Raw genomic sequence first — 56,446 nt, 5'->3', positions numbered from 1 at the left:
TTCGTATAACGTTCAAGTGGAATCGCCAGTTGCATCAGTAACAGACCCGACAGGATGACACCCGTAAAGGCGATCCGGGCAAACGGACTGAACCAACTTAAAAAGGCGGACCAATGAGCGGTCGAGCGGGCACCGATGGCTATCCAAAACACGACACCGATCCAAGCTGTCACACATAAGAAGTGACTAAATTGAAGCGTCCACCCGAGCGCACCGTATTTGGCCGCCGCGTGACTCGTTCCTGCGATACCAATCCATAACGGGATCGTCAAGAGTGCGAGCAGGATGGACCGCCGCTTTTGCCATGCGAATACAATCAATAGGAGTAAAGCAGAGAAGTAAACGACAAGAAACATCCGACCGATATGCAACTCCAGTAACCCCGTTCGTAGAGCCTCTGTCATCGTTTGCGTCGAAAGTAGAAAACGAACGGCACCAAAGACCGGGATGCTCGTTCCAAGAACGAGCATCCCGAGTCCCGCTACCGCCCACGACGTACCGTCCATTAATGGCGGTTTCCGTTTCCTTGGGATGAAGCATAATACCAAATAGCCCATCCAAAGCGCTCCACCCATGTAGACGAGTAGTTCTCCTAGAAACGCACTCATGTCGTGCGACGACGTAACAAAAGAAGGATGACGATACTGATTAACAGTCCCCCGACGATCCATGGGAGCAGTGTCGGAACGAGTCCTTTTGAAACTGGCTCCGCTTCAGGAACGACTGCTGCTTTTGTTTCCATCGGCTCAGCCTTTTCTACGGTGCTTGTTTCAGCTTTTGCCTCACCTAGTACCGTAAAACGAATCGTTCCTTTAACGGGATGACCATCATCTGAAATCGATGCCCACTTGATCGTGTATTTTCCTTCCGTTAAAGGCTCTGAGACGACAGCACTCAGTTCATTTCCGATGATGAGCGGTTTTGCGAGAGACTGTTCGACGCCATTCGCGTCTACTACACGTAAGGTGCTTGTTTTTTCAACAGCCTCACTGAACGTCAAGCGGATTCGATCGACGGGTTCAGATAATGCCGATCCCTCTGCCGGATTCGAGCTTTTTAAACTCGTATGTGCTTCGACCGATATGGGCAACAGACAAACGAGGAATAGGAGTACAAATCGGATGATGCGCATGTCGTTTACCTCCTTTCTGCTTGATGTGTAAAAGAAAACCCGCTGTTGCCAGCGGGTCGTCCTTTATTGTTGCGGGCGACGACGGAGTGCGAAGAATCCAAGGATCGATGCTGCTGCGATACCAAGCAATGACCAGACGATACCTGTCGTCGATGCTTCTTCTTGCATACCACCGAGACCTGTGTTCGGCATTCCAGGCGCACCTTTGAATTTATCTGGGAACTGATCGACGATTGCTGTCGCTGTTCCTTCCCCTACGCCGTACATATGCGCATACGCTTCGCGAATCGCTGGGTACGTTTTGTCGTAATCTTTTTCATTGTAGCTATTGAAGGCGAGTAAGAGTTGGTCAACGTGGACCTTCAATCCTTCTTCCAAATCTTTCGCTTTCAAGCGACCTTCTGTTGCGGCATCGAGGAATGCTGCTTGCTCGACACGGTACTCATCAAGTTCCTTCACGGCCATGTCGCGTGCTTGATCATCTTTCGCACCTGTTGCTTTGACATAATCAACGAAGTAGCCGATATGGCTCGACCAAATCTTTTTGAATTGTTGCGCTGCTTCACTACCATAAACAGAGCCAATCGAAGCTGTCAGGTCATCCGTATTTTGATTCAAGGCACCAGCTGCAGCGTCAAAGTCTTTTGCTCCGTCAATTCCTTTTTGCATCGCGAGCACTGCAAGCGCCGCGTGTTCAGAGAAGTTTCTGTTCAGTCCAGCCCGAAGATCAGCTGCTGGTGTATCAACTTTCGTATTTTTGAATTTATCCGGGTACTGATCGACGATCGCACCAGATAATCCTTCGCCGACCATATACATATGCTCGATTGCTTTACGTAGATTACTGTAGGCAGCATCATAGTCGCCTGCCACATAGCTATCAAACGATGTTAACAGTTGCGTGATATGGACTTTTAGTCCTGCTTCAAGATCCGCTGCCTTCAGACGTCCTTCCGTTGCTTTATCGAGGAATGCAGCCTGTTCGACACGATACTCATCAAGCTCTTTCAATGCTTTTTGTTTCGCGTCTTCGTCCTTGGCACCAGTTGCTTTGACGTAATCGACGAAGTAACCGATATGGCTCGCCCAGATTTCTTTGAAGGCAGCGCCTGCTTCTTCCCCATAGACAGAACCGACAGCTGCCGATAAATCATCCGTGTTTTGATTCAAGGCACCTGCCGCTTGCTCAAAATCTTCTTTACCATCAATTCCTTTTTGCATCGCAACGACTGCGAGATACGCGTGTTCAGATAGAATTTGATCGAGTGTCGCTCGTAAATCCGATGCTGGAGATGAGACATCGAGGGAGACTTTTCCTGAACTGTGAGACATCTTACTATGGTCCTCATGACCATGTGCACTAACACCTGCTGCTGGAATCAACAATGCGGCACTAAGCGGAACAGCGAGATACGACTTTTTCATCTTCATCTTATGAACACCCCTTTGATTTTTTGGACTTCACATAGATAACGTAAGGAGTTCACGAATGGTTTTATCTTTTTACATTTTTTATTTAAAATATTTTTTCTAACGAAATAAACTTATGCAGCACTTTCATTATTTTTTAGTTTTTATTTACTCATTTTGCGAAACAGCCAACTTATTTTCTAATCATTTCATTAGAATCTTCTTATAACCTCATCTTTTATCTTTTATAGAACAGGAGTGGACTTATGAAACGGATTGTCATTGGCGCAGTACTTGCTTCGCTCGTCGTCTCGCAAGCAGTTGGACCTGTCGAAGCAAAAAGTAAAGCGAAGAAGAAACCTGTCGTGCAAGTCGATCGAGACAAAAATGGGATTCCAGATGCTTGGCAAAAACAATATCATTTGGGATATGGAAAACAAGTCGCAACAAAAGATCACGATCGCGACGGTCTAACGAATACTCAAGAGTATCAACTTCGCCTCAACCCTACAAAATCGGATTCCGATCGCGATGGAATCAAGGATGGGAAAGAGGATGCGGACCGCGACTTACTTACGAATCAACAAGAATACACAGCGCACCTGAATCCGTTGAAGAAGGATTCAGATCAAGATGGTATTTCTGATGATAAAGAAGATCAAGACAAGGATCGATTGACGACACGAGAAGAATTCATCGTGGGTACGCAGCCACTGAAAAATGATTCAGATCGTGACGGCATCAAAGATAACGAAGAGGACCGCGATCAAGATACGCTTCTGAATGAAGACGAATTCGAACTTGGTTCTGATCCAACCAAAGCAGACAGCGATCATGACGGGACTCGAGATGATCAGGAAGATACGGATCACGACGGGGTTCAGAATAATCAAGAACTCAAACGGATCATGATCAAAGTGACGGATACGAATAAGAAAAAGTTCGAGTGGCGTTACAGTAATGAACATCAACGGAAAGAATTGCGCTTTAAAGACGAGATCGGTATTACTGACGTTGCGACGTTAAAAGATCGTCTTCTCGTCACGCCATCGATGACGGAAGAAGAATTATTAACGTTAGTCGCACAGGCACTTCAATTGCCAAACATCAAAACGTTACATGTCCAGATCAAGTTCTATAATGGACAGGAACTCGAATCAGAAGATGAGCACTCGGATGACGATGATTCTTCGGATGACTCAGAAGATGATGATCAAGATGATGATTCAGACGATCATGGAGACGATGACGGGGATGATCACGGAGATCATGGTGATGACGATTAATCGTCTATACGAAAAATGAGAGGACGGAATAGTATTCCGCCCTCTCATTTTGTATTTCCTTATTCTTCAATGATGGTGACCGCTACTTCCGCCAGCTGGTTTTGCTCCACCTTGTAAGATTTTTAAATCTTCTTTCGATAACTCACCGACGATGAACTGCCGTGTTGGCATGATCATCGCACCTTCACTGCTTGCATGCGCTTTGACATAATACAAGCCGGATTTCGGTAGTGCCTTCGCAATCGTATAGACACCTGGCTTTGTCTCCTCTGCCGGTTCCATACTATAGCGTACTGTTCCATCCGCTTTCCAGATTTCGAAATGTACATAATCGACTTTTTGAACCGGTTTGGCTTCACGCCAGACTGTTGCTTCAAACGTCTGCTTTTTCTTCGCATCCGGTTGTAAGTCCTTTGGGATATTCATTTTGATCGATAACGGCTTAGCTACGGCATACTGTTCTGCTGCATCGGAATCGACCGCACAGCCAGCAAGACTCGTCGTCGTGACGAGCAGTCCGCCGAGCATGAGTGTTTGTATCGATTTACGCATTGAAGAACCTCCTTACACTCGGAATACGACGGATGACGAGGAAATCGACCAGCCAGACGACGAGCAACGATAGACCGACGAGCGGGAAGACGATTCCCAGCACGACAAGCACAGCGAGGAACCCTTTCAACATGAATGCTTTCGGTCCTTTCGGCGCCCCCATCCCTTTACTTGGTTTTCGCTTCAGCCAGAGATAGAAACCACTGACTGCCACGAGAATGATTCCGAGACAAATCAACAGACTAATTAACTGATTGAACAAGCCGAATTCCGTTCCCTTATGGAGTGTGATCCCGGTCGCGACGATCTTTCCGACGATACCATAGTTGTCATAACGATAGTCGGCGAGCACGGCACCGGAATATTGATCGAGATGGATCGTCGCTTCATTCTGTGCTTTCGCTGGATACGCAGACAGCGTATAGACACCGCTCGGGTCACTTGGAATACTGATCTTAAAGCTTGGATCCATCCCTTGTTGTTTGCCGATTGCAACGATGTCATCGATCGAAGCCGGAACAGCACCTTCGACTTTCGATTGCGGGACATCAAGTGTTTCGGCAGCCCACGGGACTTCCGCGATATCCTTCGTTTGAAGTGTTGACGTCGGTGCCTCCCCACCCCAAATGGACGGTGGATAACCAAGCCCTTGGTTCGTGACAAGGGACTGGAAGTTCGTTCCCCAGAAACCGGACCACGGTAAGCCAGTCAAGATCAGGAACAGCATCCCTGCTGTGATCCAGAATGCTGGAACAGCGTGGAGATCACGACGGAATAACTTCTTTCCTTGACGAAGGCGCGGGAACAAGACACCTGACAGTCCCTTTTGCTTACGCGGGAACCATAGGAACAGTCCCGTCACGATCAAGACGATTGCCCAACAGGCGACGAGTTCAACGATTCGGTCGCCAGTCGTTCCCGCCATCAGTTCCCCGTGGATCTCTTCGATTTTATTCATGATCCGGTCATCGTCAGATAATGTTCCGATGATCTTACCAGAATACGGATTGACGAAGACTGTCGCCGACATATCTGGTGACGAAACCTTCACTTCACTGGATCGATCGTCGGATTCACCCGGTCGGTACGACGTGACAAGTGCATCGGGATACTTCGCTTTGACGCGATCAATCTGTTCCGTCGCAGTGATGCGATCTGCTTGTGGTGTAACTTCATAATACGATTGATACAGGACGTTTTCGATTTGTGGCTTAAAAAGATAAATGGATCCTGTCACAGCAAGCATGACTAGGAACGGTGCAAAAATGATACCAGCATAAAAGTGCCACCGCCAAATCGTCCGGTAAGCAGAAGAAGTCGGTGCTTTTTTGACCGTCTCTTCCGTCTGCATGAGATTCATATGTATCCTCCTCTGGCAATAAATATGTCCACTCTGTGAACACCTCCTAGTATAAGCGTTTACAATTCAATTTCAGCCACTTGCTTGTGACGATAAATTGCCAATATGGTGTGTAAATCACGTAGCTTTTAAGAAGTGAAAAACGTCTTTTTTTGACAATGATTTCACTTTTCTTGTAGATTACTTCTTATTTCAAAAAACTATCCTTATTCATAAAACCAAACTTCATCTAAAAAAGCGAATCCTGATCTGGATTCGCTTGCTCGTGTGATGTTTTTATATTGAAGAACTTTCCTCGACTGATTCCTTTTGACGCCGATGATATACGATACCTGTTACTACTAGACCGATTAAGATGACTACGATCGCACTGATGATTCCGGGATTCACCTGAAGCCAGTTCCACAGCTCCGACCACGTCACAGCTTCTCCGATCCGGACGATCAAAAAAGTCCAGAGTCCTGTATACACGCCTGCTGCTAAGAATGTCATTACTAAATAACGAGGTAACGGATAACCGAGGAGTCCGGCGACATAATGAATCGGATGTCTGACGCCGGGTAAGAAGAACGATAGTCCGATCGCCCATAACCCGCGTCGTTCGATGATCGTTTCTGCTCGTTCTAAGAAACGTGACTTCATCCACCGTTTGACGAGCGGAATCTCACGGAAGAACCGAGCAAGTAGATAAAACCACGTAAAGGCGATGAAGAAGACCGGCCATGCGGTCAACCAGATGACGACCGGGTACATCCCCTCTCGTAATCGAAGTGCTGCAAAACTCATCATCAAGACATCGTCCGACAATGGGGTGAACATGATTCCGCCAGCCAGGCGGACGAGTGCCATGATATCCATCACGTATCCCTTCTTTCTGTTTCTCTCTATTTTCAGTATCCCCGATTTTTCTGAAGTTGAGCCCTATCCATTTCTTAAGTTCTTCTTTAGTTATACTTTTCCGATCAAAAGAGATCATCATCGATGATTTAAAGTCACGTAGACCGTAGGACATGTATACGCAATCGTTCAATAAAAACTCCTTTTCCCACATCGAGAAAAAGGGTTTCATCCGTCCGTTCGAGAAGGGGTACAACGTACATCTGAACGCTCATCTGATAGGAGGAATTTCCATGTTACATCGCCGGAAGACCTATACGATTCGTCCCGAACGCCTAGAAGAATTCACTGAGTTTTTCCATACCTATTTGTACCCGCTCCAAGTCAGCCATGGTGCCCGTCTTGTTGGTCGCTGGGTGACCGAGGCAGAAGATGAAGTCATCGCCATTTGGGAATATCGCGACCGTGAACATTACGAACAAGTCGATCGTGATGTCCGCAACAGTGCTTTACGTCGCGAAGCGATGAAGAAGCGCGCGCGTCTCGGCAAAAACCTCTATATCAAATCCTATGAAGATTTCATGACAGCGACCGGTACGTATGCTCCCCCTCGCGCGATCGTCAGCGTGACCGCGTACATCACGAACGATGCCGGTGAAGTCCTGCTCGTCCGCAACCTCCACCGGGGTGATACGTATGAGATGCCGGGTGGACAAGTCGAAAATCACGAGTCGATTCTTGACGCCATTAAACGGGAAGTCAAAGAAGAAACCGGTGTTGATGTCACAATCGATGGCATCACCGGTATCTATCAAAATGTCTCAAGTCACGTCCTGTGCGTTTGTTTCCGTGGGAAAGCCGTTGGTGGTGAACTCGCGACACAAGAAGGCGAAACGACGGATGTCGGCTTCTTCCCACTGACACGTGACTCGCTGAGTGAGTATATCAAACGGGAACACTTTCAGTTGCGGACGCTTGATGCAATGGATCCCCATTACTTCCCGCATGCCTTATATAAAGTCAGACCGTATGAACTGATCAGTCGGTACGACGGTAACGCAACGTCGTCTTCACGGTAAACCAAAAATCCCCTTACAGTGTTTTCACTGCAAGGGGATTTTTTTCGGTTACGTTGTCAATCGAGCGGTAATTCCGGCATCATCGGTGACATAGACATCGCCTGCTTGATCCGTAACGGTATAAGCGGAAGACTTCAACGCCTCGATCGCTGCTTGGAGCGTCGCTTGATCCGGATAACGTAGTGTCCAGTAGACGAGTCCGACCGCATCTTCCGGATTCGTCGGTGCGTTGACACCAGACCAGACGTTCAGACCGATGTGATGGTGATAGCCACCGGCAGCAACGAACAATGCACGCATCCGCGAAGCGTCAGCGGCAACTTCAAAGCCGAGCGTCTCGACATAAAATGACCGTGCTGCTTCGAGTGTCTTGACGTGGAAATGGACATGTCCCATGACCGTATCGCTCGGCATGCCATACCAGTCTTCTTCTCCCGCTTCGACGAGCATACTTTGCCAATCGACGGGATCCGTCGTCATTTTGACGTCACCATTAGCTTCATACGTCCACGTCTCACGTGGACGATCGGCATAAATCTCGATCCCGTTCCCATCTGGATCCGATAGGTAAAAGGCTTCACTGACGAGATGGTCGCCTTGACCAATCTCGATCCCTTGTGCAATCAAATTCCGGATGACGAAACCAAGTTCTTTTCGGTTCGGTAGCAAAATCGCAAAATGATATAACCCGGCGACCGAGTTCGGTGGAAAACGGCGGGCATTCGGATGGACTTCAAGTTCAACGAGTGGTGTATCTTGTGCACCGAGTACCGTCAACTGATCCGTTTGCGTCAGCACGCGTAATCCGAGTGACGTTGTATAAAATGAAATCGAACGGGCAAGGTCCGTAATACGCAAGCGAACAGGACCGAGTGTGATTTGTGGATGAATGGACATGTTGTTTCCTCCTTCAATGAAATAGCTCGTATCCCTATTATTACGCGGAAACGATCGAAGCGGAAGTAGGCACGAATAAGTGGTATAGTATCCTAAACGATACCATGAAGGAGGAAGACTGATGGAAGAGACACCAAGCTGTCGGGTCGAGACAGCACTCGAAATCTTGACCGGAAAATGGAAGCCGTCGATTTTACTCGTCTTGATCACACACGGAACGCTCCGCTTCAGTGAATTGAAACGACAATTGCCGAACATTACCCAAAAAATGCTGACGGCTCAACTGCGTGAGCTCGAACTGAACGATATCGTTCATCGCGAGATTTATCAAGAAGTCCCACCCCGTGTCGAGTACTCTCTGACGGATTATGGTCGGACGCTCATTCCAGTCCTTGACGCGATCAATGCATGGGGGGAACAACATGTCCTCCATCTTGAACATAAAGAAAAACTCGCTTCTGCTTCTCAATGAGGAATCCATTCCGATGTGATTTCTCATTTTTTATGGAAAAACCTGTCTATTATCCCGTATACTGACGTAATAGACTTCTGTTTTTGGAAAGGAATGAGTCCTCATGCATCAACTTCATGCGATCGAGCAACTGGTTGCTCGACTCAAACAAGATCCTGCAGTCGAAGCCATCTTTTTGAAAGGATCTTTTGGACGGGGAGAAGAAGATGTTCATTCAGACATCGATCTGTACTGTCTCGTCTCAGAAGAACGTCAAACAAAATTCTTATCACGTCGTTTGTCCCATCTTTCTGCTTATCGTTCGATCATCTGGAAAGATGAGATTAATATCATCGCTCCACAAATGATTGTCGTCTATGATGATCTGCTACATATCGATTTGTTTACGGTGACGCTTGACTCACTGAACCATAAGGATCAATTGCGTGTCTTGTATGATCCACAAGAACAGTTGACGGACTTTACCGATACTTGCGACTTAACGCTTTCTGCTCAAGAAGCGGCCGATGAAGCGATCGATGCAGTCTGGTTCTTGTTTCAATATAAAAAAGCAGCAGCACGGGGAAATGACTTATGGGCAGTCGAGATGCTCCGTAGCGCCTTGATCAAGTTCGCAAAAGTATTACTCCATCATCATGCTCCTGAACGAGCACAACTCGGATTAAAGACGATTCCGACGACATTGCCAGACCATCCACGCCTTGCTCTTGAAGCAATCTACGACGTCCTGACACCCGCAACGCACGCTGAAGCGGTTCAACGTTATTTGGCTTGTTTAGAGACCGAACGAAGCGCGCTCGACCAGACGCTTGCCTCTCATCCGGAGACGCTCGCTTTACTCGATCGATTAACGCCTGAACTCTCGATCCAACAATCAGAACGGTAATAAGAAGGGGCTGACTCAAAAGTCAGTTTCCACAAAGATAAGGATGGCAGAATAATGATCTGCCACCCTTATCTCGTAACAAAAAGAATGATGCGTTTCACGCCACTCCTACAGGAAAAGCGCATTTATGCGCTGTCAGAGACAAACAAGACCCGCTTTCCTGCTTAAATGAAGCAGGAAAACTGGCTTGTGTCTCGCCTGAGGAAAGGGCGTGAAAAGACGCGTCATTCTTTTATTGAATCTCTTCTATGGTCACTCATTACTGTGTCAGTTGAATCTCTTTTGATTGTCCACCTGCCCAGCCAAAGCCAGATGAGACTTCAAGCTTCGGATTTTTCACCTGTTTCGGTAATTCGAAGACGATGTTGCCGGTTTTCTCGATATTCGGGTTGATCGTCTCTAAGAAGAAGCCCATCCCGTCTTCATTCGCATAAAGATCGAGTTCCGTATCGGCTGAGTATTCCGTATCACCGACATTGACTTTAAACATGTTGCTGTCGACGAATCGCTCTTCCTTATCTCCGTTTAGAATCGTCAAACCGATGACTAAAAATTGTCCTGATGTTTTCTTTTCGCCGAGAACGTTCGACAACGTATCGACCATCTTGACGTCGTTGACGACGTACGTCAGTTTCCCGACCTTTACCTGATCATTCACCCCGTACGTTTTCTTGACCGGCTTCGCGGCTGCTTTTGCTTTTACTGGTTTTGCTTCTGATTTGACTGCTTCTTGTTCGACTGCTACTTTTTTCTCCGGTGCTGCTTGCTCTTCGTCATCTCCTAGGTTTCCTAAAATGACTGCGCCGATCACGATGATTCCTGCCCACTTCAATCCTTTTTTCATGTTACTTCCTCCTTTTAATGTGGCTGACTCACGTCTGATAGCCTTAGTATAGGAAGAAGCAACCCCTTATCCTTTACACTTTTTTAACCAGGTTATTTTTTGTTTATGGTTCGATAAAAAGATTGACAAAAAATAAAAGAGAACGCTAATTTCAGCGTCCTCCTCTCCTTATTCTCCTTTGACCCGGATGACGATTTTTCCTTTTGCGTGCCCTTCTTCGCCATAATCATGTGCTTCCTTGATTTGATCCAGATCAAAAATCCGATCAACGACAGGTTGTAGCTCACCACGTTCGACGGCTTTAGCGATATGTCGCAAACGTTCACCGGTTGGTTGCATGAAGACATACGCAGATCGTGCATTATGTTGCTTCGCTTGCTCTTCATCCGGTGGTGTGGAAATCGAGACGAGCATTCCGTTCGGCTTCAGCATCTGATACAGTTCCCCTTGCTTGTCGCCGCCCATCGTATCGAATACAAAATCGATATCCCGAACACGATCGGCTGGGTTTTTTTGTTTGTAGTCGATGACTTCGTCGGCTCCAAGCGCTTTTACCCAGTCGACGTTTTTCGTACTTGTTGACGTGATAACGTACAAACCGTTTGCTTTTGCGAGTTGAATCGCAACCGTTCCGACGCCCCCTGATCCGGCACCAATAAAGATCCGGTCACCCGGCTTCGCATCCATCACTTCGAACATGACTTGCCATGCTGTATGCGAAACGAGTGGAAGAGACGCTGCTTCAGCAAAACTAAGCGATTCTGGTTTTTTGACGACGAGGTGCGCATCGACTGCGACATACTCGGCATATGTTCCTTGACGAGCAATTTCCGGGCGACTGAAAACGGCGTCCCCGACTTGAAGATCCGAGACGTTTTCTCCGACTTCCTGAATCACACCGGCAACGTCCCAACCGATGACGAGCGGCATCTCATAGCTCAACATCTGACGCAAATAGCCTTCGCGTAGTTTCCAATCGACCGGGTTCACACTCGCGGCATAGACTTCGATTAAAACATCATCTGGTCCAATGACTGGCTTGTCCAGTTCTCCGACCTTGAATTGTTCCGATCCACCATACTGTTCAATGTAAGCTGCCTTCATCCGTTGACTCCTCCTTCGATAATCGTTCCCTATCTTCTTCCCCGTCCGTAACAACGACAAACAGTCTGAAGATACACGACAGCTCTCCATCAATCGATGAAGAGCTGTTTCGTTAAGCATTCGTTTGTTGAAGGGTGGATGCTGTCTCATTCAAGGCATGAATCGCCTGCTGCAGTTCCATGACCTGACCGACTTGATGACGTGTCAAACCGGATAATGACTCACTTTGTGAAAGCAAGGCATTCATGAACGTGTCGAGTTGACCGGTTGCTGTCGTGATAGCAGTAAGACTACTCGTCATCGTCGCGAACTGGGTCTGCGCCGACTGGATCGAACCGACGACTTCCGTTGCATCCATCTCAATCGTCTGTAGCGCTAACTGACTCTCGGCCATTCGCTCTTCCTGCTCACGTAGTAATGTCGTACTGGCATGAATGGAGTTGCCCGTTTGCGTAACGTCCTGATCAACACGTTCGATGATCGCATTGATTTCCTTCGACGCTTCTGCCGTCTGTGCTGATAGATTACGAATTTCTTGCGCAACGACCGTAAAGCCTTTTCCGAACTCACCCGCACGAGCTGCTTCGATCGACGCGTTAAGACTAAGCAGGTTCGTTTGTGCCGCAATCGCATTAATGCTCGACGTGATGGCGACGATTTCCTGAAAACGTCCGGCGAGTTGTCCGAACGACGTGACCGACTCATCCATGCTCGTCGTCAATTGTTGTAAGGATTGTCCGGCAAGACCAATTGTCTGCCTGCTCTTTTCGGCTGTCGTTCGCGAGGACGAACTTCGCTCGAGTGCGTGGTCGACAGAAACGGTCACATCCTCCATCCGATTGACTTGCTGGTCGTTCAATTGGCGAATTTCACGAATCGCTTGAACGCTTCCTGCTGCATCATGTGCCAGCTGTTGCATCGCTAGATCAACCTGACTGAAGGAATCCTTCGCTGCGTCGACCGTTTCACTCATCTCTTCCGTGAACGTCGTTACTTCCGTTGCGGTTGCTGCCGTTTGTTCGAGAGCAATTTGCGATGTTGCCGCGTAGGCTTCCGACCGTTCTTGTTCTTGGCGGACGGCTAGCATGACGTTCCGTCCAAAGACGGCGACAAAAACAGCTGCTGAGAAAATCATCAAATAGATGACATAGGCGACGATCAAGTCGAATGTATTCGTAAAGACAATCGTTCCCAGCATTGTGAATACTGCCATCTCAACGAGTCCAAGGATTCCGGCGAGAATGACCAAACGCGGAATCAAATAAACGATTGAAATCGTCAAGTAGAGATAGACGATCGTCCAAATACTCGGCGACGGCAATGTCATCAAGACTAGAGCGAGGACGAAATACGTTAATGTCACTTGGACGTACTTCCCGCTTGGACGATGTCCAAGTAGGCGGTTACCCACAAGCAACGCGACCGTCAAGATCAAACCACCGACTAAAAACTGATAAAACACACTGATTGGGACGTAATTCATTTGCGCAAATAAGAAAATCAATGGATGCGCGATCGTAATTAACGTTGCAATCAGGCGGGACAAAATCTTTGTACTTTGTTGCTCGAGGGCAGATACCATCTTGTTCAAACTCCTTCACCTTATTAAAGTCATACAGTTGTTCATCGGCAGAAAGAATTCAATCGTTAAGTCCCTCGCGTGACTTTTTTTCTTGACGCTTTCTTGAGAGCGGGAGTACGGTTAACGTAGACTTTTTTCAGAAAAGAGGATTCATATGCTGTATGTACTCGTTGGTTTCGCGGGGGTACTGGGTGCCTCTGCGCGTTATGGGCTCGGACTGCTGATTAGCGACTTGACGACTGGTCCTTTCCCGTGGCCAACGCTTGTCATCAACTTGATCGGGAGTTTTCTTCTCGGCTATGCGACACACTTTTTATTTCGAACGAAACTCTTACATCAATATGCGATCACAGCCATCGGCACGGGTTTCATCGGCTCCTTTACGACGTTTTCGACATTCAGCGTCGAGACCGTGACCTTACTCAACGAACATCATTTAGCGGACGCGTTCCTCTACGTACTCGTCAGTCTATTCGGCGGTTTGTTCCTGTCTTATGTCGGTTACGCGCTCGGAACACGACGACTTCGTCACGTGACGAAAGGACGTGAGTGAATGACGTTACTTGCTCTTGCCATCGGTGCTTTTTGCGGCGCCATCAGTCGGTTTGCCGTCAGTCAATGGATGAAGACGGTTTGGAAACGTGAATTTCCACTAGCGACGTTCCTGATTAACGTAATCGGTTCGTTTTTGCTTGGTCTCGTCATCGGTGCGCATCTGGATACGACATGGACGTTACTCTTAGGTACCGGTTTCCTTGGATCATTTACAACGTTCTCAACATTCAAAATCGAGACGTTGCAGTTATTTCAGGACGGAAATCGTAAAGTACTTACCCTCTATCTCATCTCAAGCTACGGTTTCGGAATTCTTGCAGCTTTCCTTGGAATCACACTTACAGCTTGAACGAAACAAGAGGCGACGGAAAAATCCGTCGCCTCTTGTCGTATCCGTTTTAATTTAATCATTCATCCAGAATAGACCAACCGTCTCTGCTCCGGCATGCGTCCCGATTGCTGGTCCGAACGTGCCTTCGAGAATCGTCAAATCCGGGAACTTCGCTGCGACTTGCCGCCGCAGTTCCGCTGCCATTTCCGGTGCCATCGTCGTCGCGACATAAATCCGGTTCTTATAGAACGTGTGCTGACGCATCGATTCGTCGATTTGTTTAACCATTTCAATGTAAGCTTTCTTTAAAGAACGTGCTTTTTTGAATGGTACGATTTTTCCTGCTTCATCCGTCGTGATGATCGGTTTGATGCTGAGTAGGTTCGCAAGGAACAAGTCACCAGATGAGACACGTCCACCACGACGCATCGTCTCCATATTACCGACGATCATATAGAAATGGGTCTTTTTCGTCAACGCTTGTAAGGCAGCGACGATTTCCTCGACGGATTTCCCCTGTGCCGCGAGCTCCATCCCGTAACGAATGAACTCTTGTTGGTTCTCAAACGCTGTATGCGAGTCGATGATATGAACCGGGAAGCTGGCTGCTTCCGCTGCTGATGCTGAACTTTGGACGGTACTTGAGAGCCCGTTCGTACAGTGCACTGCAATGGCACAGTCATAACCTTCTTCTTTCAGACGTTCGTACGTTCCAACGAACTCCCCAAAGATTGGTTGTGATGTTTTGGCAATCAGCTTTTTGTCCGCATCTAGCGCACGGAACAAACGCTCGACCGTGATCGCATTCTCTTGGTACGCCGTATCACCGAGTAAGATTTGAATCGGTACGACATTGACGCCGATCGCTTCTGCCTCTTCCTTCGTGAAATAGGCCATACTATCGGTCACCCATGCTATTTTAGTCATTTTCCTTAGCCTCCGTTAGATTCTTCTCGCTTTATCCTACCATATACAGAAGTGGAAATCGCAAGAAACGTCATGACATCATCTGAAAATGAAACGATGTGCGCTTATGATAGTGTTTGCCGGCATGTAAGACGACGGAAGGAAAATTCGGTTGGTTGATCGCATCCGGCAACCCTTGTGTCTCAAAACAGATGCCAAGGTATGGCGTTGCTCGTCTTCCACAAATCGTAAACTCGCCTGACAAGTGATTAGCGGTGTAAACGACAACTCCCGGTTGATCCGTCACGACGCGCAAACGTCTACCACTGATTGGTTCGTCGAGAACGATTTCCCCACCCTCTCTGAGTAAAAAGGGGTGATCGACACCACTACCTGCTTGACGCAACTCTTCGTCTGGTGCGTGTGTCACTTCATGTAGCGGACGAGCTTCCGAAAAATCAAAGACGGTGTCTGTTACCGGGAGAATGTCACCGGTCGGTACCGCATCTTTTGTCAACGGAACATAAAAAGGTGCATCCATTCGTAACAGATGCTGTTCGATCGTCGTTTTTGCTTCACCCGTCAAGTTAAAGTACGTATGATTCGTCGGACTGAATGGTGTCGAAGCTGTCGTCTCCGCTTCATAATGAATATGCAGGACGTTCTCATCCGTCCATTCGAACGTCAGCGTGAACGACAAGTGACCCGGATAGCCGTTCTCACCACTCGGACTATCTAAACGTAGAACAAGTTTGTCGTCGTTGATTTCGTGTGTGAACATCCGGTTCGCCCAATTTTCGCTTCCTCCATGGAGGTGATGTTCACCCTCATTTTGCTCAAGAACGTACGTCATCCCTTCTAACGCGAATGCGCCATTCGCAATTCTTCCGCCGACGCGTCCGATCGTGGCGCCTAAGTGATGCGGATCATCCTGATATTCTGATAGGTCGTCAAACGCGAGTACGACATTTTCGATCATTCCATGCTGATCCGGAACCCGGATGGCAAGAATTTTTGCGCCTCGGTTCAAGATATCGATACTATGCCCATGCACATTCTGTAACGTGAATCGTAACAAGGACTGATCACCTAGTTGTCCCACTTCTGTTGTCGTAATCATCATCTGCTTCCTCCTGTACGATACATTTTCCTGTTTTCGTATTTACCCTCGGAACGAGACAAAAAAACAACAATGGCAAAAGACCATTGTTGTTACAGAGACGGAAGTGGTAATCGCACTTCGATCCGAGTCCCTTGATGGATGATCGAGTGGACGTGTAATGTTGCAGTCGGACCGTATGTCACGTTTAATGCGCGTCGAATCAGGAACAGGTTCGAATCTCCCGCTTCCTGTTGATTCAGTTGTTGCATCACGGCAAGCGGCATCCCTTGTCCATTATCCGTGACTTCGATGACCCAGTCCGTCGTCGCCCTAAAGGCACGGACATCAATCCGGTGATGTCGTCCTGCCTTTACGAACGCATGACGCAGTGCATTATCGACAAGCTGCGTCACAAGGAATGGAAAGACGAAGTATTCTTCAACAGCGGTCTCGATATCAAGATCGACCGTGATATCGGCGGAGGTCAGTTGATTCGGGCGACGCCGTGTTCCTTCTAGTGATAAATAGGCCTTCAGGGTCGCCAGTTCCTCGCGTAGTGGATGTTCATCATGTCGCGTCGCTGCCGTCAAAAGTTGAAGCAGGGCATTCAATTGATGTTTCACAGGAGTTCCCGGATCAGCTGTCCGCTGGATTTCTTCGATGATACCTTTTAGATAGCTGACATGTAACATCGGTTTCATCTTTCTCCCACTTAATCGGAGCAACTGATCTTCTCGGTGCATGTGTAGCTCTCGTGCTAATAAACGGACGAGTTGTTCCGTCATCCGCTCGACAGTGTCGTCAAATAAGTCTTTCGAAAAGTAACAGATGACACCTGCCTTTTGACCGTTAATGCGCATCGGATGAAAACTGAGAATTTGTCCCGTCTGCTCGTCTTCCTGTCGGACGGGTTCTTCTGCTTCGATCCATCGTTGTTCCTCACGTCTCGGTTGCTCGCCACAGACTGCTGGTTGCTGGTCCGTCATATCGATGACGACCTCTGTCGCCCCGAGCACGACGATCCGTTGCATCTTCGTTTCCTTCAATAACGTCGCTCCAATCTGCCGCGCGACTTCCGAAGTCAATCCCTGCTTTCGTAAAGGTTGTAACGCTTGCAATAGACGATCGGAACGCTCGGTCTGGCGGACGAAGAGATCGCCTTCGAGTCGTAGTTGTGTCCGTAAGATCATGATGAACAGTACGACCCCACATATGTTCGCGAACAGTAACGGAAAAGCAGCACGGCTCATCAAATCAAGCGCTTCTGCCGTATCGGGGGCAATTAATAACGTAATCCCACTTTCGAACAATAATGCCGTCAATACGATACCGATCGGTGGAACGAGCGCATAACCATCATGCAAACGCCAGCGTTTTCGATACCAACCGCTCGCAAGTCCAGCGAGCATTGCGATGATCCAACCTGCTTCTGCCCCTAACGAACCAAGTACGTAGCGGTGTAGACCGACTATACATCCCGTGATGCCGCCGATCACTGGTCCACCAATCAATCCGCTCGTCACGATGACAGCGAGTCGGGTATCGAGCAATAGGGCATCCTTTTCGACGGCTAATCCAAGTAACGGATCAATCGTCGTATCTTGCGAAAGTTCAATTCCTGCGTAGTTCATCAAAATACCGGATGACACGAATGCAAACAGCAGTGGAAGATTCATTCCGCGGTCCATCTTGAATATGTATCGGGAAATGCGCCACTGGGACAATAAAAAGGCTAACAGTGCTAACATACCTAAACGACTCAGTAAGAATGGAATCTGCTCGAGCACGGAATACCTCCTCGTTTCATAGGACGCGATTTAACAATAAAGTAGCTGTAGATTACATTCCCGCTCCTCTCTGCATTCTCCTATCATGACTGCCGAAAGTTCGCACAATCCGTCCATTCTTGATTTTTTGACTGATGCGATGAAAAAAAAGCCGGTTCCTCCATGAGGAACCGACCATTTTATGCTTCTGCTTGTTCAGCTGGATGCAACCAAATCTTGACGCGGTTGATTTGATAGTTTTCCATCTCCATCACTTCGACGGAGAAGTCTGGTGTGTCGATATGCTCACCTGGCTGAAGATCGATGTTGTGCATCTGAATCCAGCCACCGATCGTATCGACATCTTCGACATTCGTAAAGCGAATGTTGAAACGTTCTTCCAGGTCAGCGAGCAAGACTGTACCGTCGAGCAAGAACTCGTCCGATTTGACCTGTTCGATTTCTTCGACTTCATCTGCGTCGAATTCATCACGGATTTCACCGACGATTTCTTCGAGTAAGTCTTCCATCGAGACGAGGCCTGCCGTTCCACCGTATTCGTCGACGACGAGAACGAGATGGGTCCGGGTCCGTTTCATCTTGCGAAGTGTCTCTTGAAGCGACGTCACTTCCGAAACAACCGGTAAATCCTTGATATAATGCGTTACCGGATGCTCATTCCCGTTCGCATAATCCGTCAAGACTTCCTTGACGTTGACGTATCCGAGAATCCGGTCTTTATCATTTTCTTCTGTGACCGGGTAACGCGTGTACGGATTATCCATGAAGATTTCCATCAGTTCATTTTTCGTCAAACGTTCCGAGATCGTCTCCATCCGCATCCGCGGAACCATCAAATCTTTGACGATGTGCTCATCAAACGCAAAGACGTTTTGCATGAGGGCAAGTTCCGTTTGGTTGATTTCACCACTTTGGAAACTTTGCGCCATGATGATTTTCAATTCATCTTCCGAGTGGGCTTGTTCGTGCCCTGCTGGTTTGACACCGAACAGACCGAGGAATAAGCGCGCTGAACCGTTGAGTAACCAAATGAATGGGTACATGATTTTACCGAACACATAAAGTGGACGGGCGAACAACAATGTCATGCGTTCTGCATACTGAATCGCAAGCGTCTTCGGAGCGAGTTCACCGATGACGACGTGTAAGAACGTTACGGATACGAATGCGATACCGAACGACAAGAGTGTCGAAACAGCAGCAGAGATTCCGAAGTCGTCGAAAACAGGATGCAAGATCTTTTCAACGGTTGGTTCACCAAGTGCCCCAAGACCAAGTGCCGTGACCGTGATACCAAGCTGACAGGCAGACAAATAGTAGTCGAGATCGCCCGCGATTTTTTTCGCAAGGACGGCACTTTTGTTCCCTTCTTGAATCATTTGATCCAAACGCGACATCCGAACCTTAACGACAGCAAATTCCGATCCGACGAAAAACGCCGTCAACGCAATCAACAAGACCACTAAAAATAAATTGATGAATAATATAGTATCCAAAATCCCCTAAACAGGGGTCACCTCCATTGTTTTGTATTAAAGCTGTGCAATCAAGGAAGCAATCAATGTCAGACGCCGGGACAGTTCTAAGCGGATCGCTTGTTTTTCGACATCCGTCGAATGTAACAAACGCTGCTCGAGTCCTTCAACCGTCGCCTGAAGTTGTTTCACTTCCTGATAAATCGTCTCCCCTGTTTTTTGTTCCCGTTCCGTAAAAGAAGCAAGAATCTCTTGCAGGGAAAGCCGTTGAGACTTCAAATATTCAATCTTTTCGATTTGATGAATGACCGATTCGTCATACAGACGGTAGCCAGACGCAGTACGCTCTGGTGTTAACAGACCGAGTGATGTGTAATAATCGATCGTTCGTTTTGATAAGCCGGTGGTCTCCGCGACCTGACCGATTCGAAGTAACGCCTTCCCAAAAGATTCTCACCTCCTTTCCATAGCTAGTTCTTTTATCTTATCATGTCAAAACCATACAGTAAAACGTCGCGCTTTTTTAGAGAAAAAAACGACTACTCCCGTTCGCACGAGAATAATCGTTTCATCTCACTTTTTCATACGGTTGCGACAGGTTCTTCGACTGGTACACCGACGATCGACCGTTCCAGTAATTCAACGACATCGTACGTAGCAACCGCCTCGTCGACTTCCTTCGCCTTCGTGCCGTCACTGAGCATCGTCAGACAGTACGGACATGCTGACCCAATGACAGACGGTTGGACCGTCAACAATTGTTCCGTCCGTGCGACGTTGACGCGTGCGCCGACTTTTTCTTCTTGCCACATCATGCCGCCACCAGCACCGCAACACATCCCTTTTTCCCGGTTGCGTTCCGTCTCGACGAGCGTGATGCCTGGAATCTTCTCGAGAATATAACGTGGTGCGTCGTAAATATCATTGTAACGACCAAGATAACACGAATCGTGATAGACGACACGCTCCTTGACTTCATGGAGCGGTGTGATCCGTTTTTCGTCAATCAGTCGTGCGAGCAATTCCGTATGGTGATAGACTTCAACGTCCGGACTCAGTCCGAAGTCTGGATACTCGTTTTTAAATGTATTGTAGGCATGCGGATCAATCGTGACGATCTTTTTGACGCCATATTTCTCAAATGATTTGATGTTGGCTTCTGCGAGTTCCTGGAACAAGACTTCGTTCCCGATCCGGCGCGGTGTATCCCCTGAGTTTTTCTCATCGTTTCCGAGAATCGCAAACGAGATGTCTGCCTCATTTAGAATACGTGCAAACGCCATCGCGATTTTTTGACTTCGGTTATCGTACGATCCCATCGCACCAACCCAGAACAGGTACTCGAAGTCTTCGCCCGCTTTTTTCTTCTCCTTTGCTGTCGGAACGACGAGTTCATCCCGGTTTTTCCGCCAGTTTTCGCGTTCTTTCCGGTTCATCCCCCATGGATTACCTTGACGTTCGATGTTTGCCATCGTCCGTTGCATCTCCGGATCCATCTTGCCTTCCATCATGACGAGATGACGACGGAGGTCGATGATCTTATCGACATGTTCGTTCATGACCGGACACTGATCTTCACAGTTCCGACACGTCGTACACGCCCAGATCTCTTCTTCCGTAATGACGTTCCCAATCAATGAATCCGGAACGATATCCATCTGTCCGGCTGCTGCCAGTGAAGCGATTTGGTTTCCTTGCGATCCTTCGAACGCAAAAGCAGGTGCCCATGGCGAGCGCTGTGTGATGGCTGCCGTTTTCATGTTGAGATGGTCCCGTAATTTAACGATCAAATCCATCGGCGACAACATCTTCCCCGTTCCACTCGCTGGGCACATATTCGTACAGCGTCCACACTCGACGCAGGCATATAGATCAACGAGCTGTTTCTGATTGAAATCTTCGATTCGGTTGACCCCGAAGCTGAATTCCGCTTCGTCGTCTTCTGCCTCTTCCATGACCGATAGATCGATCGGTGCCAAACGCCCGACTTTCGACGTTCGACCGAGCCAGACGTTTGCTGTACCGGCAATCAAGTGTGCATGTTTACCTTGCGGGATGTAAACCATGAAGCTAAGTAAGAACAGCAAGTGCGCCCACCAGAAGAAAACGAATAATCCGAACGCAACTGATTCCGGCACCCAACTGAATAAGAACGCGATGCTTGAAGCAACTGGTTCACCGAGCGTCGAATGATTCTCATAAACAAGGAAGAATCCATTTCCGAATAGGACGGCGACCATCAAACCACCGATGAAAATCAACGCAAGACCCGCCATGAAGTTTCGTTTCAAACGAACGAGTTTCTCGACGTACCGGCGATAAAATCCCCAAACGACGGCAATCAAGATGACGAGCATGACGATTTCTTGGAAGAATGTAAAAATCGGATAAAGCGGACCGAGTGGGACGTGCGGGAAACGCTGACCGACGGCGAGTCCTTTCCAGATAAAATCGATCGCTCCGAATTGAACAAGTAAGAAGCCGTAGAACATCATGACGTGGATAGCGCCACTTTTCTTATCCTTTAATAATTTCTTTTGACCGAAAACGTTGACTAAGACCGCGTCCAGTCGTTCTTTGTTCGTCAGTGTCCATTCCGCCTTTTTCCCCCGTTTAATGGCGGCATAACGACTTTTGACGAGTGACGTGAACAGATAGCCCGCATAGCCGATGACGAGTAGGAAGGCAATCCAGTTAATGAGTAAAAACGTATTCATGTTCGAACAAACCCCTTTCCCCCTAAAGCAGTTGTGTTGAAATGAGTATAGCATAGAATGAATGGCTATTCATTCATTTTTTTCATTTAGTTTTTACTGTGTCACATAAGCAGATAAGTACTCAAAAAAATCAAGCAGTGGATCATCCACCGCTTGATTTAATCACATCCGATAAGTCATTTTTTTAATTTCATCGCATTGGCCATCAGACCAGGGATGTCCGTATTTTCATGCAATCCACTGAACTGTTCGCTTTGTGGACCGTACGCGTAGAGCGGAACGTCAACACCTGTATGCACGGCAGTCGTCCAGCCGACATACGCTCGTTTACTGATCATCTCATTCAATGTCATGACGCGTTTCTTCGCATCCACTTTTTGCAACGTCTGAATTTCTTCAGCCGTCAAATCAAACGTCGTTTCTCGTTTGACGACAGTTGCGATGTTCGATAAGTCGTTGTTGAACTGACGAACCATCTCATCTCCCGTCGCCTTGACGTTTTTCAAGACTTCCGGTTTCGCTACGTACTCATCGTATCCACCGACTGACATACCACCTGTATCATGGTCACCGGCAACGACGACTAAAGTATGTTTATCTTTTGCAGCAAAACGAAGCACTTTTTCGACAGCCTGGTGGAACGCTTCTGCATCCTTCATCGCCCAAGCAGCATCATGCGCGTGACCCGCCCAGTCAATCTGACTTCCTTCTACCATCAAGAAGAAGCCATCGCGATCTTTCTTCAATGTTTGCAGGGCTTTCGATGTCATCGTCGCAAGACTCGGTTGATTCGTGTTTTCCCGGTCCAGTTCTGGTGCCATTCCTTCTTCTGCAAACAATCCAACAACTTTACGACCGTCCGTCTCATTTAGACTTTCGAGTGAATCCGCATACTGGTATCCTGCTCGTTCTGCTTTCTTCACTAGATTACCAGCCTCTTGAACGCCACCATTTTTCTGATCAAAAAAGAACTTCTGACCGCCACCAAGTAAGACGTCGACTTTCATTTCATCCATGTATTGCTTCGCGATGTCCGCTTCGTTCGCGCGCGTTGCGACGTGTGATGCAAAAACAGCTGGTGTCGCATGGGTGATGGCTGATGTCGAGACAAGTCCTGTTGCTTTGCCGGCTTGATCCGCCCGATCAAGAATAGACGCCACTTCTTTTCCACTTGGATCCATACCGATTGTTCCGTTGTTTGTTTTTGTTCCTGTTGCCATCGCCGTTCCGGCAGCAGCTGAATCGGTCACTTTCGTGTTTGCCGAATACGTCCGCATCATTCCTTTTAAGTGACCGTCGAGTTCCGTCTCCTCGCCTCCTTGATACCAGCGATAGTTCGTTGCATAGGCAGCTGAATAACCGTCCGGGATCATGAAGATGACATTTTTAACCTTCGCTTGTTTCGTGTTTTGTTTTGCCTCAACCGGCTGAGCCGATTCATATGTATAGCCCGCAACTCCCGTCATAAGCACTGTACCGAGAATACCTGTCGCCATCCATTTCTTGTTCATTTGTGTTTCCTCCCTGTTCACGATGATGGTTTCATCATACCGAGCGAATGTAAATGAACGATGGAGACCGCTTTAAGGAATGTAAAGAAACGATGACACCCGAGTTACCACTTCATCTCTTCAAACATGTAATAGCCTTTGTGCTGTTCTTCTAAATATGCCGATAATGGAAGACGGACGTCTTCACTCGTGATGTACTCCGCTAACTCTGTTTGGTTGATCCACTTCGTCTCAATGATTTCTTCATCGGGATCATTTGGATCAAGTACACCACTCACTTCGCAATTAAAATAAGTCACGAGGCTGTGCGCTTGATAGGTCGGCATGAAGTTCTCCGTTAAGAAGGCAAACGACGACGATGTGACCGTCAAGCCGGTTTCTTCTTCCACCTCGCGACGCAGTGCTTGCTCGAGGGTCTCTCCAGACTCAATCTGTCCACCGGGTAAGCTCCAGCGCTTCTCCTGACCTGATTGATTATTGACGACGAGCAGTTGATCGCCCTTGCGGATGATCGCGACAATGATTCGATAGAGTGGATACATGGCGCTTCCTCCTAAAAAGACCACCTTGCCTAAAACAAGATGGTCCACTGTGATTGTTTATTCTAGACCGAGCGACTGTGGCAGACGGACTGCACGTGCGAAGGCATTTTTATAGTCCTTTTTCGCGACTAACTTTTCGACTTCACGGATTGCTGGATGCTGTTCGTCCGCGAACGCACCAAGAATCGTCAAGTAACGCTCGTATACTTGATCGTCTTCCTGACGTGCTTTCAAGAGCGCTGTATACAGCATGACGGTATCTTCGCCGTATAAGACGGGTAATTCTTCATTGATTAAAAGTAACGTATCGATGGACTCCGGATCGACCTTCGGATTGTATTCCGTGATGACCTGCTCTGCGAGTCCTTCGAGTTGATCGCGCCATTCGTTGTAACGCGGCTCATCGTTCTCGAGCCATTCAAACCATTCCTCTTCCAACATCTGCTCCATTTGACGTACTGTTTGTTCAAATGCCATTCGTCTCACTCCGTTCCCAAGTTAAATCAATCGTATACGTACCGACTGCTTGTCCATTCATCTTTAATGTATAGCGAAACTGCATCTGCTGCCGTTTCATCTCAATCGTCTCCGTGTCCGTTTCCATCAACATCTGACCGAATTGACTGCCATATTGGCTTTTGGTCGTCTCTCCTAAAATGAAGACGTGATGCATCGCAACAGGACCTTTGCGATTCAAAGCGATCTGGTCTTTTGACCATTTGATCGTCGTATCGATCGGTTGTTCATCCGGCTGAACGAACTTCACGGCAAAACCGTCTTTTGTTTCGAACAACGTGCCGTCCGCCTCAAGTTCGACCGATTCACGCATCGGACCATCTTCGATCGTCGTCACTTGTCGTAATGACACCGGGTACTTTACTGGTTTCACTTCTATCACCTCATCGTTTAGCGTACACGATTTTTTCGTCTGATGCACCTTCTGCTTACATGCAAGAAAAAAACGGATTCGATGTACTTCGAATCCGTTCAAAACATATTAGCGCACACGGTATAGACGAGCTTCGAATGGACGAAGTTCCAGTTCTGTTCCTTCATGATGCATCGTCGGATAGTTGCCAAGCAACATATTGTCCGAGTGCAAGATGATGTCCGTATCGATTTCTGCTGTTTCGCCTTTTAAGTTTGTAACGATCAAGAATTGTTCGTCACCAAACGTCCGTGTATACGCGTAGACTTTCGTGTCTTCCGGTAAGATGAGATCGTAAGCGCCGTAAATCAACGTCTCTTCCATCTTACGGATTTGGATCATTCGTTTGTAGAAGTTCAAGATCGAATCTTCATCTTGTTCTTGCGACGCGACGTTGATATCCGCGTAGTTCGGATTGACACCAAACCATGGAGATTGATTCGAGAAGCCACCGTTTTGCTCATTCGTCCACTGCATTGGTGTGCGTGAGTTATCACGGGACGAGTTCCAGATGACTTCCATGATTTCCTCATGTGTTTTCCCGGAAGCAAGTTGCATCTCATACATATTTTTTGTCGCGACATCATCATAATCCGAGATATCCGGGAATTGAACGTTCGTCATCCCGATCTCTTGTCCTTGATAGATGAACGGCGTGCCTTGCATGAAGAAGTACATCATCGCAAGCGACTTCGCGCTCTCTTTCCAGTACTGTTCCTCGTCACCCCAAAGAGAGACCGAACGAACCTTATCGTGGTTTTCGAGGTACAAGGCATTCCAACCTGTTGCTTCAAGTCCTTTTTGCCATTTCGTCAGCACTTGTTTCAGTTTGACGACGTCGACGCCTTTTTCTGCATCGGCACGCCAGAGATCCATGTGCTCGAACTGGAAGACCATGTTCATCTTGCCATTCTCTTCTCCGACCCAGAGATCTGCTTCTTCCGGCGTGACGCCATTTGCTTCTCCGACTGTCATGATATCGTATTTCGAGAATGTCTCATCCTTCAACTCTTCGAGATACGCATGGATGCCTTCGACGTTCATATGCATGTCGAATGACGGAACATACGGCATACCGAGCGGGTTCGGGAGATCAGCGAATGATTGATCCTTGTTGATGTGACTAATTGCATCGATTCGGAAACCGTCGATGCCTTTATCGAGCCACCAGTTGATCATCGTATAGACAGCTTGACGCATGTCGCGGTTTTGCCAATTCAAGTCTGGTTGACGACGCGAGAAGACGTGCAGGAAGTACTGCTCTGTCTTTTCATCATATTCCCATGCTGATCCACCGAAAATACTTTCCCAGTTGTTCGGTTCTCCACCATTGACGGCATCTTTCCAGATGTACCAATCGCGTTTATCATTGTCTTTTGATGAACGTGATTCAAGGAACCACGGGTGTTCATCCGATGTGTGGTTGACGACGAGATCAAGCAAGACCTTGATGTCACGCTTGTGCGCTTCTTCCATTAAGAGATCGAAGTCCGCCATCGTACCAAACTCATCCATGATATCTTCATAATCACTAATGTCATATCCGTTATCGTCGTTCGGTGACTTGAACATTGGGCAAATCCAAAGAACGTCGACGCCAAGATCCTTCAAATAATCCAGTTTTGCGATGATACCCGGAATATCGCCGATTCCATCGTTGTTTGCATCGTAAAAGCTGCGTGGATAGATTTGGTAAGCAACTGCTTCTTTCCACCAAGCTCGTGTAATTGTTTGTTGGGCCGTTTCAGGGCGCGGTATCATTTGTGTCATGTGTCGTGAATCCTCTCGTAGGTCAGTCTTTGGGGTGTTATTTTCATCAGTCAGTTAACTTCTATACATATAGCGCAACCGATTGCGCAATTCCTCTACCTTCATCTTATCAAATCCACTTTTAAAGTCAATGTTTCGGGGGTGATTCCACCATTTCACATCAACGGTTGTCACTCTTCGTTCACACTGAATATTTCAGGTTGTTTTACATTACATTTACTGAATTATCCTACACTGTTTATCGGTCGATTTCTACCCTTTTGCATAACCTTTCCTTCCGAAAGTGAATCTTTTTTTCTTCGTTCGGGTATACCCTTACCAATGCATCTAAAAAAGGGGGATTTTCAAGATGAAGGGACAATTCTTTATTGGTGGACAATGGCTAGATCATGGACGAGAACGGACGGATGTTACGAATCCAGCTACTGGAGAAGTCGTCGGTAGTGTACCAAACGGAACAAAATCAGACGTCAACGACGCAGTAGAAGCAGCACGGAAGGCATTTCCTGATTGGTCGAAACGGACAGTCTACGAACGTGCCGAACTGCTCGAAAAGTTATATGCGAAGATGATTGAGAAAAAAGATGAACTGGCTCGCCTGATGACGCTTGAAATGGGGAAACCGCTTGCTGAATCAGAAGGTGAAGTGCAGTATGCCGCAAACTTCGTCAAATGGTTTGCAGAGGAAGGAAAACGCGCTTATGGACGTGTCATTCCAACGCATGATGCTTCTAAACGACTTCAAGTCATCAAACAGCCGGTTGGTGTCGTTGCTGCGATCACACCATGGAATTTCCCGGCTGCCATGATTACCCGAAAGCTTGCTCCAGCACTCGTCGCCGGATGTACGTTCGTCATCAAACCACCAACAGCGACTCCGCTTACCGCGCTTCGTCTTCTTGAACTCTGTCAGGAAGTCGGGATTCCAGAAGGCGTCGTCAATGCCGTTACAGGGAGTGGGAAAGCACTCGGTGAATCACTCGCGACACATCCACATGTCGATAAGATCACCTTCACTGGTTCAACCGAAGTCGGACGGACGCTGATGGCTCAAGGAGCAGAGACGATCAAGGCGATGTCGCTCGAACTCGGCGGACATGCACCGATTCTCGTCTTTGATGACTGTGACCTTGATTTAGCTGTTGCTGAGACGATTAAGTCGAAATTCCGTAATGGCGGTCAAACGTGTGTCTGCGGAAACCGGATTTACGTATCCGACTCGATCTATGACGCGTTCGTTGAAAAACTCGGGCAAGAGACAGCGAAGCTGAAGACCGGAAATGGTCTTGATGCTGAGACGAAGATTGGACCGATGATCAATAAAGCCGGTTACGATAAAGTTAAAAAACATGTCGATGATGCGACAGCCACTGGTGCGCGAGTCGTCACGGGCGGAACAGGAACGACGGATGAGGAGAACGATGTCTATTATTATGAAGCAACCGTTCTCGCGGACGTAAAACCCGGCATGCTGATCATGAACGAGGAGACGTTCGGACCTGTTGCTCCCGTCCAGCGTGTCAGTTCTGATGAGGAAGCGGTTCGTTACGCCAACCAGACACCGTTCGGTCTCGCTTCGTACGTCTTTACAAAGGATTATGCGCGTGCGATTCGTGCAATCGAGGGGCTTGATTACGGAATCGTCGGCTGGAATGACGGCGTCCCTTCTGCTGCACAAGCACCATTTGGTGGAATGAAACAGTCTGGTCTCGGACGCGAAGGTGGTAGTGAAGGACTCGAAGCGTATCTTGAGACGAAGTACATTTCCATCGGTGGACTAGCGTGAACGCCGCGGATTGGTTCGTCCAATGTTTAGAGGCAGAGGACGTCACGCATATCTTCGGTGTTCCCGGTGAGGAAAACATCACATTACTTGAATCACTCAGTCGTTCGTCGATCACCTTCATCACGACGCGTCACGAAACGAACGCTGCATTCATGGCAGCGATGTTCGGTCGCCTGAGTGGGCGACCGGGTGTCTGCCTATCGACGCTTGGTCCCGGTGCGACCAACATGATGACCGGTATTGCAAGTGCAACGATGGATCACTCCCCTGTCGTTGCGATTACAGGTCAAGGCGCGACAGCACGGCAACATAAAGCATCGCATCAAATGTTTAATCTCGTAGACCTCTATCGTCCGGTCACGAAGTCTAGTACGTCCGTTCTGTCGGCGGAGGTCATTCCGGAAATTGTTCGACGTGCCTTTGCGACGGCACAAAGCGAAAAACCAGGGGCAACCCATATCTCTTTTCCAGAAGACATTGCAAAACAAGAACGTGATCAAGCAACGACACCCTTACAGCAGGACAGTACACCAACGCATCTTCATTCCTTGACGATTGATGATCCCGATGCCTTACGTCTGATTGAGCGCGCAAAACGTCCAGTCATCATTGCTGGATTTGGCATTCATCGGCAACAAGCACTCGATGCGTTTCGAGCATTCGTCGAAAAGCTCCAAGCTCCCGTCGTCGAGACGATGATGGGAAAAGGAGCGATTTCTTCGCACCATCCGCTTGCTGCACACACGATCGGTTTACCGGACGTCGATTACAACCAGCGGATTCTCGATGCGAGTGACCTCATCATCACGGTCGGCTACGATATTACGGAGTTACCTCCGCAAAAATGGAATCCGAAAAAGACACCAATCGTCCATTTGGATACGAATCCTCACGAAATCGATGCCTATTATCCGGTCGTCGCGAATCTAGTCGGACCACTCGTCGATATGCTGACTGTATTGACTCCTTTACTGCCCGAGCGTGCGTGGAACGACTGGCAACAAGATCGCGATAAATTACGCGACGAGATTCAAGAAACGTACTCGCTTGCCTTGCCTTTACATCCTCAAAGTATCGTCCGTGAACTCGAACGAACCGTCGGGGAGGATGGCATGGTCTTCTCGGACGTCGGCGCACACAAAGTCTGGCTCGCACGCCATTATCAAACGACACGTCCGGATCAGTTATTCATTTCCAACGGATTTGCTTCGATGGGCTATGGTTTATCGAGTGCGCTCGCAGCCAAACTGTTATATCCGGACCGGCGAATCGTCTGTGCCGCTGGAGATGGTGCCTTTTTGATGAATGGACAAGATCTTGAAACCGCCGTTCGTCTGAAGCTGCCGCTCGTCGTATTGATTTGGCGTGACGGTACCTATGGACTCATTGAATGGAAACAACAACAAGCGTTTGGGCGGTCATCCTACATCACGTTTGACAATCCAGACCTCGTTCAACTGGCTCATGCCTTCGGCGCACTCGGTCTCCGTGTCGGTGAACACGGCTCTCTCGCACATTGTCTTGACCAAGCATTTGCGAGTGATGGACCCGTTTTGATTGACTGTCCGGTCGATTACCGGGAAAATCTAAAGTTAAGTGAACGTCTCCGGACGTATGGAGGGTGATATACATGACACAACCACGTAAGCTGCAATCCATTTCTGATTTTGATCAATTTGCGTCCGAACACAACGCGTTCGTGATTTGCAAACACAGCACGACATGTCCGATTAGTGCCGCAGGATTCTCGGAGTATACGAAGTTTGCAGATGAAACGTCTGTTCCAACAGCGTATCTTTTCGTCCAAGAAGCTCGGACGTTATCGAACCACATCGCCGAACATTACAGCGTTCGGCACGAGTCACCACAAGTCTTATTCATTCAAGACGGTAAATCGGTCTGGACAGCCTCGCATTACGACATCACGAAAGATGCACTCGAAACGAACGTCCAGTAATGCTAGACTTCCGGCTGTTTCAAACTGAAGACAAAGCGCAATTTTTCTTTAACGAGAAGGATTGCGCTTTTTTGTTTACCACGAATCGTTATCCTAGGAAGCGATGTCGAGTGTACAACATGCTTCTTTCTTTGTTTACTTCACTAGAAAAACGCTTTCAATCTTACATAAAAAATAAAATTATCTTTCTTAGCTATTATTATTTGTAATTCGAACTAAATCGGATTAAGATAAACTACAGATAGAACGACCGTATAGAAATATGTACCGTTAGTTTAGTTAGGAGGATATTCATGCAACAAAGTGCAACTCACACAGCTCGAGCTCCTTACGGCATTCTCGCCGTTTTGATGATCGGGGCATTCATTGCTTTCTTAAATAATACGTTGCTCAACATCGCCCTGCCTTCCATCATGAAGGACCTAGCGATCGAACCATCGACTGCTCAATGGCTGTCAACTGGTTTCATGCTCGTCAACGGTGTCTTGATTCCGACATCTGCGTTCTTGATTCAAAAATATTCGGTTCGTCGCCTCTTCTTACTCGCGATGACGCTCTTCTCGGCTGGAACGATTCTTGCCGGCTTCGCAGAAGTCTTCCCTGTCTTGCTTGCAGGACGGATGATTCAAGCATCTGGTTCTGCGATCATGATGCCGTTACTGATGAACGTCATGCTCGTCAGTTTCCCGATTGAAAAACGTGGGACTGCGATGGGCTTCTTCGGATTGATCATGATGGGGGCGCCAGCGATCGGACCGACGTTGTCTGGTTGGATCATCGAGCACTACGATTGGCGGATGTTGTTCCACTTCATCACACCAATCGCCTTGATCGTGCTCGTCGCTGGTTTCTTCTTACTTCGTGATGTCAAGGAACGGTCTGCCACTCGGATCGATCTCGCTTCCGTGGCACTTTCGTCACTTGGTTTCGGTGGCTTACTGTATGGATTCAGCTCAGCTGGCTCTAAAGGTTGGGACAGCTTCCACGTATATGGAGCGCTGATCGTCGGAGTCATCGCACTCGTGACATTCATTTACCGTCAGCTCCATATGGAACGTCCGATGCTCAACTTCAAGATTTATCGTTACCCGATGTTCGCCTTGTCTTCTGCCATCTCGATGGTCGTCACGATGGCGATGTTCTCGGGCATGTTATTGCTTCCGATTTATGTCCAGACGATTCGCGGTATCTCACCACTTGATGCGGGTCTCATGCTATTACCAGGGGCGATCTTGATGGCCGTCATGTCACCAATCAACGGGAAACTGTTTGATAAGATCGGTGGACGTCCTCTTGCGTTGACTGGTTTGTTCATCACAGTCGTTACCAGTTACTACTTCAGTCAGCTTGAGATGGATACGACGTATACGCATCTGATCGTCCTGTATTCGTTACGGATGTTCGGGATGTCAATGGTCATGATGCCAGTCTCGACGAATGGTTTGAACCAGTTGCCAACGCGCTACTATCCACACGGAACAGCGATGAACAATACGTTGCAACAAGTATCCGGTGCGATCGGAACCGCCTTGCTCGTAACGATCATGTCGACGCATGCCAAGACGCGTGGGACAGAACTCGCGGCTGAAGCGGCGAAGAACATGACGAGTCAACCGACAGCTGAAGCGGCTGCTGCTCTGAAACAGCAGATTACGATGCAAGCGACGCTTGACGGAATCAACTATGCGTTCTTCATCTCGACGTTCATCGCTGGTCTAGCATTCGTCCTTGCCTTCTTCATTAAACGGGCGACACAAGCCGAAGATATCATCAGCGATCAACGCTCATTGAACGAAACGATCGTCAAACCACAAGTTTCCAATCAGTAAGTGCAAAAGCAGTCGCCTCTCGCGACTGCTTTTTTTATTTTTTAAGCTATATACTGGTACCCCCCACACCTATATGTTAGAGTAAAGATAACAACAAAATCACCAAAGGAGGCACGACTATGACACACGATCACCCCGTCGTTCCACGAACGAATGAAGAACAAGATGCGTTGATGAAGCGATTGAAGCGCATCGAAGGACAAGTCCGCGGGATTGCTAATATGGTCACTGAAGATCGGTATTGTATCGACATTTTGACGCAAACGGCATCAATCCAAGCAGCACTAAGACAAGTCGAACTACAAATCATCGAACGCCACGTTAAGATGTGCATGCATGAAGTCGCCACCCGTCAAGATAGTACGGACGCTTACGTCGATGAATTGATGTCGGTCATCGCTCGATTGAAAAAGTAAGGAGGGTTTTCTGATGTCAAAAACGATTGAGTTTGATATTGAAGGCATGACGTGTGCCGCCTGCTCCGCCCGGATTGAAAAAGTCCTCAACCGGATGGACGGGGTTGAAGCAACGGTCAACTTGCCGCTTGAAACCGCTCGTGTCTCGATTTCTGATGCCTATGACGATCAAGCGATCATCGAAAAAATCCGAAAAATCGGCTACGGGGCAACGGTCAAACAAGCACCACACGCAACAAAATCGAATCGCCGGATGCTGTATCGCTTTATAATCGCGGCCATTCTATCGTTACCGTTGCTCGCGAGCATGCTGACGCATATTCCAAACAGTCCGTTCCACCTTCCATTCTTGATGAATCCGTGGCTACAGTTTGCTTTAGCGACACCGGTTCAATTCATCATCGGAGCGCCCTTCTATAGTGGGGCCTATAAAAGTTTACGGAGCGGTAGCGCCAACATGGACGTTCTCGTTGCACTCGGAACATCGGCAGCTTACTTTTATTCCGTTGCTGAAATGCTACTCGTCTCTGATATGCCGCATCTCTACTTTGAGACGAGTGCGATTCTGATTACACTCGTCTTGCTCGGCAAGGTCCTTGAAGACCGTGCGAAACAACAGACGACGGGAGCAATTAAAAGTCTGCTCTCCCTACAAGCAAAGGAAGCCGTCATCTTAGAGGACGGACAGGAACGAACTATCTCCATCGATGCGATTCAAACCGGGATGATCTTACTCGTAAAACCTGGGAATAAAATTCCGACAGATGGTGTCATTCGTGCAGGCGACGCGTATCTCGATGAGTCGATGTTGACCGGTGAATCTGCGCCTGTTCATAAAACGGTTGGGGCATCTGTCATTGGCGGTACGCTGAATACGAATGGATCTTTACAAGTCGAAGCGACAAAGATCGGACAAGCGACGGTTCTTTCACAAATCATTCGTGTCGTCGAACAAGCGCAGACTGAAAAAGCACCGATTCAACGACAAGCCGATCGGATTTCTGGTGTGTTCGTGCCGATTGTCGTCGCCATCGCGCTTCTGACATTAGCCGCTTGGTGGATGATCAGTGGATCCTTTGCGGAAGCGATTCGTCCTGCCATCGCGGTGCTCGTCATCGCTTGTCCATGTGCACTCGGACTTGCGACACCGACTTCGATCATGGTCGGAACCGGAAAAGGGGCAGAACGAGGTATACTCTTTAAAGGAGGCGCTCAACTCGAAAATCTCCAACATGTCGATGCTGTCGTCTTTGATAAGACCGGAACACTGACAGTCGGTCGCCCTGTCGTCGTCGAAACGTTCGGTACGGAGACAGCGCTCGATTTCGCTGCTGCGCTTGAACGGCAATCGGAACACCCTCTTGCTCGCGCCATCACAGCAGAACGGGATGTCGTCTTTGATATCGAACGGTTCCACGTCGAATCAGGACGTGGGATCACGGGACAAATCATGGGACATGATCTCATCGTCGGATCGGCGCGAATGATGCAGGAACGAAACATCGTTCTTCCTGATTGGACATCACCTGGAGCGACTCTCGTATACGTCGCTGTCGATGGAGAAGTCGCGGCCGGATACGCCATCCGTGACGCGCTAAAAGATTCAGCGAAAGAAACGATCCAGCGTTTGCGCCAGACAAAAGAAGTATATCTCTTGACCGGTGACCGCCGGGAAGTCGCCGATCATTTAGCAACAGAACTGGGACTGGATCCAGCGTTCGTCTTTGCTGACGTTTTGCCGATTGAAAAGGCAGATGTCATTCAGTCACTTCAACAAACGAAACGTGTCGCGATGGTCGGAGACGGTATCAATGATGCCCCTGCTCTCGTAACAGCGGATGTCGGCATCGCGCTCGGTAGCGGAACGGATGTCGCTCTTGAAGCAGCCGACGTGACGTTGCTTGGACACGATTTGAAACAAGTTTTACTTGCGATCGAGCTGAGTGAGCAGACGATGAAAAACATTCGTCAAAATCTCGTCTTCGCACTTGGCTACAATACGATTGGCATTCCGGTCGCTTTTCTCGGTCTGCTTGCCCCATGGCTTGCGGGTGCCGCGATGGCATTCAGCTCTGTCTCTGTCGTGACGAATGCGTTACGATTAAAACGTACCCCACTATCTGAAGGAGGAACTTCATCATGAAAGAAACAACGTTATCTGTCATCGGTATGACATGCAATCACTGTAAAGCGAGTGTCGAATCCGCTCTATCTGAAGTCGAAGGTGTCCAACAGGCAACTGTCTCACTCGAACAAAACCAGGTTACAGTCCAGCACGAGGATGTTCCTCGTGAACGTCTCGTCGATGCGATCGAAGAAATCGGCTACGATGTACCGACTGCTTAAATTTTCATGCCAAACTGCTTCTAACACGCAGTTTGGCTTTTTTATTTTTTGAAAAGCGGGAATGTACGGAGTAAGGAGGGGTTCGTATGGTACCGAAAATCGAATTCGTAGAACACTTCGACGACAACAAAGGAAAACGATTTAAAATCGAACTTTGGAATCTCGGAACCTTCACATTCAGTGCCGAGTCAGCTCGTGGACCTGTCACCCGTTTCACCTCCATTGACATTCAATTCGTTCAAGCTTGCGTTCAACGAATGCGCTCGATCGTGGACGCTAAAAAAGCATTTCAGGAAGATCAACCGGTCTAATCCTGTTCTTTTTCTATTCTCCTCATGGCACTTGCCATGAGTTTTTTTGTTTCCGGTCAATGTTTTTCAATATTCTCGTCTTTTTTTCGAAAATCAGTATCGCTTCGTCAAGATGAACCGATAAGAAACAGACATCATTTTATTCACATCTTGAGTATTGGAGGCAACTACGTGCGTAACCCTTTTAAAAGTAAGACTACTTCGGCTTATCAAGCTACAATCGGCTTTCCTGATTCCCGTCTCATCACAAAGACGGCAGATCCTGATCTCACATCCCGTCTCGTATACATGGGATATACAGAAGAACAGCTACAGACACTTAAATCGATGGCACCTGTCGTTCAAGGGATTTTAGATGAGGTCCTTGAACAAGTTCTCGATCACCTTCTCTTAAATCCAGAGATGGCAACGATCGCGAAACAATCATCGACACGCGAACGACTGAAGAAAGTTTTCGCCGACTATTTCACGAGTCTACTGACAGGAAACATGGACGAGTCGTTTCTCGCGATGCGGACACGGATGGGACAGACGCATAAACATAACTTCGTTCCCGTCACTTGGTTCATCGCTTCGTATGCTGCATTTCAGACGTTGTTGATTCCAAAAATCGTTGAACATTATCAGCATGACCCAGCGCAACTGACGACAGCAGTACTCGCCTTGACACATGCGATGAACTTAGATGCTCAAATCGTGACGAGCCAGTATGTCGATTCTCGTCTTCATGAAGTGACAGCAGCGGACGAGTCGCGTCGTCAACTTTTGACAGACGTCGTTCGTGTCAGTCAAGAAGTTGCAAGTTCCGTCGAGCACACGGATCATGCCATCATTGAGACCAGCCGTCGTGCCTCACAAGTATTAGCAGAAACAGCTCAGACAGAGCAGACGAGTCAGCAACTCGTCCAAATGACGATTGCCAACGAACGACAGATGCAACAGATGGAGCAACAATTCGCTCAATCGACACAACAAGTCGGTACTTCGCTTGAAAGCATCCATGAATTGAAGACAACGTCGGATGACATCGTCCAGATGACGCAAAGCATCGAAGCAATCGCCAATCAGACGAACTTACTCGCGTTGAATGCTTCGATTGAAGCAGCACGTGCCGGTGAACACGGTAAAGGATTTGCTGTCGTCGCGACCGAAGTTCGAAACCTTGCCGAGAATGCGAAATCGTTGAGTAGCAGTATCAACGGTCTGATTCAAAAGAACAATGGTAATATCACACAACTCGTTTCTCAGATGGAAGACATCACACGCGCCAACACCGCATCTCAGCAAGAATTGCAACAAGTCAAACAAGGAATCCAAACCGTCAAGAGTGAGATGGAAAACTCTCTCACCTTATTTGGACGAAACAAGGAAAACCTCGGACAAATCGTCGAGACGATCCAAGGTCTCAGTAAGACGACACAAGGATTGACGACACTGACGACGGATCTTGTCGCTGCTTCCGAAACACACTAAAAAATAGGCAATTCTTATTCTCGGTTTTAACCGAAATAAGAATTGCCTATTTTACTTTACTCGTCTTGTTCTGCTGTGACGACAAGACGCTGATCATATCCTTTTGACTCTGAAAACGTACCTATACATGAAATGAGCGTCAGTTTATTCATGACGGTCGCACCGAAGATTGATCCGACAGGTGCTTCATCGACAGGATAGGACATGACGTTCGTCACCACGTACGATACCTGTTGTCCTGCTTTTCCCGTCACTTCAATCCGTTGCCCTTTTTTCATCTTGGCTAAATCATAAAACACAGCGGGACCTTCTTGATCATCCAAGTGTCCGGCTAGTACGACATTTCCGGTTTGCCCGGCTTTTGCTCCGTACTTGTACCAAGCAACCTGATCAGTCTGTTTCGGAACATCCATCCGTCCTTGTTTATCCTTCCCGACGACTTCGATGTTCGCTTTCACATCGAGCGTCGGAATTGTAATACGCGTTGGTATGAACGCCTCTTCATCCACCTTTTCAGATGGAGTGGACGAAGAAGACGTCGTTGTTTCGGTTTGTTTTGGTTTTTCCGGCTTTGTAGCATCTGGAGGTGATCCCGATTGACATCCGGCTAATACGAGTAAGAGAAGAAGACTACTCTTAAGCGTTTTGTTTACGACGGACGACATACGCTGTTCCTACTAACAAGGCAGCTGCTGCTGCGACTGCCCATGGTGTAGCAGAAGCCGTATCAGATGAACCACCAAGTCCTGTTTCTGGCATTGATGCCATTTCACCACCGTCTGGGATCAAGAGGACTTCAAATGCTGGTTCGCCTTCAAGCAAGCCAATTGCGAGTGCTGTATAGTTTTTACCACTGTCAAGTTTGACACCATCCAGTGCTTTGACGACATCCGTTGCGCCTGCAGGACGGACTTCAAGGTCATACGTACCTGCATCGAGTGTACCGTAGTCAGAAACTTTCGAGAATTCAAGGTTACTGAAGAGTGGGTCTCCACCTTTTGGTGCGACATCAACAGCTGGTGCATCTGGTGCAAAGTGTGCGACACGAACCATTGATTTTCCATCTTCGCCTTTACCGTTATCTTCCATGACCGCGAGTTTGATATCAGCTAATTTGCCGATTGCTGCGACCGAATAGAATTTACCAGCTTCTACGTTGAGTGTTTGAGAGAGCACAGGATCTTTCGTAGTTCCTGCAGCGAATACTTCTACTTTATGTTCGCCAGCTGGTAGTGTGAGATAATCTGTGACATCTTTGAATTTTGCTCCTGATACCGCTTTTTTGCCATCGACCGCGATATCGACTGCCGGAGCATCTGGTGAAGCATGAATGACACGAACCATTGCGTCATCTGCTGCGCCTACTGGTAGCACGAATAGTGCAAACAGTAACGTAGCGGTCACAAACGATAAGAGTTTCTTCATCTTTTTTCCACCTTTCTGATTGTCAAATGTACATCGCTCTCAAACCAATGTTCTTACACTTCAGAACATTTCCTTCGTGGTGACATCTTAAACTTAAGACACTGCCGTAAATGTGTAAAGATTTCAGTGTGCTATGAACTTGTTCTACAAACACATTGACTTTTTCTTTCTTTTCGAAATAAAATATTTTATATAACAACAGAAAAGAAGGTTAAAGCCTATGGATTCCTACGATTTGAAAATTATTAATTTTTTGAAAAGGGATGCCCGGATGAAATGGTCAACACTTGCACAACACATCGGCTTATCGGCACCGGCTGTTGCAGAGCGCGTCGCACGCTTACAAGAGCAAGGTATCATCCGTCAGTTGACGACGGTGCTAGACCCCTCCTCCTTTGACTATCGTCTTGCTGCATTCGTCGCTGTTTCACTCGAGCGACCAGAACATCGGGCACCGTTTCTAAAACGGATTCAAGAACTTGAACATGTACTGGAATGCCATCACGTCGCCGGGGACGATGATTACCTACTTAAAATCCGTTGTCGTGATACAGAACAACTTGATGAAATCATCACCTACCACATCAAAGAATTAGCAGGTATCCTGCGGACGAAAACGACGATCATCATGCGAACGGAAAAGGAGTCGCTTCATTTTCCGTTACCCGAGGTCGACTGATGTTTACGACTGGTTTTGGAATCGGGTTTGCCTTAGCCGCCCCCGTCGGTCCAATCGGACTTTTATGCATGCAACGGACTCTTCGACATGGACGAATTTCCGGAATTGTTTCCGGACTCGGAGCCGCAACGGCAGACTTTACTTATGGATTGCTTGCCTTATCTGGTTTTTCACTCGTCCAATCTTTACTCACCCAAGCATCCTGGATGCAACTGATCGGCAGTCTGTTTTTGTGTTACATCGGCTGGTCGATGTTTCAAGCTCCTTCGACCGCCTCAATTTCCGATACAGCCTCGTCACGATTAAGTAGCTATCTATCCGTCTTACTCCTGACGTTCTTGAACCCGATGACGATCACACTGTTCCTGGCGTTGTTCGCACGATTTAAATTGACGATGACGAACGGACAGGATGCCTTTTTGTTTCTAATCGGTATTTTTCTCGGTTCTGCAACTTGGTGGGTCATTCTAGCGAACATCACGCACCTGCTCAAGCACCAGCTTGCGACACCCACTTTACGTATCATCCAGTGGACGTCTGCCAGTCTAATCATCGGATTCGGTGCGTTCGGGGTCATTCAGTTGTTCTTCTGAGCAAAACAAAAGAGACCGACATCACGTCCGGTCTCTTTTGCTTTTTCATTTAATGAATCCAATCATCATTTCGCGTAATACTTTCGCTGCCGCGATCGCTGTCATGTCGGATTGATCGTACGCTGGGCATACTTCTACCAAATCCGCGCCGATGACGTCGACGTCTGCTCGCGAAATCATGTGAACGACTTCGAGTAGTTCCTTCGTTGTCACTCCACCGATTTCTTGTGTCCCTGTTCCTGGTGCTGCTGACGGATCGAGAACATCGATATCGATCGTGACGTAGACTTTTTTACCGGCAAGTGTTGGAAGAACTTGACGAAGCGGCTCGACGATCTCGTATTTGAAGAGGTTGTAGCCTGACGTCTTCGCCCATTCGAACTCTTCTTTCATCCCTGAACGAATTCCGAATGAATAACAGTTCTCTGGTCCGATCAAGTTCGCGATCTTCTTGAGTGGTGTCGAGTGCGACAATGGCTCTCCTTCATACTCATCGCGTAAGTCCGTATGCGCATCAAAATGAAGCACGACAAAATCATCATAGTGTTTATCGAACGCTTTGACGACGGGCCATGTGACTAAATGTTCGCCACCCATACCGAGCGGGAACTTGCCTGCTGTCAATAACGAATCGACGTATTCTTCAATCATATCAAGTGATTTTTGTGCGTTCCCGAATGGTAACGGGATATCTCCCGCATCAAACAATTTTGCGTCAGCGATGTCCCCATCTAAGTATGGGCTATATTCTTCTAGACCAAGTGAGACTTCACGGATACGTGCCGGACCGAATCGTGAACCCGGACGGAAACTGACTGTCCAGTCCATTGGCATGCCGTATAAAATTCCTTTTGCATCTTCGTGAGTCGGTTGACTCGCGATAAAGACTTTTCCTGAATATGCTTCATCAAAACGCATGATCCATTTCCCCCTGTTCATTTGCCGTTTGCTGATGCAAACGCCTCTTTACCTGACAACAGAGCGATTTCGAAGATCGAAACCGCTCTGTTCATGTGTGCTATAGTGACTGAACTCAGCCGTTCGTCAAATCTTTAACGAACTTCGGAAGCGCGAAAGCTGCCGTGTGAAGCTCAGGCGTGTAATACTTCGTGTCGATCTCGTGGAAACGCTCTGGTGCAACAGCAAGCGGATCGTGTTTCTTTGATCCGATCGTGAACGTCCAAAGACCACTTGGGTATGTCGGAACGTTTGCGATATAGAGCTTCGTGATCGGGAAGATTTCTTTGACGTCGCGTTGAACATCACGGATCAAGTCTGGTGTGAACCATGGGTTATCCGATTGTGCGACGAAAATGCCGTCTTCTTTTAATGCTTTTGAAATACCAGAGTAGAAGCCTTTCGTGAACAAGTTGACCGCTGGACCAACTGGTTCTGTCGAGTCGACCATGATGACATCATACTCGTTTTCTGCTTCTGCGATATGCATGAATCCATCCCCAACGATGACTTCGACGCGTGCATCGTCCAATCCACCTGCAATGTTCGGGAGGTATTTTTTCGAATACTCGATGACTTTTCCGTCGATTTCAACCAAAACAGCTTTTTCGACGGACGGGTGTTTCAAGACTTCACGGATGACTCCGCCATCTCCTCCACCAACGACCAGAACCGATTTGGGATTCGGGTGTGTGAACAATGGGACGTGCGCGACCATCTCGTGGTAAACGAACTCGTCCTTATCTGTCGTCATGACCATTCCGTCAAGTAACAACATCGTACCGAACTCGTCCGTTTCAACCATCTCTAGGCGTTGAAACTCCGTTTGTTCGCTCTCATAAACGTGGTTGACACGGAATGTGATACCGTAATCTTCCGTTTGGTGTTCCGTGAACCATAACTTTAATTTTTGTTCCATTTGCGATAGAACCCCTTTCTTTCATCAAGACAAAAGTTGTTCGTATGCGAGTGGCGTTTACGGCGCTTCTTAATCATACAAATGCGAGTATACCGAATTTCGAAAGAAACTTCTATATAATTCGAAAATTTTTGTCTTCCGTCTTTACTCGACGAACGTCACGATTTCCTCAAGCGGACGACGTTGCTTCTCACGTTTTGGTTCGTCTGCCCGGTAACCGAATGCGACCATGACCGGCACCGTGAAAACAGAACGATCGAGCAGTCCACGATCGACGAGTAATTGCTCGACAGCTTGCTGGTCGAATCCTTCGATTGGGCATGAATCGACACCGATTTGTGCCGCCGTCGACATCATGTTCCCAAGTGCGATATAGGCTTGTTTAGCTGCCCAGTCTTCCATCGCTTTTGGGTTATCACCAATCGCAAAATCCTCCTCTAAAAACAGACCGTAACGCTTCGTCCGTCCGGCTTTCGCTTCTTCGGATAGACCAAGGAAATCCATCATCTGCGTGACATGCGGACCATCTGCCTGCATTTGTTCTCCGGTACGGGCAAGGAACAAGACGAAGTGACTCGCTGTCGGTAATTGTCCTTGTGCGCCCCAAGAAATTTCTTTTAAGGCTTCTCGGATTTCTGGATTTTGAATAACGAGCATGTTCCATGGCTCATATCCGAACGAGCTCGGTGACAGACGCGCCGTTTCTAAGATGAACCGGAAATCGTCTTCTGGGATCACTTGACCATTAAATGCCTTTGTCGCATGACGAGATTGAAATGCTTCAAGAATCGCTTGTTTTTGTTGTTGTTTTTCCATGGGAAATGCCTCCTTCAAAATGATGACTGCTCTTGTTATATCAAATCTGATTTCAGACCGCCTCTGATTTGCTCATATCAGTCATTACGTTAGTTTTTAAGTAAAACGGGAAATAAGAATATTAACGTCTTTCTTTTCATTATTTAAAAATTATTTTAAACATTTGATGATCCGCCATTTTACACCTTTCCTTTCTGGTAATCCCCTAGTTTCTATGGTTTCATTTCCCAAACGGTTTGCTTTTTCGCACAAATGTTTGTTACGGTAGTCACCTGCGTGATTAGGTTTTGTTATCGGACAAACGGGGAATCATTATTGTCGTTGTTATCATTCGATTCAAAACAACCATGTAAAATTCGAAAGAAGGTGTGGAACACGATGGAAAATAATCGAAAAAGTAAGATCACAAAAGTCTTTATGGTATCTGTCATTTTCTGTGTGCTCTTTACCATATGGGGAATCTTACCGGAATCCCTAATCGGTGCAGCTAGTCTCGGAAATGTCACATCAATAGCACAATCGTTTGTCTCCAACCGTTTGGGTTGGCTTTATCTCCTCGGAATGAGCGCATTTCTCTTAATTGCCATCTTCCTTATTTTTTCCCGCTTCGGTTCAATCCGACTCGGTAAGGATTCAGACCGTCCTGAATACAGTTTGCTTTCCTGGTTCGCCATGCTCTTTAGTGCTGGTATGGGAATTGGGCTTGTTTTCTGGGGTGTCTCAGAACCACTGACACACTTCCATACGCCACCAATCGCAACAAGTGACCCGACAGAAGCCGGTCCTCTTGCGATGCGTTATTCATTCTTCCACTGGGGCTTGCACCCTTGGGCACTATACGCAGTTGTCGCGCTTGCGATTGCTTACTCGACATTCCGTAAAGGGCGTCCCGCTACTATCGGGGATACCGTCGCTTCCCTAATGAAGCCGCGCTATGAAGCAGCTGGTAAAGGAACAGTTGAAGTACTCGCAATCGTTGCAACAGCATTTGGTGTCGCAACATCGCTTGGTCTTGGTGCGCAGCAAATCTCAGGTGGACTCAACTTCCTGACGAGCAGTGTCCCGAACACATTTACGACACAAATCATCATAATTGCTGTCGTTTCGGTACTGTATATGATGAGTGCTGCATCTGGTCTTGACAAAGGGATCGTCCGCCTCAGTAATGCCAATATCGTCTTAGCGACTCTATTAATGATTGGTGTCATGTTCCTCGGACCATTCAGCTTCATCATGGACCTCTTCGTCCAAACGACGGGTGCTTATCTGCAAAACTTACCGGTCATGAGTTTCCGTGCATCTGCCTTCAACCCAGATGAACGTGAGTGGATCAACGGTTGGACGATCTTCTACTGGGCATGGTGGATTTCATGGTCACCATTCGTCGGAACATTCATCGCTCGTGTCTCGAAAGGACGGACGATTCGTGAGTTCGTCATCGGCATCATGCTCGTTCCAACGATTTTTGGTCTCCTTTGGTTCTCAGTCTTCGGTGGTTCAGCGATTTGGAACGAACTGTTCCAAAACGTCGACCTAATCTCGACTGTCAACGATAAAGGGGTTGAAACTGGAATGTTTGCATTGTTCGAGACATTCGGTGGCTTAGGAACGTTCCTCAGTATCGTTGCCGTCTTCTTGATCACGACGTTCTTCATCACTTCAGCTGACTCCGCGACATATGTTCTCGGTATGCTATCGTCTGGTGGTAGTCTGATGCCAAGCTTACGCATTAAGCTCGCTTGGGGTGTCGTCCAGTCATCGATTGCCGCTGTACTCTTATATGCTGGTGGATTAGGTGCGTTACAGGCTGCTGCCATATTAGCCGCTTTCCCATTCATCTTCGTCGTCGGGATGATGGTCGTCGCCCTATTCAAAGATTTGTCGGATGAACCCGACGCACAAAAAGAAACAACTGAATTAAAACAAGACGCTTAAATCGAATTGATTTCCTCCTTCCGTCGCATACGGAAGGAGGTCTTTTTTGTTATCCTGAATTATGATTAGTGGAAGAAATGAGGTGGCTTATGCGTAAACGTACACGCTGGCTGTTATCCCTTGGCGTCCTCGCCTTAGGAAGCTGGTTTTTATATCGTGAAAACAACATCATCGATGTCTCACAGGTGACGGTGACGTCCAGCCGTTTACCGGAATCCTTTGACGGTTATCGCGTCGTTCAAATTGCAGACTTACACGGTAAAGCTTTCGGATCTGAACAACAACGATTACTGGAAAAAATCAATCAGGCTGAACCAGACCTCATTGTCATGACTGGTGATTTGATTGACTCGAGACGAAACGGTGAAGAAGCTGCCCTTACACTCATGAAAGCGCTCGTCGATCGATACCCGGTCTACTTCGTCACCGGGAATCATGAGGTTCGACTCAATCTAACGATTTTGCCAAAGCTTGAACAACTAGGTGTCACCGTTCTCCGGAATGAATCGCGTGTCATCGAATACCAAGGTCAATCGATTTCGTTACTCGGTATCGATGACCCGACGACGACACGTTGGCGCGAAGGGCTATCGGAACCGGATGGGATTCGTCAAAGTCTCGATCAAGCATTGCAAGACGTATCACCTGATGCGTTTCGACTTTTGCTTGCGCATCGTCCGGAATATAAATCCTTGTATGCCGAGCGTTCCGTTGATCTCGTCTTATCCGGTCATGCGCACGGCGGGCAGATCCGCCTGCCGTTTACAGAAGGTCTGTATGCGCCTGGTCAAGGATTCTTTCCAGCGGTGACGGCAGGTCGCTATCAGGAACAGCAGACCGAACTGATCGTCAGTCGCGGTCTCGGGAACAGCCTGTTTCCGTTTCGTCTGTTCAATCATCCAGAACTCGTCGTCTTGACGCTGAAACGACCATAAAAAAGAACGTGTGCCGTGGCACACGTTCTTTTGTTTAGACCAACGCTTCATGTAAAGCTGCGTCAGCATTTTCCCACATCTCCGGTTTATGTGTCTGCAAGAAATCACGCAGTAATTCCTTTGAACGCTCATCCATGTGATCGACGACGATCCGTCCTTTAAGGGATTTATCCATCTTATTGACGTGATCAGCAAGAATCTTAAATCCGCGACGTGCTTCCGCATCGACTAGCAGATCGCAGGCAGCGACACCACCGTAATAGAATCCTTCTGGCTTACGACCGACCGTCACCCAGACAATCCAGTACAGTTTGCCATTCGGCGTATCGGCTTTATCCGTCGTGAACTTGACGCGTTTCTCGATGGCTGCTTTCGCGTGCATCGCGCCCATATCGATGTAAGCTTCACCGTCTTCCGGAGAAATGATGACTGGTGACATACTATTTAAACTGAGTGTTCCGACACCAAATCCTCCGTGACCGTCTGTAGAGTTATCTGAAATGATATTGAAGTTAATCTTTTTTTCCATCGTGTTTTGTCCCCTTTTAATCCTGTTGCTTCTATCATACCGTATTCCGAGGTGTCTGCAACCCGTCACTCGTAACGGAGAAGCTGTAATTGTTCCTCTGTCGCTCGTCGAATCGTTGGGAGACGATAACACGTCATGGATGCAATTTCCTCGTGAGCCGGGGGATTGACCTCTTCAAGATGAAGCAAAGCGCGGTCAAACAGAGTTTGCGCCGCACGACCGAACAAAAAGAGACGTTCCAGCGAAGAACACCGCGACCGAATCGCACGTAACTGATGCGCCAGTTCTCGCACTTTCGCCTCGACCTCTTCTTCCATGTCAGCCGTCGGTTTTCGATTTTGAAACAACGGTTTGAAACGTACATCGTCTTCAAGCAACGTCAACATCCCGTATCGCTTTGCTTCTTTTTGATTCAGCAGTTGAGCAAGTTCTTTATCCGTTACGAGTCGCCCGAATGGAATATTCTGTTCAAAGACGATATCTGCGACTTCGAGTCCTTTAGCACCAGACAACGGATAATTCGTATCTTCCGGTAACGCCCGATCAAAAATCAGTAACGTATGAATCTTCTTCCGTATGATTGCGTCCATATGTCTCTCCTTTTCTGCCGTATGTGTATGACTACCTTCGCTTCCGACAAGAATAGCTCCTACCTTATACCCTTCTTTTTCGAAAACGATGTTCGAATTGACGAATCCCCTATCGAATGCGCTATACTGATGGCGTATCGTCATCATGTTAGAGGGGGAAATGAAGTCATGCCATATGTTACGGTTAAAATGTTATCGGGTCGTACAGTCGAACAAAAACGTGCCTTGATTGAAAAAGTCACGGAAGCAGTGTCGGAAACGACGAATGCTCCTAAAGAAAACATCACGGTCTTCATCGAAGAGATGGAAAAAACGGATTACGGTCAAGCTGGCGTCATGTTCGCGGATAAATAACCAACAAGAGACGTCCGGTCGTTACCGCACGTCTCTTTTTCCCATCTACTTGATCTCTAAGGAGGAAAACTTATGACTACTGTTACTGTACTTGGTGCGACCGGTCGAACGGGTCGACCTTTGATTGATCGGTTATTAGAAGACGGCTACGATGTTCTTGCACTCGTACGTTCCACGTCACCGGACTTACCCGTCCATGACCGACTTCACGTCCTGACAGGAGATGCGACAAATCCAGAGGATCTCGAACAAGCACTCGCAGGAAGCACCGCTGTCTTCAGTTGTCTCGGTACCGATCAACAGCAGGTCCTCTCGACAGCGATTCCACATCTCGTCACGAAGATGAAAGAAGCAGGCATCGAACGGATCGTCTTCATTGGTACAGCAGGCATTCTCGATGCGTCAGAAGAACCTGGGAAGTATCGTTTCCAATCGAGTGAGTCCCGTCGACGCTCGACGATTGCAGCCGAGGATCACTTGAAAGCTTATCTGACCCTAAAGGATGCAGACGTCGACTTCACCGTCATCTGTCCAACACAACTGACCGAAGACAACGCACTTGCTGCTGACGACCTGTTAATCGAGACGACACGTTTCACTGCACCGACAGGTCCGATTCCCCGGGAAAACGTCGCCCAGTTCGCCTTTGAAGTTTATCGTGACGGAACCCATCATCGCGTCCGTGTCGGGATTGCTTCGCATGGATCAACTGAATGAAAAAACAAAAAGAGCAATGGATCTGCTGATCCATTGCTCTTTCATATGTGTAACGATTATAGCAAGACGCTGACGACGATTGCCGTCAAGACACTGACGAGTGTTGCGCCGTAGAGTAACTTCAGACCAAAACTAGCCGCAACGCTTCCTTGGCGGTCGTTCAATCCTTTAACCGCACCAGCGATGATTCCGATCGACGAGAAGTTCGCAAACGAGATCAAGAAGACAGACACGATTCCGAGTGTGCGTTCCGAGAATTCTTTTGAGTACTCTGGAAGGCTCAACATCGCAACGAATTCGTTCGTGATCAATTTCGTTGCCATGACACTACCGGCACTGACAGCTTCTGCCCATGGAATACCCATGATGAAAGCGAACGGTGCAAAGATGTATCCGAGGATTTCTTGGAACGAGATGTTTAGAACCATCAAGAAGATATCGTTGACCATTCCGATCAAGGCGTTGTAACCAATCAACATCGCACCGACGATGATTGCGACTTTGAATCCATCCATGATGTATTCGCCGAGCATCTCGAAGAACGTTTGTTTTTCTTCGACGATTTCAAGAATATCTTCTTCCGGATCAACCGTGTATGGGTTGATGATCGAGACGATCATGAAACCACCGAACAAGTTCAAGACGATTGCTGTAACGACATATTTCGGTTCGACCATCGTCATGTATGCACCGACGATTGACATCGAAACCGTCGACATCGCTGACGCACACAATGTGTAGAGACGGTTTGCTGGTAATTGACCGATTTGTTTTTTGACTGTGATGAATACTTCTGATTGTCCGATCGCAGCTGAAGCAACCGCGTTGTAAGACTCAAGACGTCCCATACCGTTGACTTTTGATAGGACGAAACCGATACCGCGCATTAAAAGTGGTAAAATCTTCGTGAATTGTAGAATCCCGATCAAAGCAGAGATGAAGACGATCGGTAACAAGACATTGATGAAGAATGGTTGTGCGCCTTCGTTCGCTAAACCACCGAAGACGAAATCAATTCCGATTGCCGCATAACTAAGCAGTTTTTCAAAGACTTTCGCAACGCCACGAATGACGATATATCCGAACGATGTATTGAGTAAAATGAACCCAAGTACGAGCTGAAGAACTAGCATGACCGCAAGCGGTTTCAATTTGATGCCTTTACGGTTACTGCTGACAAGGAGTGCCAAGCCGAAAACGATAGCCAGTCCGAGTAGTGCGATAAGATATTTCATGAAGTACCCCTCTATCTATTAGTTGTTTATCAGTTGTACATTCGTACGATGTCTGACGTTTAATCTCTTTCCAAGTAATAGAATAATCAATATTTCGAAGAACTACAAGAGGAAAAGTTCATTTAGTAACCGCTTTCGTTATTTTCATAGACTTTCAAGACAAACTTTTCCAAGCGTTCCCGAACATTGTCCTGACTAAGGTTTTGCCTTCCATATGCTTTCCACCCCGGATAGACGTCAATCGTTTCCGGTCCAAAATCAAAAATAGCCCGAATATCCCACGCGTGATCGTAAGAACGTTTCGTCTGTTTGAGGTAACTTTTTAAAAAATGATCCGCCATCTCAATGGATTCAAGCAAGGCAAGATTCAAACGACAATGCGCAAGGTCGACTTCAATGGGACCTACACACGCATTCATCCAATCAATCGTATGGCACGTTCCATTCATTTCGTATAACACATTGACCGGATGAAAATCCCGATGAATGAATCGGATCGTTTGACTTTCGTCCGGTTCGACCGCCAGTAGCTGACGCCATCTCTCCGGATGCTGCGTCCACGTCGGAACGTGACGCTCTGTCGCATACGGCTGATAGACATACCGAGATTCTGGTACCGGTAGCGCATGGATCGTAGCAAGCATTTGTGCCAGTCGATCGACATATTGCTCATCCACCTGATCAAGCCGGATCTCTCCTGGTGAACACGTCATATATAACCACGGCGGGACTTCGTCTCTAACATCGGTTTGATAGTCCAACACATCTGGTGCTAAGTCACCTGCTGCTTGTAACGCAAACACTTCATGCAAGACAAGATCCGGCTCCTCATGTAGCCAGTCTTGATTCGTATGGACGCGAAGAATTCCCTCACCGACTCGAAAAACAAGGGAGGATGTCGCGCCTTTTAAGACTTCGACCTCTCCTCCCTCCTGTCCAAGCTGTTGCAAGATTTTCGTAAGGACAGCGGACGATATCATGATGTCACGCTGCCAATCAATAACTGGTCGATCTGCATCTTCTCATTCGCATGTTCGCGCAAGTCGTGCAAAATTTCTTGCGGGAAGAACAGCTTCTCATCAGTCTGGCGTGACGTCGCGATGGCTTGAACGAGCGGTGAAACTTGCGAAATCTCTTTCATCTGTCCATCCTTCATCTGCAACATGATCGGTTGTTTGCTGATTTCACCGTTATCTCCATATAAATCGTAAGGAAGACGACTGAGTTTATCTTCAAGCAGATAATACGTCGGATTCAAGCCGATTGCTTCGAACAACTCACACAACTTATCGTGGACGAGTTCACGTTTTTCAGCCGGATAATCGACATACTTGAACAACTTTCGGTCAACGAATCGCCTCGAGAGATCCGCAAGGATCGAATCCTGCTCATTCGCCCACTGCTGAAAATAGAAGTAGACGATTGTCTCATCCAGCCCAAGGAAATCACGCAACTCCATCTTCTGATCAAATAGCGGCATCAAATGGATTGGTGCAATCGCAAACGGATATGCGGACAGGTACAACTCCTGCGCCCGTTCGAGAATGGCTTTTAATAGGTAATCACTCGATCGTGTCACCGGATGCAGGTAGACTTGCCAATACATCTGATACCGCCGCATGATGTAGTCTTCGATCGAATGCATTCCGGATTGTTTGACGACCATCTGATTATGGGCCGGACGCAATACCCGAAGCATCCGCTCGAGATCGAATTTTCCGTAGCTGACACCGGCAAAATGCGCATCGCGCAATAAATAATCCATCCGGTCAACGTCGAGTTGTGAGCTGATCATCGTAACAAGCAGTTGATTCGGGTGCGTCTTGTTGATGATCGACGCCACTTCTTCCGCAAATCCGTCTCCGACTTGGTCGAGGACTTTCTTGATTTCCGTATCCCCGAGAATGATCCGCTCCGTCCACGTCTCGTGGTTAACACCGAAGACGTTCTCGAATGCGTGCGAAAACGGACCGTGTCCGACATCGTGTAAGAGTGCCGCAGCCAGCGTCAACTCCCGGTACTGATCGTCCCAATCGGCGCGACCGTTGAAGACATCGATCAGTTGACGCGTGATTTCATAGACACCGAGCGAATGATGGAACCGTGTGTGCTCTGCTCCATGAAACGTCAAAAAGGATGTTCCAAGTTGTTTGATTCGGCGTAGTCGCTGAAATTCACGTGTACCGATCAGTTGCCAAATCAACTGATCACTGACATAGATATAGCGATGAACCGGATCCTTGAAGACCTTCGTTTCCTTTAATTGTCCTAATGATTGATACATATGTTTCTCTCCTTTAAATCGTGTCTATGTCGTTGTTGTTCGGTTTTGTTTCCAAGGATTCCTGTCTCCCGCGGCGCTTCGCACAGAAACTTTACACACCCTGTGCTATAATGATGTCGCAAATCTACAATAAAGGAACGAGCCTATGGGAATCGAACTCTTAAAACAAGAACATTATCGTATTTTTGATCAAACGTCACTCGGAACTGCTTTCCATGCGACACAATCGTTTGCGATGGACGACACATTATGTGCCTCTGTTGCAACAGAAGGAGCCGCACTCCGCTCTTGGATTCACCACGAAACCGTCGTCCTCGGCATCCAGGATGCCCGTCTTCCTCATCTTGCTGACGGTGTAGCCGTTCTGCATGAACATGGTTTCTCGCCCGTCGTCCGTAACTCAGGTGGTCTTGCCGTCGTCCTCGACGCCGGTGTCTTGAATATTTCACTTGTCCTACCGGAACGCGGCGGCATCGATATCGACAGTGGTTACGAAGCGATGCTTGCGCTCGTCCGCCGCATGTTCGCACAAGAAACGGACGCGATTGTCGCTGGTGAAGTCGTCGGATCGTATTGTCCCGGTTCTTATGACTTATCGATTGCGGGTAAAAAATTCGCTGGTATCTCCCAGCGTCGTGTCCGTGGCGGAGTTGCCGTTCAAATCTATCTTTGTGTCAACGGAAGTGGAAGTCAACGCGCCGCTTTAGTCCGTGACTTTTACGAGGCAGCGCTTCAAGGTGAAACGACGAAATTCGTTTATCCGACCGTCGTGCCGGAAACGATGGCGTCACTCGAGGAACTGCTTGGTACTCCACTGACAGTCGAGGAGTGCTTACGTCGTGCATATGAAGCGTTACTTGCGCTCGGCGCTGATTTGACGCCCGCAACTTTGACGGAACTCGAGAATGAGCGTTTCGGCGTCAACTTGAGTCGGATGCTTGATCGAAACGAAAAAGCCCTAGGTTAAGAAAGGAGAGAACGTGATGATCCGATTGATCACAGATAGTGGTGCCGATGCACCAAAAGACATGTTAGATGCTTATGATTTTACGGTCATGCCATTCGGCGTATTGATCGACGAAGACACGTTCTTCGATGGAGAATCGATATCTCCAAAACAACTGTATGATAAGATGCGTGACGGTGCAGCACCAAAGACATTCCAAGCAGAAGTCAGCCGGATGGTCGAAGTATTCACGCGTCACTTCGAACAAGGGGATCCCTTCCTCTACCTCGCCTTCTCGAGCGAATTATCGGGAACATATCAAACCGCGAAGATGCTAGCAGAGGAACTCGCTGAAAAATATCCGAACGTTCCTTATCTCGTACTCGATACGAAAACCGCTTCGACAGGACAAGGATTGTTCGTTCTCGACGTCGCAGAATACGCACAAACGCATTCGTTTGAAGAAACAGTGGCTTATGCTGAAGCCAAGGTGAATACGATTCGTCATCTGTTTACAGTCGAATCACTCGAATATTTGATGCGCGGTGGACGGGTTTCTCGTGCCAGTGCCTTCATTGGTGGTCTCTTATCGATCTTGCCACTGTTGACAGTCGAAGACGGGAAATTGATTCCAAAAGAGAAGATCCGTGGTCAGAAAAAAGTCATGAACCGGATCGTCGAGTGGATGGAAGAAGCACGTCCCGCAATTGACGGACATCGAATCATGATTGGTCATGGGGATTCGATCGAACGCGCAGAACAATTAAAACAATTGATTGAAGCACAGTTTTCACCAAGCGAAGTCATCTTGACGATCGCCGGCGCAGCGATCGGTTCACATACAGGACCGGGACTCGTCGTCATTGGGTATGACCTTCCACGTTAACGGCACTCATTTTTATCTTATAGTACGACAAAATGGGACAGACTCTGTTTAGAGTCTGCCCCGTTTTTTTATGAATTGTATCCAAAGAACAGCAGTGCCATGCTTAATCCAAGCGAAGAGACGATGAACACGATCGCCATCCCACCCATTCCGAAGACTAACAGCTTCGGTAAATCACGTCGCTTCTTCAGAAGGGCAGTCAATAACCCGACGTTAATTAAGAAGACGACAACAAACGGAAGCAACAGCATCCAGCGCTCTTGCAGTAAAAATAAACTATCCATTTCTTTGCTCCCTTCTTTCAGACTCAAAGAATGGTCGGAATAGATTCAGACATAAGAAACGGAATAAAACATAAGCGAACAGAAGTGTCGATACTACTTCGAAACCAACATATCCGATATCACGCCACGTGATTCCTGTCGTCACTCCGGCGAACCAATACGGGAAGTCGACCGTCAACAGACTACACATCAAAGCGAGAACGGCTTCCTGACGTGTTTGTCGATCGTAAAGTGAGTAAGATACCTTCTTTATATTGAATATATTCGCGATTCCGTCATCCGATGTGTACCCTTTGATGATACCAATGACGCCGCCTAGTACCGCTAGTGCATACCATGGAAGTGGCCAAGCGACATGAAAAAGCAGGAGTGCGAACACAATCAATAAGACACGGATTGCCATCAGTCTTCTGTTTTCGACGCTGCCACCGCATCATGGGAATTCAAGTTGACCGTCAACGGTTTTGCTGTTCCTTTACCGGAGAAGTTCTCGATCAATTCTTTGACATCTAATCCTGACGACGCCTTTAATGTCTCTTGCAGTGATGCCATCAAATCTGTCGCGTAACCAGTGACACGGTTCGCACCGCCACCTTCACCACTACCTGTATCAACGACTGTGATTTTATCGATGTTGCCGAGTGGTGCTGCAATCTCTTTCGCGTACTCTGGCATCATCCGAATGACCATGTCGAGAATCGCCGCTTGTCCGAATTGCTCGAACGCCTGCGCGATTTTTTCTTTCGCTTCTGCTTCAGCAAGACCCTTCAGACGAATGATGTCCGCTTCTGTTTCCCCCTGTGCCCGCTCCGCGTCCGCTTTCGCAAGACCATCCAGACGAATTCGTTCTGCATCTGCTTTTGCCGATGCCTCGATCCGGTATTTCGTTGCGTCCGCTTCCGCATATTGCTTCGCACGGTCGGCTTGGGCAGCTTGCTCAATCGAGTAACGATCAGCATCAGCGCGTTTTTTGACTTCCGCGTCGTATTGTTTCTCACGACGGAGAATTTCACGTTCTTCGAGCTCGATTTGTTTTTGACGCTCGATGATTTTGATTTGCATCTGTTGCTCCGTAACTTCTTGTTGCGCGCGTGCATTCTCAAGATCATACGCTTGGTCGGCTTTCGCCTTCGCGATATCTTGTTCGCGGCGGTAGTCTGCCATCTTCAACTGATTTTCTTTTTCCGCTTCAGCGATTTCTGTTGCGCGTTCGAGTTCTGCTTTTTTCGCATCTTTTGAAGCTTCTGCCCGTTTGATGCGTGTCTCTTTTTCCGCGTCTGCCGTTGCGATATCCGCATCACGACGAACCTGTGCAATCCGCGGTTTCCCGAGGGATTCTAAGTATCCGTTCTTGTCACGGACGTCTTTAATCGTAAACGAAACGATGACGAGTCCCATCTTCGCCAGGTCTTGAGACGCGACCCGCTGGACTTCTTGTGAGAACTTATCACGGTTCTTATAAATTTCTTCGACGGTCATCGACCCGAGAATCGAACGCAAGTGTCCTTCAAGGACTTCACGTGCTTCGCCTTCTCGCTCCTCCTTTGATTTTCCGAGGAACTGCTCCGCTGCCGTCGCAATCTCAGAAATCGAGCTACCGATCTTGATGATCGCTGTACCGTCTGCCATGACCGGTACACCTTGCTCCGTATAGACTTCAGGTGTCGTAACTTCGAGTTTACTCGATAACAAACTTAGTGGTGTCGCTTGTTGGAAGACAGGTAATACAAATGTTCCGCCGCCACGAATAATTTTTACTCGGTTGCCGGACTCATCGGTATTAACGTTGCGTCCTCCGAGATAACTACCCGATACGATCAACGCTTCTTCCGGACCGACCGTTCGGTACTTCGTAATGAATAAGACGATCAATGCAACGATCAACGCAACCGCGACGATCGATACGATTAACACTGGATTCATGTAAACATCTCCTTTTTCCATTGTTGAGGGTACGTCACGACAGACGCGACGCCTTGTTTGATCTCGATGACGAGCACCTTCGTGCCTTGTGGTAAGGCAGGTCCTTCAAACAGAACGGCTGACTTTGATACGCGTCCTGAGACGTCATCAAGTAAGATTTCACCATATCCTTCAGTCGGAATCGGCACGATGACGGTTGCGCTGCGACCTTCTAGCATCTGTTCCGAAAATCCAAGCGACTGTTCGGCTTGTGCCATCGGAACGAATAAAAAGATATGCATCAGCGTCGTCACTAATAACGCAATCACACTACTGATGATTAAAATCAATATCGAACGAAGCGGACTGAGCTGTTCGAGTCCGAATCCGATCGCTGACGTGATGATGACAAAAGATAAGATCAACGTGGGATGAAAGATTTGATCGACGCCTGGAATGACGTCTGAGAATAGGATGGACACAAACACACCACAAGCAGCGGCCGCTAACGCATATAAATAAAGTGTACTAACGTCCATCTTCGTTCACCTCGATGTAAGGATGTGAGCCATACAGTTCGTGGTAAGCCCTTAGATAAGCAGTCCGGTTTTCCTCAAACAATAAACGAGCCAATTCTTTGTCTCGTTGATCGATTGCCTCTTCTTGACGGCGTAAGTATTTTTTCTGTGCGGCAAAATGACGTGCTAATCTTGCCTCAATCGACGGTTCTCGTTCACGCTGCAACTCCTGCTTCATCGCTCCACTCCTTTCTGAAGTACTGGCTTTCTTTCTCTTCTACGCTTATTTTTTAGAAAATGTTTCAAAATGAATTCCATTTCTTTTCCTTTCATTAAAAGAAAAAACGCTCGTCCCATACAGAGGACAAACGTTTTTGAATAATTAGCGTTTATGAACGATTTGGTCGACGAACAATCAGACCGTAATAGAGGATGAGCGCCAGGCAATCTAAGGTCATGATGATCAACCCCATCGGAACAGCCGATTGCTCTCCCATGATCCCGACGAGTGGTGACACGAGCGAACCGACGAGCATTGGCAAGAGCCCTAGAAGAGCCGAGGCACTGCCTGCCGTTGCTCCGTAATTTTGCATCGCTAAGGTAAAACCGAGCGTCGAGATCAAACCGACGCTTGAAACGACGAAAAACAGTGGAATCATGACGAAGATCAGCTGATTCGTTAACGTCAAGGCGAGGAACAATAAGATGCTCGCACTCGCAACGATCGTCAAACTGATTCGCATCAGCCGCTCTGAATCG

At 47.8% G+C, this 56,446-nt stretch carries 60 protein-coding genes (2 of these 60 only partly in view); 23 read left to right on the top strand and 37 right to left on the bottom strand.

Annotated features, from left to right (window positions below):
* The 3 genes from KNQ09_RS12510 to KNQ09_RS12500 all read right to left on the bottom strand — a co-directional run.
* Nucleotides 1-671: the 5' portion of a copper resistance D family protein gene (locus KNQ09_RS12510; RefSeq protein WP_214858715.1), read on the bottom strand. 382 nt of this gene lie to the left of the window's left edge; only the first 671 of its 1,053 coding nucleotides appear in the window; the start codon lies at nucleotides 669-671; its stop codon lies beyond the left edge, outside the window.
* Nucleotides 605-1,132: a copper resistance CopC family protein gene (locus KNQ09_RS12505; protein WP_064300536.1), complete on the bottom strand. Its 528-nt coding sequence runs from the start codon at nucleotides 1,130-1,132 to the stop codon at nucleotides 605-607. The genes KNQ09_RS12510 and KNQ09_RS12505 overlap by 67 nt, the downstream gene beginning before the upstream one ends.
* A 63-nt stretch (nucleotides 1,133-1,195) precedes the next feature.
* Complete coding sequence (locus KNQ09_RS12500) at nucleotides 1,196-2,563, bottom strand: copper amine oxidase (protein ID WP_214858714.1); 1,368 nt, start codon at nucleotides 2,561-2,563, stop codon at nucleotides 1,196-1,198.
* Nucleotides 2,564-2,808: 245 nt separating this feature from the next.
* On the opposite strand from KNQ09_RS12500, the gene KNQ09_RS12495 reads away from it, so the two are divergent.
* Nucleotides 2,809-3,828, top strand: coding sequence for an MSCRAMM family adhesin SdrC (locus tag KNQ09_RS12495; protein ID WP_214858713.1), 1,020 nt, complete (start codon nucleotides 2,809-2,811; stop codon nucleotides 3,826-3,828).
* 66 nt (nucleotides 3,829-3,894) lie between these two features.
* Here the strand turns inward: KNQ09_RS12495 and KNQ09_RS12490 are convergent, their stop codons facing one another.
* The 3 genes from KNQ09_RS12490 to KNQ09_RS12480 all read right to left on the bottom strand — a co-directional run bounded on the left by KNQ09_RS12490 (nucleotide 3,895) and on the right by KNQ09_RS12480 (nucleotide 6,598).
* Nucleotides 3,895-4,380: a FixH family protein gene (locus KNQ09_RS12490; protein ID WP_023466843.1), complete on the bottom strand. Its 486-nt coding sequence runs from the start codon at nucleotides 4,378-4,380 to the stop codon at nucleotides 3,895-3,897.
* A complete protein-coding gene (locus KNQ09_RS12485; RefSeq protein ID WP_214858712.1) occupies nucleotides 4,373-5,740 on the bottom strand; it encodes a PepSY-associated TM helix domain-containing protein in 1,368 nt (455 codons plus the stop codon). Before KNQ09_RS12485 ends, KNQ09_RS12490 begins: the two co-directional genes overlap by 8 nt.
* A gap of 276 nt (nucleotides 5,741-6,016) precedes the next feature.
* Complete coding sequence (locus KNQ09_RS12480) at nucleotides 6,017-6,598, bottom strand: DedA family protein (RefSeq protein ID WP_053452466.1); 582 nt, start codon at nucleotides 6,596-6,598, stop codon at nucleotides 6,017-6,019.
* A gap of 272 nt (nucleotides 6,599-6,870) precedes the next feature.
* Between KNQ09_RS12480 and KNQ09_RS12475 the strand changes: the two genes are divergently transcribed.
* Nucleotides 6,871-7,656 carry an NUDIX domain-containing protein gene (locus KNQ09_RS12475; RefSeq protein ID WP_023466838.1) on the top strand — a complete coding sequence of 262 codons (786 nt, stop codon included), beginning with the start codon at nucleotides 6,871-6,873 and terminating at the stop codon, nucleotides 7,654-7,656.
* Between the two features lie 48 nt (nucleotides 7,657-7,704).
* Here KNQ09_RS12475 and KNQ09_RS12470 read toward each other — a convergent pair whose 3' ends face one another.
* Nucleotides 7,705-8,553, bottom strand: a complete 849-nt coding sequence (locus KNQ09_RS12470; protein WP_214858711.1) for a VOC family protein — start codon at nucleotides 8,551-8,553, stop codon at nucleotides 7,705-7,707.
* A gap of 121 nt (nucleotides 8,554-8,674) precedes the next feature.
* Between KNQ09_RS12470 and KNQ09_RS12465 the strand changes: the two genes are divergently transcribed.
* The gene (locus tag KNQ09_RS12465) at nucleotides 8,675-9,025 is read left to right on the top strand and encodes a winged helix-turn-helix transcriptional regulator (RefSeq protein WP_023466835.1); all 351 of its coding nucleotides are present in this window, start codon (nucleotides 8,675-8,677) and stop codon (nucleotides 9,023-9,025) included.
* Between the two features lie 103 nt (nucleotides 9,026-9,128).
* The gene (locus KNQ09_RS12460) at nucleotides 9,129-9,911 is read left to right on the top strand and encodes a nucleotidyltransferase domain-containing protein (RefSeq protein ID WP_214858710.1); all 783 of its coding nucleotides are present in this window, start codon (nucleotides 9,129-9,131) and stop codon (nucleotides 9,909-9,911) included.
* A 259-nt stretch (nucleotides 9,912-10,170) separates the two neighbouring features.
* Here the strand turns inward: KNQ09_RS12460 and KNQ09_RS12455 are convergent, their stop codons facing one another.
* The 3 genes from KNQ09_RS12455 to KNQ09_RS12445 form a co-directional block, all read right to left on the bottom strand.
* Nucleotides 10,171-10,755: a DUF4352 domain-containing protein gene (locus KNQ09_RS12455; RefSeq protein WP_214858709.1), complete on the bottom strand. Its 585-nt coding sequence runs from the start codon at nucleotides 10,753-10,755 to the stop codon at nucleotides 10,171-10,173.
* A 168-nt stretch (nucleotides 10,756-10,923) separates the two neighbouring features.
* Nucleotides 10,924-11,859, bottom strand: coding sequence for an NADP-dependent oxidoreductase (locus KNQ09_RS12450; RefSeq protein ID WP_214858708.1), 936 nt, complete (start codon nucleotides 11,857-11,859; stop codon nucleotides 10,924-10,926).
* A 112-nt stretch (nucleotides 11,860-11,971) separates the two neighbouring features.
* Entirely contained in the window at nucleotides 11,972-13,441 is a 1,470-nt protein-coding gene (locus KNQ09_RS12445) for a methyl-accepting chemotaxis protein (RefSeq protein WP_214858707.1), read from the bottom strand.
* 154 nt (nucleotides 13,442-13,595) lie between these two features.
* Here KNQ09_RS12445 and crcB (KNQ09_RS12440) point away from each other — a divergent pair, with 154 nt between their 5' ends.
* Complete coding sequence (gene crcB / locus KNQ09_RS12440; protein WP_214858706.1) at nucleotides 13,596-13,994, top strand: fluoride efflux transporter CrcB; 399 nt, start codon at nucleotides 13,596-13,598, stop codon at nucleotides 13,992-13,994.
* A complete protein-coding gene (crcB, locus tag KNQ09_RS12435; RefSeq protein ID WP_035399149.1) occupies nucleotides 13,995-14,345 on the top strand; it encodes a fluoride efflux transporter CrcB in 351 nt (116 codons plus the stop codon).
* Between the two features lie 54 nt (nucleotides 14,346-14,399).
* Here crcB (KNQ09_RS12435) and KNQ09_RS12430 read toward each other — a convergent pair whose 3' ends face one another.
* From KNQ09_RS12430 to KNQ09_RS12380, 11 genes are all read right to left on the bottom strand, one after another.
* A complete protein-coding gene (locus tag KNQ09_RS12430) occupies nucleotides 14,400-15,254 on the bottom strand; it encodes a DegV family protein (protein WP_214858705.1) in 855 nt (284 codons plus the stop codon).
* 70 nt (nucleotides 15,255-15,324) lie between these two features.
* Nucleotides 15,325-16,356: an aldose epimerase family protein gene (locus KNQ09_RS12425; RefSeq protein WP_050678898.1), complete on the bottom strand. Its 1,032-nt coding sequence runs from the start codon at nucleotides 16,354-16,356 to the stop codon at nucleotides 15,325-15,327.
* An 89-nt stretch (nucleotides 16,357-16,445) separates the two neighbouring features.
* Complete coding sequence (locus KNQ09_RS12420) at nucleotides 16,446-18,122, bottom strand: LytS/YhcK type 5TM receptor domain-containing protein (RefSeq protein WP_214858704.1); 1,677 nt, start codon at nucleotides 18,120-18,122, stop codon at nucleotides 16,446-16,448.
* Between the two features lie 179 nt (nucleotides 18,123-18,301).
* Nucleotides 18,302-19,618 carry a hemolysin family protein gene (locus KNQ09_RS12415; RefSeq protein ID WP_064300524.1) on the bottom strand — a complete coding sequence of 439 codons (1,317 nt, stop codon included), beginning with the start codon at nucleotides 19,616-19,618 and terminating at the stop codon, nucleotides 18,302-18,304.
* Nucleotides 19,619-19,654: 36 nt separating this feature from the next.
* A complete protein-coding gene (locus KNQ09_RS17550; protein ID WP_035399153.1) occupies nucleotides 19,655-20,023 on the bottom strand; it encodes a MerR family transcriptional regulator in 369 nt (122 codons plus the stop codon).
* Between the two features lie 155 nt (nucleotides 20,024-20,178).
* Nucleotides 20,179-22,314: a (Fe-S)-binding protein gene (locus tag KNQ09_RS12405; RefSeq protein ID WP_035399155.1), complete on the bottom strand. Its 2,136-nt coding sequence runs from the start codon at nucleotides 22,312-22,314 to the stop codon at nucleotides 20,179-20,181.
* A 176-nt stretch (nucleotides 22,315-22,490) separates the two neighbouring features.
* Complete coding sequence (locus KNQ09_RS12400; protein WP_214858703.1) at nucleotides 22,491-23,825, bottom strand: alkaline phosphatase; 1,335 nt, start codon at nucleotides 23,823-23,825, stop codon at nucleotides 22,491-22,493.
* Nucleotides 23,826-23,929: 104 nt separating this feature from the next.
* Nucleotides 23,930-24,367, bottom strand: a complete 438-nt coding sequence (locus KNQ09_RS12395; RefSeq protein WP_214858702.1) for an NUDIX domain-containing protein — start codon at nucleotides 24,365-24,367, stop codon at nucleotides 23,930-23,932.
* Nucleotides 24,368-24,424: 57 nt separating this feature from the next.
* The gene (locus tag KNQ09_RS12390) at nucleotides 24,425-24,844 is read right to left on the bottom strand and encodes a hypothetical protein (RefSeq protein ID WP_050677289.1); all 420 of its coding nucleotides are present in this window, start codon (nucleotides 24,842-24,844) and stop codon (nucleotides 24,425-24,427) included.
* A complete protein-coding gene (locus KNQ09_RS12385) occupies nucleotides 24,834-25,256 on the bottom strand; it encodes a YwiB family protein (protein WP_231681721.1) in 423 nt (140 codons plus the stop codon). The genes KNQ09_RS12390 and KNQ09_RS12385 overlap by 11 nt, the downstream gene beginning before the upstream one ends.
* A 108-nt stretch (nucleotides 25,257-25,364) precedes the next feature.
* Nucleotides 25,365-27,065, bottom strand: a complete 1,701-nt coding sequence (locus tag KNQ09_RS12380; RefSeq protein ID WP_251138197.1) for a glycoside hydrolase family 13 protein — start codon at nucleotides 27,063-27,065, stop codon at nucleotides 25,365-25,367.
* Between the two features lie 349 nt (nucleotides 27,066-27,414).
* On the opposite strand from KNQ09_RS12380, the gene KNQ09_RS12375 reads away from it, so the two are divergent.
* The 9 genes from KNQ09_RS12375 to KNQ09_RS12335 all read left to right on the top strand — a co-directional run bounded on the left by KNQ09_RS12375 (nucleotide 27,415) and on the right by KNQ09_RS12335 (nucleotide 37,183).
* Entirely contained in the window at nucleotides 27,415-28,851 is a 1,437-nt protein-coding gene (locus tag KNQ09_RS12375) for an NAD-dependent succinate-semialdehyde dehydrogenase (protein ID WP_214858701.1), read from the top strand.
* Nucleotides 28,848-30,476, top strand: coding sequence for an acetolactate synthase large subunit (locus KNQ09_RS12370; RefSeq protein WP_214858700.1), 1,629 nt, complete (start codon nucleotides 28,848-28,850; stop codon nucleotides 30,474-30,476). The genes KNQ09_RS12375 and KNQ09_RS12370 overlap by 4 nt, the downstream gene beginning before the upstream one ends.
* Before the next feature lie 5 nt (nucleotides 30,477-30,481).
* Nucleotides 30,482-30,808, top strand: coding sequence for a bacillithiol system redox-active protein YtxJ (gene ytxJ / locus KNQ09_RS12365; protein ID WP_023466812.1), 327 nt, complete (start codon nucleotides 30,482-30,484; stop codon nucleotides 30,806-30,808).
* Nucleotides 30,809-31,101: 293 nt separating this feature from the next.
* Nucleotides 31,102-32,637 carry a DHA2 family efflux MFS transporter permease subunit gene (locus KNQ09_RS12360; RefSeq protein WP_023466811.1) on the top strand — a complete coding sequence of 512 codons (1,536 nt, stop codon included), beginning with the start codon at nucleotides 31,102-31,104 and terminating at the stop codon, nucleotides 32,635-32,637.
* Between the two features lie 119 nt (nucleotides 32,638-32,756).
* The gene (locus tag KNQ09_RS12355) at nucleotides 32,757-33,053 is read left to right on the top strand and encodes a metal-sensitive transcriptional regulator (protein WP_058713463.1); all 297 of its coding nucleotides are present in this window, start codon (nucleotides 32,757-32,759) and stop codon (nucleotides 33,051-33,053) included.
* Nucleotides 33,054-33,066: 13 nt separating this feature from the next.
* A complete protein-coding gene (locus KNQ09_RS12350; protein ID WP_214858699.1) occupies nucleotides 33,067-35,196 on the top strand; it encodes a heavy metal translocating P-type ATPase in 2,130 nt (709 codons plus the stop codon).
* Entirely contained in the window at nucleotides 35,193-35,399 is a 207-nt protein-coding gene (locus tag KNQ09_RS12345; RefSeq protein WP_035399161.1) for a cation transporter, read from the top strand. Before KNQ09_RS12350 ends, KNQ09_RS12345 begins: the two co-directional genes overlap by 4 nt.
* 86 nt (nucleotides 35,400-35,485) lie before the next feature.
* Nucleotides 35,486-35,710, top strand: coding sequence for a hypothetical protein (locus tag KNQ09_RS12340; RefSeq protein ID WP_023466807.1), 225 nt, complete (start codon nucleotides 35,486-35,488; stop codon nucleotides 35,708-35,710).
* Nucleotides 35,711-35,881: 171 nt separating this feature from the next.
* A complete protein-coding gene (locus KNQ09_RS12335) occupies nucleotides 35,882-37,183 on the top strand; it encodes a protoglobin domain-containing protein (RefSeq protein ID WP_214858698.1) in 1,302 nt (433 codons plus the stop codon).
* A gap of 56 nt (nucleotides 37,184-37,239) precedes the next feature.
* Here KNQ09_RS12335 and KNQ09_RS12330 read toward each other — a convergent pair whose 3' ends face one another.
* Together KNQ09_RS12330 and KNQ09_RS12325 are read right to left on the bottom strand one after the other, a co-directional pair.
* Nucleotides 37,240-37,848 (bottom strand): class F sortase, encoded by a 609-nt coding sequence (locus KNQ09_RS12330; RefSeq protein WP_029343216.1) that lies wholly within the window; start codon nucleotides 37,846-37,848, stop codon nucleotides 37,240-37,242.
* Nucleotides 37,820-38,608, bottom strand: coding sequence for a DUF4397 domain-containing protein (locus KNQ09_RS12325; RefSeq protein ID WP_023466804.1), 789 nt, complete (start codon nucleotides 38,606-38,608; stop codon nucleotides 37,820-37,822). The genes KNQ09_RS12330 and KNQ09_RS12325 overlap by 29 nt, the downstream gene beginning before the upstream one ends.
* 220 nt (nucleotides 38,609-38,828) lie before the next feature.
* Between KNQ09_RS12325 and KNQ09_RS12320 the strand changes: the two genes are divergently transcribed.
* Complete coding sequence (locus KNQ09_RS12320) at nucleotides 38,829-39,287, top strand: Lrp/AsnC family transcriptional regulator (protein WP_214858697.1); 459 nt, start codon at nucleotides 38,829-38,831, stop codon at nucleotides 39,285-39,287.
* On the top strand, nucleotides 39,287-39,880 hold the full coding sequence (locus KNQ09_RS12315; RefSeq protein ID WP_214858696.1) for a LysE family translocator: 594 nt from the start codon (nucleotides 39,287-39,289) through the stop codon (nucleotides 39,878-39,880). Before KNQ09_RS12320 ends, KNQ09_RS12315 begins: the two co-directional genes overlap by 1 nt.
* 45 nt (nucleotides 39,881-39,925) lie before the next feature.
* On the opposite strand, the gene speB is transcribed toward KNQ09_RS12315, so the two are convergent.
* The 3 genes from speB to KNQ09_RS12300 form a co-directional block, all read right to left on the bottom strand.
* Nucleotides 39,926-40,798 carry an agmatinase gene (gene speB / locus KNQ09_RS12310; RefSeq protein WP_214856210.1) on the bottom strand — a complete coding sequence of 291 codons (873 nt, stop codon included), beginning with the start codon at nucleotides 40,796-40,798 and terminating at the stop codon, nucleotides 39,926-39,928.
* Between the two features lie 115 nt (nucleotides 40,799-40,913).
* Nucleotides 40,914-41,756 carry a polyamine aminopropyltransferase gene (gene speE / locus KNQ09_RS12305; RefSeq protein ID WP_023466799.1) on the bottom strand — a complete coding sequence of 281 codons (843 nt, stop codon included), beginning with the start codon at nucleotides 41,754-41,756 and terminating at the stop codon, nucleotides 40,914-40,916.
* Nucleotides 41,757-41,900: 144 nt separating this feature from the next.
* A complete protein-coding gene (locus KNQ09_RS12300) occupies nucleotides 41,901-42,572 on the bottom strand; it encodes an NAD(P)H-dependent oxidoreductase (RefSeq protein WP_214858695.1) in 672 nt (223 codons plus the stop codon).
* Nucleotides 42,573-42,950: 378 nt separating this feature from the next.
* On the opposite strand from KNQ09_RS12300, the gene KNQ09_RS12295 reads away from it, so the two are divergent.
* Entirely contained in the window at nucleotides 42,951-44,507 is a 1,557-nt protein-coding gene (locus KNQ09_RS12295) for a BCCT family transporter (RefSeq protein ID WP_064300512.1), read from the top strand.
* Nucleotides 44,508-44,596: 89 nt separating this feature from the next.
* Nucleotides 44,597-45,442, top strand: a complete 846-nt coding sequence (locus KNQ09_RS12290; protein WP_214858694.1) for a metallophosphoesterase — start codon at nucleotides 44,597-44,599, stop codon at nucleotides 45,440-45,442.
* Nucleotides 45,443-45,476: 34 nt separating this feature from the next.
* Here the strand turns inward: KNQ09_RS12290 and KNQ09_RS12285 are convergent, their stop codons facing one another.
* Complete coding sequence (locus KNQ09_RS12285) at nucleotides 45,477-45,971, bottom strand: YwhD family protein (RefSeq protein ID WP_023466794.1); 495 nt, start codon at nucleotides 45,969-45,971, stop codon at nucleotides 45,477-45,479.
* A 65-nt stretch (nucleotides 45,972-46,036) separates the two neighbouring features.
* On the bottom strand, nucleotides 46,037-46,561 hold the full coding sequence (locus KNQ09_RS12280) for a hypothetical protein (protein ID WP_064300510.1): 525 nt from the start codon (nucleotides 46,559-46,561) through the stop codon (nucleotides 46,037-46,039).
* 168 nt (nucleotides 46,562-46,729) lie between these two features.
* Between KNQ09_RS12280 and KNQ09_RS12275 the strand changes: the two genes are divergently transcribed.
* The gene (locus KNQ09_RS12275; protein WP_023466792.1) at nucleotides 46,730-46,915 is read left to right on the top strand and encodes a 2-hydroxymuconate tautomerase; all 186 of its coding nucleotides are present in this window, start codon (nucleotides 46,730-46,732) and stop codon (nucleotides 46,913-46,915) included.
* Nucleotides 46,916-46,987: 72 nt separating this feature from the next.
* Nucleotides 46,988-47,632 (top strand): NAD(P)-dependent oxidoreductase, encoded by a 645-nt coding sequence (locus KNQ09_RS12270; RefSeq protein ID WP_064300509.1) that lies wholly within the window; start codon nucleotides 46,988-46,990, stop codon nucleotides 47,630-47,632.
* A 56-nt stretch (nucleotides 47,633-47,688) separates the two neighbouring features.
* Here the strand turns inward: KNQ09_RS12270 and KNQ09_RS12265 are convergent, their stop codons facing one another.
* From KNQ09_RS12265 to KNQ09_RS12255, 3 genes are all read right to left on the bottom strand, one after another.
* On the bottom strand, nucleotides 47,689-48,867 hold the full coding sequence (locus KNQ09_RS12265; RefSeq protein ID WP_023466789.1) for a NupC/NupG family nucleoside CNT transporter: 1,179 nt from the start codon (nucleotides 48,865-48,867) through the stop codon (nucleotides 47,689-47,691).
* 122 nt (nucleotides 48,868-48,989) lie between these two features.
* Complete coding sequence (locus KNQ09_RS12260; RefSeq protein WP_251138195.1) at nucleotides 48,990-49,817, bottom strand: phosphotransferase family protein; 828 nt, start codon at nucleotides 49,815-49,817, stop codon at nucleotides 48,990-48,992.
* 26 nt (nucleotides 49,818-49,843) lie between these two features.
* Nucleotides 49,844-51,151: an HD domain-containing protein gene (locus tag KNQ09_RS12255; RefSeq protein ID WP_064300507.1), complete on the bottom strand. Its 1,308-nt coding sequence runs from the start codon at nucleotides 51,149-51,151 to the stop codon at nucleotides 49,844-49,846.
* A gap of 145 nt (nucleotides 51,152-51,296) precedes the next feature.
* On the opposite strand from KNQ09_RS12255, the gene lipL reads away from it, so the two are divergent.
* Both lipL and KNQ09_RS12245 read left to right on the top strand, forming a co-directional pair.
* Entirely contained in the window at nucleotides 51,297-52,118 is an 822-nt protein-coding gene (gene lipL, locus KNQ09_RS12250; protein WP_214858692.1) for an octanoyl-[GcvH]:protein N-octanoyltransferase, read from the top strand.
* Nucleotides 52,119-52,134: 16 nt separating this feature from the next.
* On the top strand, nucleotides 52,135-52,983 hold the full coding sequence (locus tag KNQ09_RS12245) for a DegV family protein (protein WP_075642768.1): 849 nt from the start codon (nucleotides 52,135-52,137) through the stop codon (nucleotides 52,981-52,983).
* 68 nt (nucleotides 52,984-53,051) lie between these two features.
* Here the strand turns inward: KNQ09_RS12245 and KNQ09_RS12240 are convergent, their stop codons facing one another.
* The 6 genes from KNQ09_RS12240 to KNQ09_RS12215 form a co-directional block, all read right to left on the bottom strand.
* Nucleotides 53,052-53,267 (bottom strand): hypothetical protein, encoded by a 216-nt coding sequence (locus KNQ09_RS12240; RefSeq protein WP_214858691.1) that lies wholly within the window; start codon nucleotides 53,265-53,267, stop codon nucleotides 53,052-53,054.
* Entirely contained in the window at nucleotides 53,260-53,670 is a 411-nt protein-coding gene (locus KNQ09_RS12235; RefSeq protein WP_214858690.1) for a hypothetical protein, read from the bottom strand. The genes KNQ09_RS12240 and KNQ09_RS12235 overlap by 8 nt, the downstream gene beginning before the upstream one ends.
* The gene (locus tag KNQ09_RS12230) at nucleotides 53,670-55,190 is read right to left on the bottom strand and encodes a flotillin lipid rafts scaffold protein FloT (protein WP_029343201.1); all 1,521 of its coding nucleotides are present in this window, start codon (nucleotides 55,188-55,190) and stop codon (nucleotides 53,670-53,672) included. Before KNQ09_RS12230 ends, KNQ09_RS12235 begins: the two co-directional genes overlap by 1 nt.
* Nucleotides 55,187-55,708 (bottom strand): NfeD family membrane protein, encoded by a 522-nt coding sequence (locus tag KNQ09_RS12225; protein WP_214858689.1) that lies wholly within the window; start codon nucleotides 55,706-55,708, stop codon nucleotides 55,187-55,189. The genes KNQ09_RS12230 and KNQ09_RS12225 overlap by 4 nt, the downstream gene beginning before the upstream one ends.
* Nucleotides 55,698-55,925, bottom strand: coding sequence for a hypothetical protein (locus KNQ09_RS12220; RefSeq protein ID WP_064300502.1), 228 nt, complete (start codon nucleotides 55,923-55,925; stop codon nucleotides 55,698-55,700). Before KNQ09_RS12220 ends, KNQ09_RS12225 begins: the two co-directional genes overlap by 11 nt.
* 151 nt (nucleotides 55,926-56,076) lie before the next feature.
* A protein-coding gene (locus tag KNQ09_RS12215; protein WP_251138194.1) for a multidrug effflux MFS transporter crosses the window boundary here: on the bottom strand, nucleotides 56,077-56,446 show its end. It continues 818 nt past the right edge of the window; only the last 370 of its 1,188 coding nucleotides appear in the window; the start codon falls outside the window, past its right edge; it ends in the stop codon at nucleotides 56,077-56,079.

Source organism: Exiguobacterium sp. s191 (genome assembly GCF_018618955.1).
GTDB classification, from domain to species: Bacteria; Bacillota; Bacilli; order Exiguobacteriales; family Exiguobacteriaceae; genus Exiguobacterium_A; species Exiguobacterium_A abrahamii.
Note: the sequence above shows the minus strand (reverse complement) of the source record. Positions and strands in the feature narration are given on the sequence as shown.

Excerpts from the sequence above, each read along its gene's own strand:
- KNQ09_RS12505 (WP_064300536.1), bottom strand. The coding sequence starts at position 1,132 with ATGCGCATCATCCGATTTGTACTCCTATTCCTCGTTTGTCTGTTGCCC.
- KNQ09_RS12500 (WP_214858714.1), bottom strand. The coding sequence starts at position 2,563 with ATGAAGATGAAAAAGTCGTATCTCGCTGTTCCGCTTAGTGCCGCATTG.
- KNQ09_RS12495 (WP_214858713.1), top strand. The coding sequence starts at position 2,809 with ATGAAACGGATTGTCATTGGCGCAGTACTTGCTTCGCTCGTCGTCTCG.
- KNQ09_RS12490 (WP_023466843.1), bottom strand. The coding sequence starts at position 4,380 with ATGCGTAAATCGATACAAACACTCATGCTCGGCGGACTGCTCGTCACG.
- KNQ09_RS12485 (WP_214858712.1), bottom strand. The coding sequence starts at position 5,740 with ATGAATCTCATGCAGACGGAAGAGACGGTCAAAAAAGCACCGACTTCT.
- KNQ09_RS12480 (WP_053452466.1), bottom strand. The coding sequence starts at position 6,598 with ATGGATATCATGGCACTCGTCCGCCTGGCTGGCGGAATCATGTTCACC.
- KNQ09_RS12475 (WP_023466838.1), top strand. The coding sequence starts at position 6,871 with ATGTTACATCGCCGGAAGACCTATACGATTCGTCCCGAACGCCTAGAA.
- KNQ09_RS12470 (WP_214858711.1), bottom strand. The coding sequence starts at position 8,553 with ATGTCCATTCATCCACAAATCACACTCGGTCCTGTTCGCTTGCGTATT.
- KNQ09_RS12465 (WP_023466835.1), top strand. The coding sequence starts at position 8,675 with ATGGAAGAGACACCAAGCTGTCGGGTCGAGACAGCACTCGAAATCTTG.
- KNQ09_RS12460 (WP_214858710.1), top strand. The coding sequence starts at position 9,129 with ATGCATCAACTTCATGCGATCGAGCAACTGGTTGCTCGACTCAAACAA.
- KNQ09_RS12455 (WP_214858709.1), bottom strand. The coding sequence starts at position 10,755 with ATGAAAAAAGGATTGAAGTGGGCAGGAATCATCGTGATCGGCGCAGTC.
- KNQ09_RS12450 (WP_214858708.1), bottom strand. The coding sequence starts at position 11,859 with ATGAAGGCAGCTTACATTGAACAGTATGGTGGATCGGAACAATTCAAG.
- KNQ09_RS12445 (WP_214858707.1), bottom strand. The coding sequence starts at position 13,441 with ATGGTATCTGCCCTCGAGCAACAAAGTACAAAGATTTTGTCCCGCCTG.
- crcB (WP_214858706.1), top strand. The coding sequence starts at position 13,596 with ATGCTGTATGTACTCGTTGGTTTCGCGGGGGTACTGGGTGCCTCTGCG.
- crcB (WP_035399149.1), top strand. The coding sequence starts at position 13,995 with ATGACGTTACTTGCTCTTGCCATCGGTGCTTTTTGCGGCGCCATCAGT.
- KNQ09_RS12430 (WP_214858705.1), bottom strand. The coding sequence starts at position 15,254 with ATGACTAAAATAGCATGGGTGACCGATAGTATGGCCTATTTCACGAAG.
- KNQ09_RS12425 (WP_050678898.1), bottom strand. The coding sequence starts at position 16,356 with ATGATGATTACGACAACAGAAGTGGGACAACTAGGTGATCAGTCCTTG.
- KNQ09_RS12405 (WP_035399155.1), bottom strand. The coding sequence starts at position 22,314 with ATGAATACGTTTTTACTCATTAACTGGATTGCCTTCCTACTCGTCATC.
- KNQ09_RS12400 (WP_214858703.1), bottom strand. The coding sequence starts at position 23,825 with ATGAACAAGAAATGGATGGCGACAGGTATTCTCGGTACAGTGCTTATG.
- KNQ09_RS12395 (WP_214858702.1), bottom strand. The coding sequence starts at position 24,367 with ATGTATCCACTCTATCGAATCATTGTCGCGATCATCCGCAAGGGCGAT.
- KNQ09_RS12390 (WP_050677289.1), bottom strand. The coding sequence starts at position 24,844 with ATGGCATTTGAACAAACAGTACGTCAAATGGAGCAGATGTTGGAAGAG.
- KNQ09_RS12380 (WP_251138197.1), bottom strand. The coding sequence starts at position 27,065 with ATGACACAAATGATACCGCGCCCTGAAACGGCCCAACAAACAATTACA.
- KNQ09_RS12375 (WP_214858701.1), top strand. The coding sequence starts at position 27,415 with ATGAAGGGACAATTCTTTATTGGTGGACAATGGCTAGATCATGGACGA.
- ytxJ (WP_023466812.1), top strand. The coding sequence starts at position 30,482 with ATGACACAACCACGTAAGCTGCAATCCATTTCTGATTTTGATCAATTT.
- KNQ09_RS12360 (WP_023466811.1), top strand. The coding sequence starts at position 31,102 with ATGCAACAAAGTGCAACTCACACAGCTCGAGCTCCTTACGGCATTCTC.
- KNQ09_RS12355 (WP_058713463.1), top strand. The coding sequence starts at position 32,757 with ATGACACACGATCACCCCGTCGTTCCACGAACGAATGAAGAACAAGAT.
- KNQ09_RS12350 (WP_214858699.1), top strand. The coding sequence starts at position 33,067 with ATGTCAAAAACGATTGAGTTTGATATTGAAGGCATGACGTGTGCCGCC.
- KNQ09_RS12345 (WP_035399161.1), top strand. The coding sequence starts at position 35,193 with ATGAAAGAAACAACGTTATCTGTCATCGGTATGACATGCAATCACTGT.
- KNQ09_RS12340 (WP_023466807.1), top strand. The coding sequence starts at position 35,486 with ATGGTACCGAAAATCGAATTCGTAGAACACTTCGACGACAACAAAGGA.
- KNQ09_RS12330 (WP_029343216.1), bottom strand. The coding sequence starts at position 37,848 with ATGTCGTCCGTCGTAAACAAAACGCTTAAGAGTAGTCTTCTTCTCTTA.
- KNQ09_RS12325 (WP_023466804.1), bottom strand. The coding sequence starts at position 38,608 with ATGAAGAAACTCTTATCGTTTGTGACCGCTACGTTACTGTTTGCACTA.
- KNQ09_RS12320 (WP_214858697.1), top strand. The coding sequence starts at position 38,829 with ATGGATTCCTACGATTTGAAAATTATTAATTTTTTGAAAAGGGATGCC.
- KNQ09_RS12315 (WP_214858696.1), top strand. The coding sequence starts at position 39,287 with ATGTTTACGACTGGTTTTGGAATCGGGTTTGCCTTAGCCGCCCCCGTC.
- speB (WP_214856210.1), bottom strand. The coding sequence starts at position 40,798 with ATGCGTTTTGATGAAGCATATTCAGGAAAAGTCTTTATCGCGAGTCAA.
- speE (WP_023466799.1), bottom strand. The coding sequence starts at position 41,756 with ATGGAACAAAAATTAAAGTTATGGTTCACGGAACACCAAACGGAAGAT.
- KNQ09_RS12300 (WP_214858695.1), bottom strand. The coding sequence starts at position 42,572 with ATGGAAAAACAACAACAAAAACAAGCGATTCTTGAAGCATTTCAATCT.
- KNQ09_RS12295 (WP_064300512.1), top strand. The coding sequence starts at position 42,951 with ATGGAAAATAATCGAAAAAGTAAGATCACAAAAGTCTTTATGGTATCT.
- KNQ09_RS12290 (WP_214858694.1), top strand. The coding sequence starts at position 44,597 with ATGCGTAAACGTACACGCTGGCTGTTATCCCTTGGCGTCCTCGCCTTA.
- KNQ09_RS12285 (WP_023466794.1), bottom strand. The coding sequence starts at position 45,971 with ATGGAAAAAAAGATTAACTTCAATATCATTTCAGATAACTCTACAGAC.
- KNQ09_RS12280 (WP_064300510.1), bottom strand. The coding sequence starts at position 46,561 with ATGGACGCAATCATACGGAAGAAGATTCATACGTTACTGATTTTTGAT.
- KNQ09_RS12275 (WP_023466792.1), top strand. The coding sequence starts at position 46,730 with ATGCCATATGTTACGGTTAAAATGTTATCGGGTCGTACAGTCGAACAA.
- KNQ09_RS12270 (WP_064300509.1), top strand. The coding sequence starts at position 46,988 with ATGACTACTGTTACTGTACTTGGTGCGACCGGTCGAACGGGTCGACCT.
- KNQ09_RS12265 (WP_023466789.1), bottom strand. The coding sequence starts at position 48,867 with ATGAAATATCTTATCGCACTACTCGGACTGGCTATCGTTTTCGGCTTG.
- KNQ09_RS12255 (WP_064300507.1), bottom strand. The coding sequence starts at position 51,151 with ATGTATCAATCATTAGGACAATTAAAGGAAACGAAGGTCTTCAAGGAT.
- lipL (WP_214858692.1), top strand. The coding sequence starts at position 51,297 with ATGGGAATCGAACTCTTAAAACAAGAACATTATCGTATTTTTGATCAA.
- KNQ09_RS12245 (WP_075642768.1), top strand. The coding sequence starts at position 52,135 with ATGATCCGATTGATCACAGATAGTGGTGCCGATGCACCAAAAGACATG.
- KNQ09_RS12240 (WP_214858691.1), bottom strand. The coding sequence starts at position 53,267 with ATGGATAGTTTATTTTTACTGCAAGAGCGCTGGATGCTGTTGCTTCCG.
- KNQ09_RS12235 (WP_214858690.1), bottom strand. The coding sequence starts at position 53,670 with ATGGCAATCCGTGTCTTATTGATTGTGTTCGCACTCCTGCTTTTTCAT.
- KNQ09_RS12230 (WP_029343201.1), bottom strand. The coding sequence starts at position 55,190 with ATGAATCCAGTGTTAATCGTATCGATCGTCGCGGTTGCGTTGATCGTT.
- KNQ09_RS12225 (WP_214858689.1), bottom strand. The coding sequence starts at position 55,708 with ATGGACGTTAGTACACTTTATTTATATGCGTTAGCGGCCGCTGCTTGT.
- KNQ09_RS12220 (WP_064300502.1), bottom strand. The coding sequence starts at position 55,925 with ATGAAGCAGGAGTTGCAGCGTGAACGAGAACCGTCGATTGAGGCAAGA.